Annotated in this window: 55 protein-coding genes (2 of these 55 cut by a window edge); 25 read left to right on the top strand and 30 right to left on the bottom strand. The window is 64.6% G+C overall.

Annotation, left to right across the window (positions count from 1 at the left end; genetic code table 11):
- The 4 genes in view from D0T21_RS19370 to D0T21_RS19355 are tightly spaced (at most 45 nt apart) and all read left to right on the top strand, a layout consistent with a single transcriptional unit that may run on beyond the window.
- Positions 1-1072 carry the 3' portion of an FAD-binding oxidoreductase gene (locus D0T21_RS19370; RefSeq protein ID WP_116991559.1) on the top strand. Its footprint begins 47 nt before the window's first position, so 1072 of the gene's 1119 nt are visible here — the last part of the coding sequence; its start codon lies beyond the left edge, outside the window; it ends in the stop codon at positions 1070-1072.
- Entirely contained in the window at positions 1065-1325 is a 261-nt protein-coding gene (locus D0T21_RS19365; protein WP_116991560.1) for a 2Fe-2S iron-sulfur cluster-binding protein, read from the top strand. Before D0T21_RS19370 ends, D0T21_RS19365 begins: the two co-directional genes overlap by 8 nt.
- Positions 1322-2584 carry an FAD/NAD(P)-binding oxidoreductase gene (locus tag D0T21_RS19360; RefSeq protein WP_116991561.1) on the top strand — a complete coding sequence of 421 codons (1263 nt, stop codon included), beginning with the start codon at positions 1322-1324 and terminating at the stop codon, positions 2582-2584. The genes D0T21_RS19365 and D0T21_RS19360 overlap by 4 nt, the downstream gene beginning before the upstream one ends.
- 45 nt (positions 2585-2629) lie before the next feature.
- Positions 2630-3541 (top strand): dihydrodipicolinate synthase family protein, encoded by a 912-nt coding sequence (locus D0T21_RS19355; RefSeq protein WP_116991562.1) that lies wholly within the window; start codon positions 2630-2632, stop codon positions 3539-3541.
- A 98-nt stretch (positions 3542-3639) separates the two neighbouring features.
- Here D0T21_RS19355 and D0T21_RS19350 read toward each other — a convergent pair whose 3' ends face one another.
- The 6 genes from D0T21_RS19350 to D0T21_RS19325 all read right to left on the bottom strand — a co-directional run bounded on the left by D0T21_RS19350 (position 3640) and on the right by D0T21_RS19325 (position 9681).
- Entirely contained in the window at positions 3640-4629 is a 990-nt protein-coding gene (locus tag D0T21_RS19350; RefSeq protein WP_116991563.1) for a LacI family DNA-binding transcriptional regulator, read from the bottom strand.
- 87 nt (positions 4630-4716) lie between these two features.
- Positions 4717-6105, bottom strand: coding sequence for an MFS transporter (locus tag D0T21_RS19345; protein WP_116991564.1), 1389 nt, complete (start codon positions 6103-6105; stop codon positions 4717-4719).
- Positions 6106-6331: 226 nt separating this feature from the next.
- Positions 6332-6910 carry a hypothetical protein gene (locus D0T21_RS19340; RefSeq protein WP_116991565.1) on the bottom strand — a complete coding sequence of 193 codons (579 nt, stop codon included), beginning with the start codon at positions 6908-6910 and terminating at the stop codon, positions 6332-6334.
- A gap of 209 nt (positions 6911-7119) precedes the next feature.
- On the bottom strand, positions 7120-8406 hold the full coding sequence (locus tag D0T21_RS19335) for an MFS transporter (protein ID WP_116991566.1): 1287 nt from the start codon (positions 8404-8406) through the stop codon (positions 7120-7122).
- Between the two features lie 80 nt (positions 8407-8486).
- Positions 8487-8807: a thioredoxin family protein gene (locus D0T21_RS19330; RefSeq protein WP_116991567.1), complete on the bottom strand. Its 321-nt coding sequence runs from the start codon at positions 8805-8807 to the stop codon at positions 8487-8489.
- 4 nt (positions 8808-8811) lie between these two features.
- Positions 8812-9681 (bottom strand): ChaN family lipoprotein, encoded by an 870-nt coding sequence (locus D0T21_RS19325; protein WP_116991568.1) that lies wholly within the window; start codon positions 9679-9681, stop codon positions 8812-8814.
- A 269-nt stretch (positions 9682-9950) separates the two neighbouring features.
- On the opposite strand from D0T21_RS19325, the gene D0T21_RS19320 reads away from it, so the two are divergent.
- The gene (locus tag D0T21_RS19320; protein ID WP_229211549.1) at positions 9951-10262 is read left to right on the top strand and encodes a PEP-CTERM sorting domain-containing protein; all 312 of its coding nucleotides are present in this window, start codon (positions 9951-9953) and stop codon (positions 10260-10262) included.
- 12 nt (positions 10263-10274) lie between these two features.
- Here the strand turns inward: D0T21_RS19320 and D0T21_RS32265 are convergent, their stop codons facing one another.
- From D0T21_RS32265 to D0T21_RS19310, 3 genes are read right to left on the bottom strand one after another with little or no spacing between them, the layout of a single operon-like run.
- Positions 10275-10445, bottom strand: coding sequence for a hypothetical protein (locus D0T21_RS32265; protein WP_199538529.1), 171 nt, complete (start codon positions 10443-10445; stop codon positions 10275-10277).
- Between the two features lie 28 nt (positions 10446-10473).
- Positions 10474-10878, bottom strand: a complete 405-nt coding sequence (locus D0T21_RS19315) for a DUF3224 domain-containing protein (protein WP_116991570.1) — start codon at positions 10876-10878, stop codon at positions 10474-10476.
- A 10-nt stretch (positions 10879-10888) separates the two neighbouring features.
- Positions 10889-12472: a sensor histidine kinase gene (locus D0T21_RS19310; protein ID WP_116991571.1), complete on the bottom strand. Its 1584-nt coding sequence runs from the start codon at positions 12470-12472 to the stop codon at positions 10889-10891.
- Between the two features lie 168 nt (positions 12473-12640).
- Here D0T21_RS19310 and D0T21_RS19305 point away from each other — a divergent pair, with 168 nt between their 5' ends.
- Positions 12641-12988 (top strand): hypothetical protein, encoded by a 348-nt coding sequence (locus D0T21_RS19305; RefSeq protein WP_116991572.1) that lies wholly within the window; start codon positions 12641-12643, stop codon positions 12986-12988.
- Positions 12981-13826: an HDOD domain-containing protein gene (locus D0T21_RS19300; protein WP_116991573.1), complete on the top strand. Its 846-nt coding sequence runs from the start codon at positions 12981-12983 to the stop codon at positions 13824-13826. The genes D0T21_RS19305 and D0T21_RS19300 overlap by 8 nt, the downstream gene beginning before the upstream one ends.
- Before the next feature lie 65 nt (positions 13827-13891).
- Here D0T21_RS19300 and D0T21_RS19295 read toward each other — a convergent pair whose 3' ends face one another.
- Together D0T21_RS19295 and D0T21_RS19290 are read right to left on the bottom strand one after the other, a co-directional pair.
- Positions 13892-14224, bottom strand: coding sequence for a hypothetical protein (locus D0T21_RS19295; RefSeq protein WP_116991574.1), 333 nt, complete (start codon positions 14222-14224; stop codon positions 13892-13894).
- A gap of 301 nt (positions 14225-14525) precedes the next feature.
- Entirely contained in the window at positions 14526-14864 is a 339-nt protein-coding gene (locus D0T21_RS19290; protein ID WP_116991869.1) for a hypothetical protein, read from the bottom strand.
- 150 nt (positions 14865-15014) lie between these two features.
- Between D0T21_RS19290 and D0T21_RS19285 the strand changes: the two genes are divergently transcribed.
- The 13 genes from D0T21_RS19285 (at position 15015) to D0T21_RS19225 (ending at position 29856) form a co-directional block, all read left to right on the top strand.
- Positions 15015-16094 (top strand): PhoH family protein, encoded by a 1080-nt coding sequence (locus D0T21_RS19285; protein ID WP_116991575.1) that lies wholly within the window; start codon positions 15015-15017, stop codon positions 16092-16094.
- On the top strand, positions 16078-16542 hold the full coding sequence (gene ybeY, locus D0T21_RS19280) for an rRNA maturation RNase YbeY (protein ID WP_116991576.1): 465 nt from the start codon (positions 16078-16080) through the stop codon (positions 16540-16542). The genes D0T21_RS19285 and ybeY overlap by 17 nt, the downstream gene beginning before the upstream one ends.
- Positions 16543-16631: 89 nt before the next feature.
- Entirely contained in the window at positions 16632-17516 is an 885-nt protein-coding gene (locus tag D0T21_RS19275; RefSeq protein ID WP_116991577.1) for an HlyC/CorC family transporter, read from the top strand.
- Complete coding sequence (lnt, locus tag D0T21_RS19270) at positions 17516-19078, top strand: apolipoprotein N-acyltransferase (RefSeq protein ID WP_116991578.1); 1563 nt, start codon at positions 17516-17518, stop codon at positions 19076-19078. Before D0T21_RS19275 ends, lnt begins: the two co-directional genes overlap by 1 nt.
- A 100-nt stretch (positions 19079-19178) precedes the next feature.
- Positions 19179-20099 (top strand): glycine--tRNA ligase subunit alpha, encoded by a 921-nt coding sequence (gene glyQ / locus D0T21_RS19265; RefSeq protein WP_116991579.1) that lies wholly within the window; start codon positions 19179-19181, stop codon positions 20097-20099.
- Between the two features lie 14 nt (positions 20100-20113).
- The gene (gene glyS / locus D0T21_RS19260; protein WP_116991580.1) at positions 20114-22222 is read left to right on the top strand and encodes a glycine--tRNA ligase subunit beta; all 2109 of its coding nucleotides are present in this window, start codon (positions 20114-20116) and stop codon (positions 22220-22222) included.
- A gap of 15 nt (positions 22223-22237) precedes the next feature.
- The gene (gene gmhB, locus D0T21_RS19255; protein ID WP_116991870.1) at positions 22238-22804 is read left to right on the top strand and encodes a D-glycero-beta-D-manno-heptose 1,7-bisphosphate 7-phosphatase; all 567 of its coding nucleotides are present in this window, start codon (positions 22238-22240) and stop codon (positions 22802-22804) included.
- 66 nt (positions 22805-22870) lie between these two features.
- A complete protein-coding gene (locus D0T21_RS19250; RefSeq protein WP_373886686.1) occupies positions 22871-23563 on the top strand; it encodes a lysophospholipid acyltransferase family protein in 693 nt (230 codons plus the stop codon).
- A gap of 17 nt (positions 23564-23580) precedes the next feature.
- On the top strand, positions 23581-24528 hold the full coding sequence (locus D0T21_RS19245) for a YgjP-like metallopeptidase domain-containing protein (RefSeq protein ID WP_116991582.1): 948 nt from the start codon (positions 23581-23583) through the stop codon (positions 24526-24528).
- A gap of 125 nt (positions 24529-24653) precedes the next feature.
- A complete protein-coding gene (locus D0T21_RS19240) occupies positions 24654-26942 on the top strand; it encodes a hypothetical protein (protein ID WP_147328135.1) in 2289 nt (762 codons plus the stop codon).
- A 6-nt stretch (positions 26943-26948) separates the two neighbouring features.
- The gene (locus D0T21_RS19235; RefSeq protein WP_116991584.1) at positions 26949-28079 is read left to right on the top strand and encodes a hypothetical protein; all 1131 of its coding nucleotides are present in this window, start codon (positions 26949-26951) and stop codon (positions 28077-28079) included.
- A 35-nt stretch (positions 28080-28114) separates the two neighbouring features.
- The gene (locus D0T21_RS19230) at positions 28115-28669 is read left to right on the top strand and encodes a cytochrome b (RefSeq protein ID WP_116991585.1); all 555 of its coding nucleotides are present in this window, start codon (positions 28115-28117) and stop codon (positions 28667-28669) included.
- A gap of 122 nt (positions 28670-28791) precedes the next feature.
- Positions 28792-29856, top strand: a complete 1065-nt coding sequence (locus D0T21_RS19225; RefSeq protein ID WP_229211548.1) for a patatin-like phospholipase family protein — start codon at positions 28792-28794, stop codon at positions 29854-29856.
- On the opposite strand, the gene waaA is transcribed toward D0T21_RS19225, so the two are convergent.
- The 9 genes from waaA to rfbB all read right to left on the bottom strand — a co-directional run bounded on the left by waaA (position 29853) and on the right by rfbB (position 38702).
- Entirely contained in the window at positions 29853-31142 is a 1290-nt protein-coding gene (gene waaA / locus D0T21_RS19220) for a lipid IV(A) 3-deoxy-D-manno-octulosonic acid transferase (RefSeq protein ID WP_116991587.1), read from the bottom strand. The two genes, D0T21_RS19225 and waaA, sit on opposite strands and share 4 nt — an antisense overlap.
- Before the next feature lie 2 nt (positions 31143-31144).
- Positions 31145-32152 (bottom strand): lipopolysaccharide heptosyltransferase I, encoded by a 1008-nt coding sequence (waaC, locus tag D0T21_RS19215; RefSeq protein ID WP_116991588.1) that lies wholly within the window; start codon positions 32150-32152, stop codon positions 31145-31147.
- Positions 32153-32156: 4 nt separating this feature from the next.
- On the bottom strand, positions 32157-33539 hold the full coding sequence (locus tag D0T21_RS19210; RefSeq protein ID WP_116991589.1) for a phosphomannomutase/phosphoglucomutase: 1383 nt from the start codon (positions 33537-33539) through the stop codon (positions 32157-32159).
- A gap of 72 nt (positions 33540-33611) precedes the next feature.
- Positions 33612-33926 (bottom strand): H-NS family nucleoid-associated regulatory protein, encoded by a 315-nt coding sequence (locus D0T21_RS19205; protein ID WP_116991590.1) that lies wholly within the window; start codon positions 33924-33926, stop codon positions 33612-33614.
- A gap of 66 nt (positions 33927-33992) precedes the next feature.
- Positions 33993-35087 (bottom strand): glycosyltransferase, encoded by a 1095-nt coding sequence (locus D0T21_RS19200; protein ID WP_116991591.1) that lies wholly within the window; start codon positions 35085-35087, stop codon positions 33993-33995.
- Between the two features lie 243 nt (positions 35088-35330).
- Positions 35331-36188: a dTDP-4-dehydrorhamnose reductase gene (rfbD, locus tag D0T21_RS19195; protein ID WP_116991592.1), complete on the bottom strand. Its 858-nt coding sequence runs from the start codon at positions 36186-36188 to the stop codon at positions 35331-35333.
- Positions 36185-36733 (bottom strand): dTDP-4-dehydrorhamnose 3,5-epimerase, encoded by a 549-nt coding sequence (gene rfbC, locus D0T21_RS19190; RefSeq protein WP_116991593.1) that lies wholly within the window; start codon positions 36731-36733, stop codon positions 36185-36187. The genes rfbD and rfbC overlap by 4 nt, the downstream gene beginning before the upstream one ends.
- Positions 36730-37632, bottom strand: a complete 903-nt coding sequence (gene rfbA, locus D0T21_RS19185) for a glucose-1-phosphate thymidylyltransferase RfbA (protein WP_116991594.1) — start codon at positions 37630-37632, stop codon at positions 36730-36732. Before rfbA ends, rfbC begins: the two co-directional genes overlap by 4 nt.
- The gene (rfbB, locus tag D0T21_RS19180; protein ID WP_116991595.1) at positions 37629-38702 is read right to left on the bottom strand and encodes a dTDP-glucose 4,6-dehydratase; all 1074 of its coding nucleotides are present in this window, start codon (positions 38700-38702) and stop codon (positions 37629-37631) included. Before rfbB ends, rfbA begins: the two co-directional genes overlap by 4 nt.
- 139 nt (positions 38703-38841) lie before the next feature.
- Here rfbB and D0T21_RS19175 point away from each other — a divergent pair, with 139 nt between their 5' ends.
- The gene (locus D0T21_RS19175; RefSeq protein ID WP_116991596.1) at positions 38842-39705 is read left to right on the top strand and encodes a symmetrical bis(5'-nucleosyl)-tetraphosphatase; all 864 of its coding nucleotides are present in this window, start codon (positions 38842-38844) and stop codon (positions 39703-39705) included.
- On the opposite strand, the gene D0T21_RS19170 is transcribed toward D0T21_RS19175, so the two are convergent.
- From D0T21_RS19170 to D0T21_RS19145, 6 genes are read right to left on the bottom strand one after another with little or no spacing between them, the layout of a single operon-like run.
- On the bottom strand, positions 39702-40448 hold the full coding sequence (locus tag D0T21_RS19170; RefSeq protein ID WP_116991597.1) for a 1-acyl-sn-glycerol-3-phosphate acyltransferase: 747 nt from the start codon (positions 40446-40448) through the stop codon (positions 39702-39704). The genes D0T21_RS19175 and D0T21_RS19170 overlap by 4 nt on opposite strands.
- Before the next feature lie 9 nt (positions 40449-40457).
- Positions 40458-41759 carry a dihydroorotase gene (locus D0T21_RS19165; protein WP_116991871.1) on the bottom strand — a complete coding sequence of 434 codons (1302 nt, stop codon included), beginning with the start codon at positions 41757-41759 and terminating at the stop codon, positions 40458-40460.
- 8 nt (positions 41760-41767) lie between these two features.
- A complete protein-coding gene (locus tag D0T21_RS19160) occupies positions 41768-42733 on the bottom strand; it encodes an aspartate carbamoyltransferase catalytic subunit (protein WP_020701189.1) in 966 nt (321 codons plus the stop codon).
- A gap of 4 nt (positions 42734-42737) precedes the next feature.
- Positions 42738-43247 (bottom strand): bifunctional pyr operon transcriptional regulator/uracil phosphoribosyltransferase PyrR, encoded by a 510-nt coding sequence (gene pyrR / locus D0T21_RS19155; protein ID WP_116991598.1) that lies wholly within the window; start codon positions 43245-43247, stop codon positions 42738-42740.
- A 5-nt stretch (positions 43248-43252) separates the two neighbouring features.
- Entirely contained in the window at positions 43253-43639 is a 387-nt protein-coding gene (ruvX, locus tag D0T21_RS19150; protein ID WP_116991599.1) for a Holliday junction resolvase RuvX, read from the bottom strand.
- A complete protein-coding gene (locus tag D0T21_RS19145; protein WP_116991600.1) occupies positions 43640-44290 on the bottom strand; it encodes a YqgE/AlgH family protein in 651 nt (216 codons plus the stop codon). It abuts the gene before it with no gap.
- 133 nt (positions 44291-44423) lie between these two features.
- Between D0T21_RS19145 and D0T21_RS19140 the strand changes: the two genes are divergently transcribed.
- From D0T21_RS19140 to D0T21_RS19130, 3 genes are all read left to right on the top strand, one after another.
- Positions 44424-45860 carry a deoxyribodipyrimidine photo-lyase gene (locus D0T21_RS19140; RefSeq protein ID WP_116991601.1) on the top strand — a complete coding sequence of 479 codons (1437 nt, stop codon included), beginning with the start codon at positions 44424-44426 and terminating at the stop codon, positions 45858-45860.
- A gap of 104 nt (positions 45861-45964) precedes the next feature.
- Entirely contained in the window at positions 45965-49096 is a 3132-nt protein-coding gene (locus D0T21_RS19135; protein WP_116991602.1) for a carboxypeptidase-like regulatory domain-containing protein, read from the top strand.
- Positions 49097-49237: 141 nt separating this feature from the next.
- Positions 49238-52528 (top strand): BTAD domain-containing putative transcriptional regulator, encoded by a 3291-nt coding sequence (locus D0T21_RS19130; protein WP_116991603.1) that lies wholly within the window; start codon positions 49238-49240, stop codon positions 52526-52528.
- On the opposite strand, the gene D0T21_RS19125 is transcribed toward D0T21_RS19130, so the two are convergent.
- A complete protein-coding gene (locus D0T21_RS19125) occupies positions 52521-52841 on the bottom strand; it encodes a hypothetical protein (RefSeq protein WP_116991604.1) in 321 nt (106 codons plus the stop codon). The genes D0T21_RS19130 and D0T21_RS19125 overlap by 8 nt on opposite strands.
- A gap of 13 nt (positions 52842-52854) precedes the next feature.
- The gene (locus D0T21_RS19120; protein WP_116991605.1) at positions 52855-53544 is read right to left on the bottom strand and encodes a hypothetical protein; all 690 of its coding nucleotides are present in this window, start codon (positions 53542-53544) and stop codon (positions 52855-52857) included.
- A 181-nt stretch (positions 53545-53725) separates the two neighbouring features.
- Here D0T21_RS19120 and D0T21_RS19115 point away from each other — a divergent pair, with 181 nt between their 5' ends.
- Positions 53726-54205 carry a VOC family protein gene (locus D0T21_RS19115; protein ID WP_229211547.1) on the top strand — a complete coding sequence of 160 codons (480 nt, stop codon included), beginning with the start codon at positions 53726-53728 and terminating at the stop codon, positions 54203-54205.
- Positions 54206-54221: 16 nt separating this feature from the next.
- Here the strand turns inward: D0T21_RS19115 and D0T21_RS19110 are convergent, their stop codons facing one another.
- Positions 54222-55061 (bottom strand): acyl-CoA thioester hydrolase/BAAT C-terminal domain-containing protein, encoded by an 840-nt coding sequence (locus D0T21_RS19110; protein ID WP_158568022.1) that lies wholly within the window; start codon positions 55059-55061, stop codon positions 54222-54224.
- A 23-nt stretch (positions 55062-55084) separates the two neighbouring features.
- Positions 55085-55947, bottom strand: partial view of an Hpt domain-containing protein gene (locus tag D0T21_RS19105; protein WP_116991608.1) — the final stretch only. Its footprint extends 4816 nt past the window's final position; the window shows 863 of its 5679 coding nt (coding positions 4817-5679); its start codon lies beyond the right edge, outside the window; it ends in the stop codon at positions 55085-55087.

The following is a 55947-nucleotide window of genomic DNA, read 5'->3' as shown; positions in this document are numbered from 1 at the left end:
CATCGTCGGTGCCGCCTGTGCGGATGCGCTCAGCCAGCGCGGCCTGCGGGTGATGGTGATCGAACAGGACATGCCCGGCAGCGGCGCCACCGCTGCCGGCATGGGACACCTGGTAGTCATGGACGACAACCCGGCGGAGCTGGCGTTGTCGGCGTATTCGGTCTCCTTGTGGAATTCGCTGGTGGGCGACCTGCCGCAGCGCCATGAGTACAGCCGCTGCGGCACCATCTGGGTCGCCGCCGATGAAGAAGAAATGGCGGCGGCGCGCACCAAGGCCGACACGCTGTCCGCCTATGGCATCGCCTGCGAGCTGCTGGCGCCCGCCGCGCTGTATGCACGCGAACCGCAATTGCGCACCGGCCTGGCCGGAGGCCTGCTGGTCTCCGGCGACGGCCTGGTATATCCGCCCAAGAGCGCGCGCATCCTGCTGGACCGGGCGATCCGGCGCGGCGCCACCACGCTGCGCGCCAGCGTCGCCGCCATCGAAGACAACGGCGTGCTGCTGGCCGACGGCGCGCGCCACCAGGCGCAGCACGTGGTGCTGGCCGCAGGTTCGCGTTCCGCCACGCTGCTGCCGGAACTGCCGGTGCAGCCCAAAAAAGGACATATCGCCATCACCGACCGCTATCCCGGCTTTGTCCACCACCAGCTGGTGGAACTGGGATACATCAAAAGCGCCCACGCCGCCAGCGGCGACTCGGTCGCGTTCAATTTGCAGCCCCGTCCTACCGGACAAGTACTGATCGGCTCCTCCCGCCAGTTCGACACAATCGATCTGGCGGTGGAGCCGGCCATGCTGCAACGCATGCTGCGCCATGCCGCCGCGTTCACGCCAGCCCTGGCGCAACTGAACGTGCTGCGCTGCTGGACCGGCTTGCGCGCCGCCACGCCGGACGGCCTGCCGCTGATCGGCCCCCACGCCGCGCGGCGCGGACTGTGGCTGGCGACCGGACACGAAGGATTGGGCATCACCACCTCGCTGGCGACGGCGCAACTGCTGGCCGGCCAGATGACCGGCGACGGCACGCGCATTCCCGCCGCACCTTATTTGCCGGGACGCTTCAATGACTGACGTCGTCCTCAACATCAACATCAACGGCTGCGATATCCATGTGGCGCAAGGCGTCAGCGTGGCCGCGGCGATCGCCATGGCCGGCAGCGCCGTCACCCGGCGCTCGGTGCGCGGCGCGGCGCGCGCGCCCTTGTGCGGCATGGGCGTGTGCCAGGAATGCCGTGTCACCATCGACGGCCGCATGCACCAATTGTCCTGCCAGACGCTGTGCGCCGACGGCATGCGCGTGACCACCGGCGAGGTCCAGCCATGACCCGCTACGACGTACTGGTGATCGGCGCCGGACCGGCCGGACTGGCGGCGGCACATGCGGCCGTGGCGCAGGGCGCGCAGGTCGGCCTGGTCGACGACAACCCGCTGGCCGGCGGCCAGATCTGGCGCGGCGGCCCGGAGCAGCAGCAGGACCAGCGTGCACAAAGAATGTGGAGCGACCTGCGCGCCGCCTCCAACCTGACCTACCTGCCGCAGACGCGCGTGCTGTACGCACCGGCGCCGCAGCAGCTGCAAGTGCAGACGCCATCGTCGTCGGCCACGCTGCACTACGAAAAACTGATACTGGCCACCGGCGCGCGCGAGCGGCTGCTGCCCTTCCCCGGCTGGACGCTGCCCGGCGTGACCGGCGCCGGCGGCTTGCAGGCGCTGGCCAAGGGCGGCTATCCGGTACAGGGCAAGCGCGTGGTGGTGGCCGGCAGCGGCCCGCTGCTGCTGGCGGTGGCCGCGACGCTGCGCGCCAAGGGCGCGGAGATCGCCGCCATCATCGAACAGGCGCCCTTGCCGGCGTTGGCGCGCTTCGGCTTAGGCCTGCTGGCGACGCCGTCCAAGATCACCCAGGCGCTGCAACTGGCCGCGCAGCTGCGCGGCATCCCCTACCTGCGCGGCAGCCATGTGCACTCGGCGCTGGGCGACGGCACGCTGCAATCGATCCTGATCCAGCGCGGTGGCGCGCGCGAGCTGGAAGCGCTGCAATGCGACTACCTGGCCTGCGGCTACGGCCTGCTGCCCAACGTCGAACTGGCGCAGGCGCTGGGCTGCGTCACCGCATCGAACAACCGGCAAACGACGGTGCTGGTGGACGATGAACAGTTGACCTCCGTGTTCGGCGTGTACTGCGCCGGCGAAGGCACGGGCGTCGGCGGCGTGGACCTTGCGCTGGCGGAGGGCGCTATCGCCGGCCTGGCGGCCACCCGCCAGCTCACCGCCGCGCGGCAGCTGTACGCCGAACGCGCGCGTTGGAAGAAATTCGCGGCAAGGCTGGAGCGCGCTTTTGCGCTGCGGCCGGAACTACTGAAACTGGCCGGCGACGACACCATCGTCTGCCGTTGCGAAGACGTCTGCCACAGCGAGTTGCGCACGCATACCAGCTGGCGCAGCGCCAAGCTGCAAACACGCTGCGGCATGGGGCCGTGCCAGGGACGCATCTGCGGCGGCGCCACCGAACTGCTGTATGGCTGGCGGCCGGACGCGGTGCGGATGCCGATTTCACCGGCCCGCATCGCCAGCATCATCGATTAATCATCATCGTCATAACAACCACCGATTCATCACAAGGAGAACAGCATGGCAGCAGCAAAATGGGAAGGGGTCTTCCCCGCAGTAACGACCAAGTTCAAAGAGAACGAGGACCTCGATCACGCAGAGATGGAAAAGCACTTCAACTTCCAGATCGACAGCGGCGTGCACGCGCTGCTGACCTGCGGCTCGCTGGGTGAAGCCAGCACGCTGTCGTTCGACGAGAAGCTGGCCGTCACCAAGACCGCGCTGAACGTCGCCGCCGGCCGCGTGCCGGTGCTGGTCAACGTCAGCGAGACGCGCACCGCCACCGCCTGCCGCTTCGTCGAGAAGGCGCATGAGATGGGCGTGCAGGGCCTGATGGTGATGCCGTCGGTGCTGTACGCGGCCGATTCGCGCGAGGCGATGGACAACCTGCGCGTGATCGCCAAGGCGGCGCAGCTGCCTATCATGGTCTACAACAATCCGGTCTCCTACAAGGTCGACCTGACGCCGGAAGACTTCAAGGAACTGGCCGATTGCGAATGGATCGTCGCGATCAAGGAATCGACCGACAACGTGCGCCGCATCACCGACCTGCGCAACGCGGTCGGCCACCGCTACCAGCTGTTCATGGGCGTGGACGATCTGTCGTTCGAAGGCCTGGCGGTGGGCGCGGACGGCCTGCTGGCCGGCCTGGTGGTGGCCTTCCCGAAAGAGACGGTGGCGCTGTACAAGCTGATGAAAGCCAAGCGTTGGGATGAAGCGCTCAAGCTGTACCAGTGGTTCATGCCGCTGATGCACCTGGACGTGTCGACCAAGCTGGTACAGAACCTGAAGCTGGTGGAAACGCTGGCCGGCGTCGGCAACGAGTTCGTGCGCCGTCCGCGCCAGCCGCTGCAAGGCGCCGACCGCGCCCGCGTCACGGCAGTTGTCCAGCAGGCGCTGGCCACCCGTCCGGACGTCAGCACGCTGTTCTAAAATCACCCCGGGGTCAAGTCTGACATTCGGACACGAGCTCTGCTGTAACCATGGCTACAGCAGAGCTCGTGTCCGAATGTCAGACTTGACCCCGGATTTTAGCGCTTGATGGTCGAGCCGCGCAGGATCAGCTGCGGTTCGATCATCGTGGTGGCGGGGGCGGGTTTGCCGTCGATGGCGGCGATCAGCTTTTCCATCGCGGCCACGCCCATGCGCTCGCTCTGCAAGTCCACCGTGGTCAGCGCCGGCGAGGTGTATTGGCCGTATTCGATGTTGTCGAAGGCCGCCACCGACATCTGCTCCGGCAGCTTGAAGCCCAGCGTCTGCGCCGCTTTCATCAAGCCCAGCGCCATCAGGTCGTTGTAGCAGATCAGCGCATCCGGGTGCTCGGCGCCCAGCATGATCGACGAGCATACGCGCTCGCCTTCGGCCGCCGTCGGCGCGCCGCCTTCATACACGGTCAGCTCCAGGTCATGCGCGGCCAGGCAGGCGCGGATGCCGGCCAGGCGCTCTTCGTCGCGCCGCGAGCGCGGAAAGCGCAGGTAGCCGATGCGCTTGTGCCCCAGCGAGACCAGGTGCCGCGCCAGCATGTAGGCGCCGCGATGGTCGTCGCTGATCACCCACGGGATCTCCAGCCGCGACAGGCGGCCGAAATACACCAGCGGCTTGCCCAGCTCCATCACCCAGTCCATCTCCGATTCCAGCATGCGCGAGAACATGATGATGCCGTCCACCCGGCGGCTCAGCGCTTCCAGCAAGGGCCTTTCGCGGTCCGGGTTTTCCTCGGTGTCGACCAGCAGCAGCGTGTAGCCGTGCGCCAGCGCGACCCGGTTGGCGCCCTTGACGATGCTGGTGAAATGCGGATTGGCCACGTCCAGCACCGACAGGCCGATGCTCTTGGTGCGGCCGGTGATCATCGACGCCGCCAGGGGATTGGAGCGGTAGCCCAGCCGGGCGATGACTTCCTTGATGGTCGCCTCCACCGCCGGCGAGAAGCGCTGCGCGCCGTTGACGAACTTCGATACGGTGGCGGTCGAGACGCCGGCTGCTGCGGCGACGTCTCGGATGGTTGCTACATTTTTTTTCATGTTCTGATTGTCGGGGATGCGTGGCCGCCGGTGCTTCGGCGGCGCCAAAGGACAATCTTAGCATGTCGGCATCTCGCCGCCGCCCGATCACAGGTCGGTGATTTCCTTGTGGCGCGGGACCAACGCCTTCATCACGCACCACGCCACCAGGTAGGCCAGCGCGCAGATGCCGAACATGATCATGTAGCCGGTGCGGATGTCGTTGACCGATTTGTAGTAGTCGAACACCCAGCCGCCCAATTTGGTCAGCAGCACGCCGCCGATGCCGCCGGCCATGCCGCCGATGCCGATCACCGAGGCCACCGATTTTTGCGGGAACATGTCGGACACGGTGGTGAAGATATTCGCCGACCAGGCCTGGTGCGCCGAGGCGCCGACGCCGATCAGCAGCACCGGCACCCAGAAGCTGATCGCGCCCAGCGGTTGCGCCAGCAGCACCACCAGCGGGAAGAAGGCGATCACCAGCATGGCTTTCATGCGGCCGTCATACGGCGCATGGCCGCGCGCCATGAAGTAGCTGGGGAACCAGCCGCCGCCGATGGAACCGATCATCGTCATGCTGTACAGGACCGCCAGCGGCGCGACGATGGCATCGCCCTTCATGCCGTACTGCGCCGACAGATAGGTGGGCAGCCAGAACAGGAAGAACCACCACACGCCGTCGGTCATGAATTTGCCGAAGGCGAAGGCCCAGGTCTGGCGGTACTTCAGCAGCTGGAACCACGACACTTTCTTGCCGGCGGCCGGGGTCTCCACCGGCGCCACCTGGTCGCTGCGGATGTAGGCCAGTTCCTGCGCCGACAGGCGCGGTTGCCGGTCCGGCTTGTCGTACAGCGTGATCCACACGCTCATCCAGATGAAGCCCAGCATGCCGATCATGATGAAGGCGGCCTGCCAGCCCCAGATGCCGGCGATCAGCGGCACGCAGATCGGCGCCAGGATGGCGCCGACGTTGGCGCCGGAGTTGAAGATGCCGGTGGCGAAGGAGCGCTCCTTCTTCGGGAAGTATTCGGCGGTGGCCTTGATCGCGGCCGGGAAGTTGCCGGCCTCGCCCACCGCCAACACCGCGCGCGAGATCATGAAGCCGACGATGGATGGCGCGGCGACGATGCCGAAGGCGCCCAGCAGCACGCCCACGCCCTGCCCCATCGGCACCGAGAAGGCGTGCAACAGCGCCCCCAGCGACCAGATCGTGATGGCCAGCGCGTAGGCGGCCTTGGTGCCGATCTTGTCGACCACGCGGCCGGCGAACAGCATCGAGATGGCGTAGACGAACTGGAAGGCGGCGGCGATGTTGGCGTAGTCGGTATTGCTCCAGCCGAATTCCCTGGACAGGTCGGGCGCCAGCAAGCTCAAAACCTGGCGGTCAAGATAGTTGACGGTGGTGGCAAAAAACAACAGTGCACAGATGGTCCAGCGGTATTTACCGACGGTTTTTCCCACCGCTTGCGCGTTCACAGGTTCGCTCAGGTTCATGGCATCACTTCTATTCTGGTTTTTGGTGATGATCTCCCGGTCTCCACGAGATCACTCTAGTCGTAAGTCATCGTACAACCATAAGATACGAGGAGGCAAGCGAAATATGGCGCGGAGGCGCCGTAAATCAGCCACTGTTGTACGATGACATTTTTTGCAAGTTCCAGAGCAAAAAAAAGCCCCTGCATTATGCAGGGGCGCTTGTGAAACAACAACTTGCGGCGGTTTAGACCTTGGTGCTGACCACATTGCCGGCGCTCGATGCGCCGTGCAGGTTTTGCGACAGCGTCTGCAGGAATTGCGGCAGCGAGGCCGAATCGGCGGACTTGCCGTTCGCTTGCAGCAGCGCGTTGAACTTGGCCTGCAGGTCGGCGTCCGCCGATGCGGCGCCGTCGGCCGGCGTGCCGGTCGAGCTCAGTTGCTGGGCCAGGCTTTGCAAGCCACCGGCGATCTTGCCGCCGCCACCGCCGCCGTGATGATGGTGATGTCCGCCGGCCGCGCCGGTTGCCGCCTGCCCGGCCTGGTCGCCGGCCTGCGATTGCAGCGCCGTGAACAGGCTCTGCGCGAACGCCGCTTCGGCCTGCTGCGGGTTTTGCGTGGCGTCGGCGCCGGCCGATGCCGTGGTGGACGAGGTGCTGCTGTCCGTGGCCTGCGCCAGCGCCTGCGAAATCGCGTCGGCCAGCTTGCCGCCGCCGCCCTGCGCCGGCCCTGCCACGGGCGTCTTGCCGGCCGCCGCGTTGGCCGCCGTCAATTGGGTGTACGCCACTGCCGACGCACTGCTGCTACCGATACCGTCTATCGCCATGATGACCTCCTGAGAAATGTGAGTGGGGTAAATACCTTAGCGGCACCAGTCTCCCATTTCTCCTGCGGCGGAACGGCCGGTTTTGTAACGCAATATATTGCTTGTAACGGACTGTGGCGGACGCCGCAAAAGCCGCCGGCCGGTCATCCGCGTTGCGGAGCCGGCCGGCGTAGATGTAAGTATGTATCAGTTACGTCCGCTTACATTCATCAAGCCTTCTTCACACCGGAAGGCGACAACAACAGCGCAACCAGGCTGATCACTGCCGCGGTGGACAGGTAGTAGCCGACGTATTGCAGGCCGTAGTTGGTGGCCAGCCAGGTGGCCGCGTACGGCGCCAGCGAGGCGCCCAGGATGCCGGCCAGGTTGAACGTCAGCGAGGCGCCGGTGTAGCGCACCTCGGCCGGGAACAGCTCGGACAGCATGGTGCCCAGCGGGCCGTAGGTCATGCCCATCAGACCCAGGCCCAGCGACAGGAACACGGTCACCAGCAGGCTGCTGCCGGAACCGAACATCGGCGCCATCGCCAGCCCGAACACGGCGATCGCGGCCGACACCCAGACCAGCGTGATGCGGCGGCCGTAGCGGTCGGCCCACAGCGCGGCGACCGGGATGGTCAGGCCGAAGAAGATCACGGCGAACAGTTGCTGAATCAGGAAGTCCTTGCGGCTGAACTTGAGCGCGCTGGTGCCCCAGCTCAGCGCGAACACCGTCATCAGGTAGAACAGCACGAAGGTGGCCAGCGCGATCAAGGTGCCCAGCACCAGCACGCGGCGATGGTCGCGCCAGACGGTCAGCACCGGCACTTTGACGCGTTCGTTCTTCTCCAGCACCTTCTGGAAGTCCGGCGTTTCATGGATCTTCAGGCGGATGTACAGGCCGACGATCACCAGCAGCGAGCTGGCCAGGAATGGAATGCGCCAGCCGTAGCTGAAGAACTCGGCATCGCTCAGGGTCTGGCTCAGCAGCAGGAAGATGCCGCCCGACAGGAAGAAGCCGATCGGCGCGCCCAGCTGCGGGAACATGCCGTACCAGGCGCGTTTGCCCGGCGGCGCGTTCTCGGTGGCCAGCAGCACCGCGCCGCCCCACTCGCCGCCCAGGCCCAGGCCCTGGCCGAAGCGGCACAGCGCCAGCAGCGCCGGCGCCAAAGTGCCGATCGAGGCGTAGGTCGGCAGCGCGCCGATCACCACGGTCGAGATACCCATGGTCAGCAACGCCGCCACCAGCGTGGCCTTGCGGCCGATGCGGTCGCCGAAGTGGCCGAACACGGCCGAACCGACCGGGCGCGCGAAGAAGGCGATGGCGAAGGTGGCCAGCGATTGCAGCGTGGCGGCGGCCGGATCGCTGGCGGGGAAGAACAGTTTGGGGAACACCAGCACGGCCGCAGTGGCGTAGATGTAGAAATCGAAGAATTCAATCGTGGTGCCGATCAGGCTGGCAAACAGCACGGTGGCCGGGGAATTGGCCTTGGACGATCCGGGGTGAGGCTGACTCATGCTTGACGCTCCTGCGGGTGGATGGTGCGGCCCATCATACACACCCGCCTCGCCTGCTGCCAAGCAGATAAGCTTGTTCGCTAGGTATCGATTTGCGCAAAGGCAACGCTGATCTCGTCGGCCTTGAGCGGCCGCACCAGGCGCGCCACTTCCTGGCCGTCGCGCAGGAAGATCAAGGTCGGCCACAGCTTGACGCGGTAGGAGCGGCCCAGCGCGCGGCCGGGGCCGTCCTCGACCTTGTAGTGGCGCACGCCCTCGTGGCCGGTGTACGCCTGCGCCAGCGGCGCCTGCGCGGCGATGCAGTGGCCGCACCAGTTGGCGCCGAATTCCAACAGCGTGGCGCCGGCCAGGGCGTCGACGGTGGCGCGGTCGGGCGCCGTGGGCAGGTAGATTTTTTCCATGGCGTCAGGATTTGGCTTTGGATTTGAGCTCGGCGCACGGGTCGGGACGGGGCTGGGGCGCCACGGTGTAGACCGCGTCGTAGCGGCCGGCGCCGTCCGCGCCTTCGACATAGCCTTCGCTGCGCACCGTCAGCGCCGGCGCCAGCTCGTTGATCCAGCGCGCCACGCCGATGTCCTTGCGCACGTGGCCGTTGCCGGCGATCAGCACGACATCGCGCGGCTGCTGGTCGCGCACGATCTTGGCCATCCAGATGTCGCGCGACACCTGGGCGTTGATCATGCCGTCGACCATCATCTCCGGCAACATATTGCAGTGGCCGGCGATGATTTCCTTGTACTGGGCGCCGCGCACGTCGGCCGGCAGCGGCTGGTCCAGGTGGTAGTCGCGCACGCTTTGCGGGTCGAAGGTGGCGGCGATGCCGTCGCGCACCACGCGCGAGGCGTCGGCGCGCGACAGGTTGCCGGCGACCAGCGGCAACTGGTAGGTCAGCGCCAGCTGGATCACTGGATAGTAGAGCTGCCAGTTCCAGCGGCCGGCGCCGACCACGCGGATCACGCACTGGGCGTCCAGGCAGCCTTTCTGGGCCTTGTTCAGCACGTCCTGGTTTTCGCGGTCGAACTGTTCCATGACGATGGCCGGACGCCAGCCGGCCTCGACCCGCTGGCGCAGCAACTCGTAGCGCAGCTTGTGGCCGGCGGCGTTGTCGTGCACCTCGCCCAGCAGCAGCACCTGCGGATTGGGGCCCGCCGGCGCCGGCACGGCCGCCGCGGTGGCGCCGCCTGCGCCCTTGCCGCCGCTGGCGCAACCGGCCAGCAAAGCCAGCGCCGCAGCGGCGAAAGTCCATCCCAATTTGCCGCCATATGTGGAAATCATCTGTGCCGGATCCTATGCTATCGAATTATTGCTTGTGAAGTACAACCGTTGTTGCACCGCACGATTTGATTGCCCCAAGAAAAATACAGATGGCAATATGTTATTAAATATGGTTTAATGAGCATCCGTCGAGCACGGTTGGAGCCATGACCAATCTTAGCTTAATGTATATGTTTTAATGTAGCCTTAACGTCCTGCTTGTGCAGCATAGTCAGGAGAGTACTGTGAAGAAGTTGAATTTTATAACGACATTATTGCTGGCCCTGGGAATGGCCGGAGCCGCTCAGGCTCAGACCGTCAGCCCGGACAACAGCAAAGTTGCGACCGCAGCAATCGTACTCGCCCAATGCGATGCCCACAGCACCACGCCGTGCGGCATCGATAGCCCCGTGGCCGCGGAGAAGACCGCCTCGGATCGCGATCCTGAAGCGCTGGCCGGCAACGCCCCGGTCAACCAGCAAGCCGTCGACCCGGTGGCCGAAGTGCCGGAACCGCAGACCTTCGTCATGCTGATGCTGGGACTGGTAATTCTGGGCTTTTCCTCGCGCAGCGGCGGCGCCTCGGATAAATTCAGCGACTGAGCCGAGCTGCCGCTACAGGCCGCACACCGCATGGATGTTGGTGATCGCCACGCCATGCAGGACGGCGCGGCCGACGCAGGAAAGTTTCTGCACACCGTTTTCGGTACCCAGTACCGCAAAAATCGCCAGCGCCACCGCCACGCCGACTAAAATCACCAAACCTTTAAGTGTGTCTTTATCCATGGCGGCATTCTAGCGTGGCGCCGGACGCTTAAGCAACGGCGTCGCCCAGCGTGTAGTCGAAATCGTAGTAATGCTTGCCGCCCTCTATGCGGATATGCAAGGTCCCGCTCAGACCGACCAGCTCGCCGCTGCCGGAATCGGCCACCACCGCCACCTTCAGGCCGGCCGTGCCGCGTTCCATGGTGCCGCTGTGGTGCAGCAGGAAACCGCCGCGCCGCCCTTCCAGCGTCCCCGTCACTTTTTCCATCGCCACGTAGGCGCCGGAGCCCAGTTCGCGATCCATATAGGCCAGCATCTCGCCGGCGCCGGCGGCGTCCAGCGCGCCGTGGTAGCGCTTGTCGAGCGACATGCGGCCTATGCCGCTCTCGGCCGCAACGGGCGACATGGTTTCAGGCGCCATCTTGACGTTGAATTCACCGCTGATTTTGGGCATTGCTGGCCTTTCAAGTGTGGAGACGGGCATCCGCTTGCAGCACCGCCGGATCGTCGACCGGCGTTACGCATGGCATGCGCAGCACGAAGCTGGCGCCCTGCCCCAGGATGCTGGAAACCGTAATGGTGCCGCCAAACTGCTTGGCGATCAAGTTGAACACGATATTGAGTCCGAGGCCGGTGCCGCCCTGCCCGCGCCGGGTGGTGACGAAGGGGTCGAACACCTTGTCGAGCATGTCCGGCGGAATGCCCTTGCCGTCGTCCACCACCTGCATCTCGATCCAGTCGGCCTGCTGCGCCACGCCGATGGTGATGCGGCCCTCGTCGCCCGCGTCGAAGGCGTGCTCGACGCAGTTGAGCGTCAGGTTGGTGATGACCTGGGCCAGCGCGCCCGGATAGCTGTCGAGCATGATGTCCGGCGGGCAGGCGATGCTGACGGTGATGCGGGTCTTCTTCAGCTTGGGCTGCAGGCTGGACACCACCTCGTTGATGTAGTCGCGCAGCTCGAAGCGGCGGCGCGCCTCGCTGACCTGGTCGACCGCGATCTGCTTGAAGCTGTGGATCAGGTGCGCCGCGCGGTAGGCGTTGTTCATGATCAGGCGCGTGCTCTCGGCCGCCGTCTCCAGGTAGCGCATGATGTCGGATTTCTTGATATTGCCGCTGGCGACCGACTGGTGCACCTTCTCGGTGGCCTCCATCAGCACCGAGGCACTGGTCAGCGCGATGCCGACCGGGGTGTTGATCTCGTGCGCGACACCGGCCACCAGGCCGCCCAGCGAGGCCAGCCGCTCGGCCTGCAGCAGCGATTCCTGCGTGCGGCGCAGGTCGTCGAGTGCCTTGGCGGTGGTCTGGGCCGATTTGCGGGCCTCGTCCTCGGCCTCGCGGATGCGCTGGATATTCGATTTGACCTTGCGCTGGATGGCGTTGAAGCCGCGGATCACCTCGCCCAGCTCGTCGTGGCGGCTGTCGGGCAGCTCCTCCACCTCGTCGCTGCCGCGCGTGGCCAGGTCGAACAGGCCGTCGCGCAGGCGCTTGAGCGGGTCGAACACGATGCGCAGCGACAGCGCCAGCGCCGCCACCAGAATCAGGTCCAGCAGCAGCACCTCGGTGACCTTGCGGCGCACTTCGGCCGCCAGCGTGGCGTCGATCTGCGCGCGGCTGAAGTTGACCACCACGCGGCCGACGATGACCGGCTTGAGCGAGGCGCCGGCGGCGCCGGAATCGCGGTAGGCCAGGTCGGCCACCACCGGCGAACCACCGACGGCGGCGTCGTTCTCGATCGAGCTGACGCTGCCGTTTTCATTGCGTAATTTGCCGGAGAACAGGCCGACCGAGGTGTCGTAGACGCGGATCGAGACCAGCTCGGGCGGCAGCATCTCGGCGGCGACGATGTTGTCGACCTTGGCCTTGTCCAGGTCCCACAGCGCCGACGGCAAGCTGGTTTGCAAGCGGGTCAGCACGCCTTGGCGCAGCCGCTGGCTGCTCACTTCCAGCTCGTGGCCGAGGCTGTACTGGGCGTAAGTGCCGGAAATACCCAACACCAGGGTCACGATGACCACGAAAAGCAGCGTCAAGCGGCCTTGGATACCAAACATCGACCAACCTCCGTGCAGTGATGGAATTGACGGCAACGTCCCAATGTACGGTATGGCATGCGACTTGGCAAGTTATGGCCCCCACCGTCACACCGAGGCGGCAGACTTTGCTTGCCCGCAATGGTAAGATCGGGCAATGTAGACGAGGTGGCAAACCGGGAGGGCATCATGACAGGCAATTATCATCAACTGACGCTGGCGGAGGTGCGGCCGGGCATGGTCCTGTCGGACGTGCTGCTGGACGTGCAAGGCCATGTGCTGCTGCCGCAAGGCACGCAGCTGACCGAGGCCATGCTGGCGCTGATGCCGCGCCACGGCATCGCCATGCTACCCATCCTGAAAGAAGAAGTGTCGCCGGAAGTGGCGCAGGCGACGCTGGAGCACCATGAGGCGCGCATCGCCCACCTGTTCCGCAAAAACGACGCCGACAGCGACAGCGACTGGGCCACCGCGCTGCTGCGCCGCTTCGTGTCGGACTTCCGCCTGGGCCTACCGGAGACTCCCGAGCATGAGTAATACCCTGAGTTACGACGACGTCGTCCGCACGCTGGACGACCTGCCCTCGCTGCCGGCGGTGGTGATGGAGCTGCTCAACAGCATAGACCAGGACGATGTCGACATCTCCGTGCTGGCCAAGAAGGTGTCGCACGACCAGGCGCTGACGGCCAAGACGCTGCGGCTGGCCAACTCCTCGCTGTACGGCCTGCAAGTCAAGGTGACCACCATCCAGCAGGCGATCACCTACCTGGGCTTCCAGACCACGCGCAACCTGATCACGGCGGCCGCCGTCACCGGCTGCTTCGCCGAGGGCCACTGCCCCGGCTTCGACCACAAGGCCTTCTGGCGCCATTCGATCGCCACCGCCGCCTGCGCCAAGGTGCTGGCGCGGCAGATGCGCTTCAACCAGGACTACGCCTTCACGGCGGGGCTGCTGCACGATATCGGCCGGCTGGTGCTGGTGTCCTGCTTCCCGAACCAGTATTCGGAAACCATCGCCTACCGCGACGCCCACGATTGTTATCTGCTGGACGCCGAGCGTACCGTGCTGGGCGTCGATCATGTCGACGCCGGGCTGGCCCTGGCGGAGCACTGGAATTTTTCCGACACGATGCGGCTGGCCATCGGCGGCCATCACGACCCGGAAGCGCCGGGCGCAGGGTTCCTGGCCGCAATCATTCATGTGGCCGACGCCATCGTGCATGCGCTCGATCTGGCGCAGGTGCAGGACGATCTGGTCCCGCCGGTATCCACCGTGGCCTGGACTGCGCTGGGCCTCGATGAGGAAATCTATCTGCAATTGTTCCGCGAGACGGAACTGCAATATGAAGAAATTTCGATGGTACTGTTGAGCTGAGCGAGCGCCCTGCCGGCCGGCTTCAAATCAAGCCCGGCGACGGCAGGTGCAGGCATGCGGGCGCATTAGTGGCGCGCGTAGTTTCCGGCCTCGGCCTTTTCGGTACGCTCTTCTGGCTTTGGACGGCCTTGGGCGTCGGACAGACGGTACTTGGTGCGGCGGTCGCCCATCAAGTCGCGCAGGTCGCGGATGCTCATGCCGGTCACTTCATGCATGCGGATCAGCAGCGAGGCGCCGACCGGCAAGCGGTGGTGGCGGATCTTGCTGATGACCGGCGGCGCCACTTCCAGCAGGCGCGACAGTGCGGCATCGTTTTTCAATTGCATCTTGCCGAGCAAGATGTCCAGGAGATGATTGGGGTTGTAGCTTTCCTGGGAAGCAAGTGCGTGATGTGTCATGATTTTCCTCGTTGATTAGGTGAATGAAGTGTGCAGGCCTGAACTTAAGGGCAACTTAGATTCCTTGGACTAAGCTTTCCGGCTCCCTGCTTGCCTTTCGTGCAAGATAATTCTATGCTCAAAAGGGCCTGTTCCTGCCGCTTTCCGTCGAGCGAAGATTGTTCGACATCAATCGCTGGCTAGAAACCTTAGCAACAATGCTATTTCATCACATGGGGCTGGAGGGTGTCGCACGCAAGAACTTGTAGGAAACTGTTACACAAAGCAAGTTCGTCTTTACACAGGCGGGGGCGGGGATAAATCAGGCGGTGGTGTCGATGTGGCGACCCAGGGTTTTCTCGCTTTGGCGGCGATCCTGTTCGGCGTGTTTGTCGGCGGCCTGGGCGGCGCGGCGCTGCAGCGCGGTGGCGTCGTCATTGGCCTGGGCGCGGCTGCGCTGGGTGTCGGTATTCTTTTCCACGCGGGTCTGCACCGCGCGTTCGGCGCCGTTGCTGCGCTGTTCACGCTCGACGCTCTCGGTCGAGCTCGCCTGCTGGGCGCGCTGCTGCTCGCGGTGGGCGCGGGTTTCGCGCTGGTTGGCCGCCTGCACGCTATCGAGCGGGGTGCTGATGCGCGAGGACGAAATCGCATTGGCCGCCATGAAACCCTCCAATAGAAATTGCCGGCAGGCTACTCTTTCACTGTAGAAGCTCAGGTGCCTGAAATCAAGGCCTATCGCATCTGGCGACGGAAAATTACGTTAAACTATGGCCTGTGCCGGCACTGCCGGCCTCTCTCATAAAGCATCCCATTGAAAACCAAAACACCAGTCCAGCCGCACTACTTTGTCCCGGAACCGCTCGATAATGCGCGTCTGGCCCATCTGTGCGGCCCCCTCGACGAAAACCTGCGCCAGATTTCCGCCGCGCTGGACGTCACCATTTTCCGTCGCGGCGAGAAGTTCATCGTCAGCGGCCACAACGCCGAACGGGCGGTGCAGATCCTCGAACAGTTCTACGCGGTCGCCAACAAGATCGTGCCGATCGAGGAAGTGCAACTGGCGCTGGTCGAGCAACGCGCCGGCCTGGCAGTGGCCAACGCCGCCATCGCCGCCGCCTCGGCGCCGGACCAGCCGCGCGTGGTCGAAGCGCCGTTCGTCGAGCCGGACATCAACAGCCCCATCCTGAAGACCCGCCGCGCCGACCTGCGCGGCCGCACGCCGCACCAGATCCGCTACCTGCGCAACATCCTGGAGCACGACATCAGCTTCGGCGTCGGCCCGGCCGGCACCGGCAAGACTTACCTGGCGGTGGCCTGCGCGGTCGACGCGCTGGAACGCGATGCCGTCAAGCGCATCATCCTGACCCGCCCCGCCGTCGAAGCGGGCGAACGCCTGGGCTTCCTGCCGGGCGACCTGGCGCAAAAGGTCGATCCCTACCTGCGTCCGCTGTACGACGCGCTGTACGACCTGCTGGGCTTTGACCGCACGCAGAAAATGTTCGAGAAGCAGGTGATCGAGATCGCGCCGCTGGCCTATATGCGCGGCCGCACGCTGAACCACGCCTTCGTCATCCTGGACGAGGCGCAGAACACCACCGTCGAGCAGATGAAGATGTTCCTGACCCGCATCGGCTTCGGCAGCAAGGCCGTGGTCACCGGCGACGTCACCCAGGTCGACCTGCACAAGAGCCAGAAGAGCGGCCTGGTGGACGCGGTCCAGGTGCTGAAGGATGTGCGCGGCATCGCCTTCAGCCACTTCAACAGCGAGGACGTGGTGCGTCACCCGCTGGTGGCGCGCATCGTCGACGCCTACGAAACGGCGCACAACCACGAAGCGGAAATCGCTCCCCTCCTCAAAGCCACAGCCCTCAAAAATGTCCGCAAAAAATAAACTGACGCTGTCGGTGCAATACCCCGACACCCGCCTGCAGGAATCCATCACCCGTCCGAAGATACGCCGCTGGGTGCAGGCCGCGCTGTTCGCGCCGGCCGAGCTGACGATACGCTTCGTCGACGCAGAGGAAGGCCGCACCCTGAACCGCGACTACCGCGAGAAGGACTACGCCACCAACGTGCTGACCTTCGCCTACAACGAAGGCGAAGACATCCCGGACGACGCGCCGACCCAGGCCGACATCATCCTCTGCACCGACGTGCTGGAGCAGGAAGCGGCCGAGCAAAAGAAAACCGTGGAAGAACACGCCGCCCACCTGATCGTCCACGGCGTGCTGCACGCACAAGGCTACGACCACATGGACGACGAGGAAGCGGCCGAGATGGAAGGCATCGAAACCGACATCCTGGCCGGCCTCGGCTACGCCGATCCCTACGCGGACTGAGCAGCAGGCGGTGTCTTTTTGCCAAAAACGGACCCGCCTCCCCATTTCGTGTATCCTATACCCCTTCGAAACAACGGCTCACGCCTCCTATGCAAGAGCACTCTAGTGGCGTCAAGACTGACGCCAAACCCCATCGGTCACTGTTTGAACGCCTGACCGCACTGATTTCCCCCGAGCCAGAGAACCGCGCGGAACTGCTCGAAGTTCTGCATGACGCCCACGAACGCAACCTGATCGACGCCGACGCCCTGTCGATGATCGAAGGCGTGTTCCAGGTGTCGGATCTGTCCGCCCGCGACATCATGATTCCCCGCTCGCAGATGGATGTCATCGACATCTCCAAGCCGATCGAGGAATGGATGCCGCAAGTGCTGGCCACCGCCCACTCGCGCTTCCCCGCCATCGAAGGCGAGCGCGACAAGGTGATCGGCATCCTGCTGGCGAAAGACCTGCTGCGCTACTACGCCGAAGAATCGTTCGACGTGCGCGACATGCTGCGCCCCGCCATCTTCATCCCCGAATCGAAACGCCTGAATGTGCTGCTGCGCGACTTCCGCGCCAACCACAATCACATGGCCATCGTGGTCGATGAATACAGCGGCGTGGCCGGCCTGATCACCATCGAGGACGTGCTGGAGCAGATCGTCGGCGACATCGAGGACGAATACGATTTCGACGAGGAAGAAGACAACATCCTGTCGATCAAGGAAGGCGTGCACGGCCCGCGCTGGCGCATCAAGGCGCTGACCGAGATCGAACAATTCAACGAAGAACTCGACACCGCCCTGCCGGACGACGACGTCGACACCATCGGCGGCCTGGTCGCCAAGCACCTGGCGCGCATGCCGCACAAGGGCGACGTGTTCGACATGGAAGGCCTGCGCTTCGAAGTGCTGCGCGCCGACGCCCGCCAGATCCACGTGCTGCTGGTGGAAAAACTGCCGGCCGCCGCTGAAGCCGGCGACGACGCATAATGCGTTTTCGCCGCGCCAACCCGAACGATCCACCCAAGCCGCAACGCTCCACCCGTGGCCGCATGGCCATCACCGCCGTGGCCGGCGCGTTGTGCGTGTTCGCCTTCGCGCCGTTCGGCTGGTGGCCGCTGGAGATCCTCGGCCTGGCGACCTTGTTCTACCAGGTGCTGCGCAGCAGCGACGTCAAGGCCGCCGGCCTGATCGGCTGGGCCTTCGGCTTCGGCTGGACCGCCGCCGGCACCCACTGGCTCTACGTTTCCATGCATACCTACGGCGCCATGCCGGCGCCGCTGGCCGCCGCCGCCGTGCTGCTGCTGGCCTGGGCCATGGGTTTCTACGTCGCGCTGGCGATGGGCGGCGCGGCCTGGCTGCGCAAGCGCTGGGCGCTGCCGCTGCCGGCCGCCAACCTGCTGGTGCTGCCCGCCATGTGGTCGCTGTTCGAATGGATACGCGGCTGGCTGTTCACGGGCTTCCCGTGGCTGTCGGCCGGCTATGCCCACAACCACAGTCCGCTGGCCGGCTTTGCGCCGGTGATCGGCATGTACGGCCTGGGCTGGCTGGCGGCGGTGATCGCCGGCGCCCTGCTGTTGCTGCTGCACCGCACCCGCCTGCGCGCGGCCGGGCTGATCGTCGCCATTTCCGTGGCCGGCGTCGCCTTGAGCTTGCTGCACTGGACCTACCCGGAAGGCAAGCCGATCTCGGTGCGCCTGCTGCAAGGGAATATCCCGCAGGACGAAAAATTCAACGGCTCGCGCGTGATGTCGGCGCTCAAGCTGTACCAGGACGCCATCACGGCGGCCCCGGCCGACCTGATCGCCACGCCGGAGACGGCCATCGTCATGCTGCCGCAGCAGCTGCCGCCGGACTACCTGCCCGGCATCGCCCAGTTCCTCAACAAGACCAACAGCAACCTGATCCTGGGCATCCCGCTGGCCGACAGCCAGACCGCCTACTTCAACAGCGTGATCGGCATCCCCTCGCGCCTGGGTTCCAGCTACTACCGCTACGACAAGCACCACCTGGTGCCGTATGGCGAATTCATTCCGTTCGGCTTCCGCTGGTTCGTCAACCTGATGTCGATCCCGCTGGGCGACCAGACCAGTGGCCGCGACATCCAGCCCTCGTTCCCGATCAAGGACCAGCGCGTGCTGCCCAACATCTGCTACGAAGACTTGTTCGGCGAAGAGATCGCCGACCAGCTGAACAACCCGGCGCAGGGCCAGAAACCGGCCACCATGCTGCTCAATGTCTCGAACCTGGCCTGGTTTGGCGACACCATTGCCATCCCCCAGCATTTGCAGATCTCGCAGATGCGTACGCTGGAGACCGGCCGTCCGATGCTGCGGGCGACCAACACCGGCGCCACCGCCATCATCAATGGCGAAGGCAAGGTGGTCCAGCAGCTGCCCGTGAACACCTACGGCGCGCTGGCGGCCTCGGTGCAAGGCATGGGCGGCAGCACCCCGTACATCCTGTGGGGGAACAAGCTGTTCCTGGCGCTGGCCGCACTGTCGCTGGCCGGAGCCTGGTTTTGGGCCAAGCGCGCAAAAAACCGGGGCTAAGCCGCTTAATCTCTACAGGCTCCCTGTAAAACCCGCTAAAATTGCCCCTTTAGCGAAACTGCAACCGCGCGCCCATGGGCTGCGCCACCGACCAAACAAGATGCTGACATTTCAACAAATTATCCTGACCTTGCAAACCTACTGGGACAAGCAAGGCTGCGCCCTGCTCCAGCCGTACGACATGGAAGTCGGCGCCGGCACCTTCCACACTGGCACCTTCCTGCGCGCGATCGGCCCGGAGCCTTGGCGCGCGGCCTACGTGCAGCCATCGCGCCGCCCGAAGGACGGCCGCTACGGCGAGAACCCTAACCGTGGCCAGCACTACTACCAGTACCAGGTGGTGATGAAGCCGGCCCCGGAAAACATCCTGGACCTGTACCTCGGTTCGCTGGAAGCGCTGGGCCTGGACCTGAAGCAGAACGATGTCCGCTTCGTCGAGGACGATTGGGAATCGCCGACCTTGGGCGCCTGGGGCCTCGGTTGGGAAGTCTGGCTGAACGGCATGGAAGTGACGCAGTTCACCTACTTCCAGCAAGTCGGCGGCCTCGATTGCAAGCCGGTGCTGGGCGAGATCACCTACGGCATCGAACGCCTGGCCATGTACCTGCAGGGCGTCGAGAATATGTACGACCTGGTGTGGACCACCTGGGAAGAGAATGGCGAGACCAAGACGCTGAAGTACGGCGACGTGTTCCACCAGAATGAGGTGGAGCAGTCGGCCTACAACTTCGAGCACTCGAACACCGAGCTGCTGTTCGCCCAGTTCAACAACCACGAATCGGAAGCCAAGCGCCTGATCGAGCTGCAACTGACCCTGCCAGCGTATGAGCAGATCATGAAGGCCTCGCACAGCTTCAACCTGCTGGACGCGCGCGGCGCCATCTCCGTGACCGAACGCGCCGCCTACATCGGCCGCGTGCGCGCCCTGTCGCGCCTGGTCGCGCAAGCCTACTACGATTCGCGTGAACGCCTGGGCTTCCCTATGGCTCCCGCCGCTGCCGCCGTTGCCGCCGCTGAATAAACTGTATAAATAATATGACTCAAACTCTGCTCATCGAACTGCTGACCGAAGAACTGCCGCCGAAGGCGCTCGCCAAACTGGGCAAGGCTTTCGCGGACGGCATCGTCAACGGCCTGAAATCGCGCGACTTCCTGGAAGCCGACAGCGTCGCCACCTCGTTCGCCTCGCCACGCCGCCTGGCCGTCTCCATCACCAAGGTGCGCGCCACCTCGCCGGACAAAGCTATCCGCGAAAAAGTGCTGCCGGTGTCGGTAGCCTTGGACGCCGCCGGCAACGGCACGCCGCCGCTGGCCAAGAAACTGGCCGCGCTGGGCTTCCCCAACCTGACCGTGGCCGACCTGGAACGCGCGCAGGATGGCAAAGCCGAAAGCTTCTTCTACACCTACACCGCAGCCGGCAGCGCGCTGCAAGCGGGCCTGCAAGCCGCGCTGGAAGAATCGGTTGCCAAGCTGCCGATTCCTAAAGTGATGAGCTACCAGCGGCCCGACGGCGCCACCGTGCAGTTCGTGCGTCCGGCGCACAGCCTGATCGCGCTGCATGGCGCCACCGTGCTGCCACTGACCCTGCTGGGCCTGACCGCGTCGAACGTCAGCGAAGGCCACCGCTTCCTGACCGCGCCGGGCCAGCGCATGATCACCATCGCCAACGCCGACAGCTACGCCGCCACGCTGGCGACCGAAGGCAAGGTACTGGCGGGCGTCGAAGACCGCAAGGAAAAAATCCGTGCCGAACTGCTGGCCAAGGCCGGCGCCGACCAGGTGCTGATGCCCGAAGCGCTGCTGGACGAAGTGGCCGCGCTGGTCGAATGGCCGGTGGTCTACGAATGCAAGTTCGAGGAAGAGTTCCTGGCCGTGCCGCAGGAATGCCTGATCCTGACCATGCAGACCAACCAGAAATACTTCGCGCTGACCGACACCAGTGGCAAGCTGCGTTCGCGCTTCCTGATCGTCTCCAACATCGCCACCGACACGCCGACCGCCATCATCGACGGCAACGAGCGCGTGGTGCGCCCGCGCCTGTCCGACGCCAAGTTCTTCTTCGAGCAGGACAAGAAGAAGACCCTGGAATCGCGCCTGCCGCTGCTGGAAAAAATCGTCTACCACAACAAGCTGGGCACGCAGGCCGCACGCGGCGAACGCGTAGCCGCGCTGGCACGCTACATCGCCACCCAGATCGGCGGCGACGCCGCACTGGCCGCGCGCGCAGCCAAACTGTCGAAGGCCGACCTGGTCACCGAGATGGTCGGCGAATTCCCTGAGCTGCAAGGCATCATGGGCACCTACTACGCCCGCAACGACGGCGAGCCGGAAGACGTGGCGCTGGCCGCGTCCGAGCACTACCAGCCGCGCTTCGCCGGCGACGCCCTGCCGTCGACCGTCACCGGCACCGCCGTGGCGTTGGCCGACAAGCTCGAAACCCTGGTCGGCATCTGGGCCATCGGCCTGGCGCCAACCGGCGACAAGGACCCGTTCGCGCTGCGCCGCCACGCGCTGGGCGTGCTGCGCATGCTGATCGAGAAGCGCCTGCCGCTGTCGATTTCCGGCCTGCTGTCGCACGCTTCGGGGCTGTTCGCTTCCGTGGCCGGCTTCAAGGACCCATCGGCCGACGTCTACACCTTCATGATCGACCGCCTGCGCGGCATCCTGCGCGAGCGCGGCTTCTCGCCGAACGAAATCGAAGCGGTGGTCGCACAGAATCCGGACCGCCTGGACGACATCGTGCAGCGCCTGGAGGCCGTACAAGCCTTCGCCGCGCTGCCGGAATCGGCCTCGCTGGCCGCCGCCAACAAGCGCATCACCAACATCCTGAAGAAGAACGAGGAAGCGCTGGCCGCAGCCGGCAACAGCGGCGTCAATACCGCGCTGCTGCAGGACACCGCCGAGAAGAACCTGCACGCCGCCGTGGTGCGCGTGCTGCCGGAAATCGACGCCGCCTTCAACCAGGGCGACTTCGCCGGCACGTTGAAAACCCTGGCGCAGCTGCGCGAGGAAGTCGACGCCTTCTTCAACGACGTGATGGTGATGGCCGAGGATGTCGCCCTGCGCAACAACCGCCTGGCCTTGCTGTCGTCGCTGCACGGCATGATGAACCGCGTGGCCGACATTTCGAAGCTGGCGGCTTAAATGGGTGCGCCGTCCATGAAACTGATCATCCTCGATCGCGACGGCGTCATCAACCACGATTCGCCGGACTTCATCAAGTCGCCGGCCGAGTGGATTCCGGTCCCCGGCTCGCTCGAAGCGATCGCCCGCCTGAACCAGGCGGGTTATCGGGTGGTGGTGGCGTCGAACCAGTCGGGCATCGCCCGCGAGTTCTTCGACATGTCTATCCTGAACGCGATCCACCAGAAGATGCACAACCTGGCGCAGCAAGTCGGCGCCAGCATCGACGCCATCTTCTTCTGCCCGCACGCCGCGGCCGACAGCTGCGATTGCCGCAAGCCGAAGCCAGGCATGTTCACGGAAATCTCGCAGCGTTATAAAATCAGCCTGAAAGGCGTGCCGACCGTCGGCGATTCGCTGCGCGACCTGCAAGCCGGCTACGTCAGCGGCTGCGTGCCTTACCTGGTCCTGACCGGCAAGGGCGAGAAAACCCAGGCCACGGGTGGCCTGCCGCCCGGCACCATGGTCTTCGCCGACCTCGCCGCGATGGTCAATCACCTGCTGAAAACCAGCGCCCCGCCGGCGCTGCACGTCGTTAGTTAAACAGTTTTGGAGTCTGCATTGGGTCATCCCGTCTTGTTTCTGCGTTCCCTGATTTTCACCATTGTCATGGTGGTATCGACCATCGTCTGGGCCTGCGTATGCTTCCTGGCCGCGCCGCTGCCGTACAACAAACGCTTCTTCGTTACCGCGCGCTGGAACGTCTTCATGATCTGGTGCCTCAAGGTCATCTGCGGCATCCGCTACGAAATCAAGGGCGCCGAGAACTTCCCGGACGCGCCGGCCATCGTGCTGTCGAAGCACCAGTCGGCATGGGAGACCATCTTCCTGCTGCCTAACATGCCGCGCCCGCTGGTGTTCGTGTTCAAGAAGGAGATCCTGTACATCCCCTTCTTCGGCTGGGCGATGGCGCTGCTGCGCATGATCCCGATCGACCGCAAGCAGGGCAAGAACGCCTTCATGGACGTGGTCCGCCACGGCAAGCGCCGCCTGGCCGACGGCCAATGGATTATCATGTTCCCGGAAGGGACCCGCATCCCGGTCGGCAAGGCGGGCAAGTACAAGAGCGGCGGCACGCGCCTGGCCATCGAGACCGGCGCGGTGGTTGTACCGATCGCGCACAACTCCGGCGAGTGCTGGCCAAAAAATTCTTTCATCAAGCGCCCAGGGCTTGTTACAGTATCGATAGGCAAACCGATTTCGCCGGAAGGCCAGACCCCGGACAGCATGATGCAACAGGTGGAAAATTGGATAGAATCAGAAATGCGCGTCATTTCGCCCCACGCCTACAACGCTGGCTAGATGATCTGGCCACGCTGGTGAAGCCGGCGTCGCCGAAAGACGACGCCAGCCAACTGGACCTGTTTGGACGGGAGGCGCAGTCGTCTCTCAAGCCGGTGTACACCGCACCGGTATGGTCGATTCCGACCTCACCCGCCTCGAATACCCCTCCTCCCGTTTCGCCTTACGTGGCGCCGCCGCAGACCGCCGTGCCGGTCAAACCGCGCGCGCAGACACCGCCGCCGTCGGACCAGGCACCCAAGCGCCAGCTGATGGTGGGCGACTTCGTGCTCGAATATTCGCTGCGCCGTTCGACCCGCCGCTCGATCGGCTTCATGATCGACGACGAGGGCCTGCGCGTGACCGCGCCCAAGCGCATCAGCATCGCCGAAATCGACAACGCCATCCGCACCAAGCAGCACTGGATACTGAGCAAGCTGAAAGAGCGCCGCGAGCGCCGCGCCGCGCGCCTGGAGAAGCCGCCGGTGGAGTGGACGGACGGCGCGCAGCTGCCCTACCTGGGCGCGGACATCACGCTGCGGCTGCTGGTGGGCGGACGCAATCGCAGCAGCTACAACCCGGCCACGCGCGAGCTGTCGATGGTGCTGGTGCCCGGCGCCACCGAGACGCTGCTCAAGGAGCGGGTCAAGTCCTGGTACCAGCAGGAAGCCAAGGTGCTGTTCGAGCAGCGGCTGGACGTGTATGCGGAGCGGTTGGGAGTGCGCTATCACTCCTTCGGCCTGTCGTCGGCCGGCACGCGCTGGGGTTCCTGCACGGTGGACCGCAAGATCCGCCTGAACTGGAAGCTGATCCATTTCTCGCAACCGCTGATCGACTACGTGATCGCGCACGAGCTGTCGCACATCCTGGAGATGAACCACAGCGCGCAGTTCTGGAACACGGTGGGCCTGATCTATCCCGAATACGAGGAAGCCAAGAACCTGCTGCGCAAGCGCGCGCAGGAGCTGCCGGTGCTGTTTCCCTAGGATTCGGTCGGCCTCGTCGGCTGCCATTTCAGCAATGCTGCCGATAACTTAATTTACCCATGACAATAAGTTGCATACGTTATAATTGATAGTGAGAAAACTATTATTTAACTACTGCAATGAATTTGACAAAACTCGCCCTCGCCTGCGCACTTGCCTCCACCTTGGCCGCCTGCGGTGGCGGAGGTGGAAGCAACACCTCTAGTCCGCAAGCCGGTCAGTCCCGCACCATCAGCGGCGTGGCGGCCAAAGGCCTCATCAAGGACGGTATCGTCGGCATTTATGCCTACGATGCCGCCGGCAACCGCTCTGCGGCGCCGGTCGCCACTGGCCGCACGTCCAAAACCGATGGTAGCTATTCGTTCAACCTGGGCGACCGCACCGGCTTGTTCACCGTGGAAGTGAGCGCCGACGCGAACACCACCATGGAAGACGAGTACAGCGGCACGATTAGCATGCCCGCCACGATGACGATGCGCAGCCTGGTCCAACTCGACGGCGGCAACAACAACGCGACCGGCCACGTTACGCCGTTCACCGACATGCTGGTGACAGCGGCGATGAGCGCCGGCACGGCAAACAGCCTGACCATGGCAAACGTGGCGTCGGCGCAGACCGAAGTCACCAAGATTCTCGGCTTCAATCCGCTGACGACCAAGCCGCTCAACGCCAATAGTGACGCCGCCGCCAATACGACCGATACGTCGGAAAAATTGCAGTCCCTGGCGCTGGCAGCGATCTCGCAAATTGCCTATGCAAACGGCATGGGATGCGCCGGCACGCCGGGTGAAAAGGTCAAATGCGCAGTGAACGCAACGACCGGTACTGCACAGATGAAAGCTGGAGCCGTTAGCATCGGCAGCGGCGCGAAGGCCGCCCTGCTCGCCGCGCTGACCACAGTGGCCAACGACACCACCGTCAACAAGACCACACTGAAAACGCTGGATGGCCAACGGCTGTTCGCCGACGTGGCCATCAATATCCCAACGCCGACGCAGGCCAATCCGGTAGCCGCCACGAAAACCCTGTTCGCCAGTTTGCGCACCAACCTGCAAGCCTGGTCCGACGCCAGCAAGGACGGCGGCGGCCTGAGCAACAGCCTGAACGCGATGAAGGCCGATTTCGACAACGCCGTATCGCCGCTGGATCAGAGCCTGGCCGACTGGGTCGTCGTCTCCGGTCGCGGTATCGAGCTCTACAACGACTTTATCCAGAAAAGATCCACGGCCGTCACCGTCAGCGACGGCACGGCAGCGTCGGGACTGGCTTCGTGTACGCTGTACAAGGATGTGGCCGCGACCGTCGCCATGACCGGCAAGGACGTGTCGTCAGTCACGCCGAAGAGCGTCTCCTGCACGCTGAACGGCAGGATCGTCGAAGGATCGGAGCGCAACTCGGCATCAAGCGGCCTATATACCCGCGCAGTGATCGGCCGAAGCATCACCCTGACGCCGGCAGCCGGCAGCAACTTCGCCTACACCGCGCGGACGCTGCGCTTCGCGCAGGAATATCAAAAGGACCGGTTCGGCCCCTACAACATCCGCACCTTGAGCGGCCCGACGACCGTCGGCAGCTCAGCAAGCGGCGTCATCGCCTATACGATGAACGGCAATACCGTCGCCACCGCGCTGATTGAAGGCACCATGCCCGCGCGCACCGACGCCGGCGGCATGGTGCTCACCGACTTCGAAACATGGCGTATCAAAACCTCCACCACGGCGGAAGCAGGAGGCATCAACAACTATGCGCTCTCCGGCTCCATCGGCGCGCTCAAAAACGGCGCGACGCTCGGCACCGTCAAGATTGCCGACACGTCCTTCGTCCGCGCCACCACCACGGGCGACACCTACCGCGTCATCGAAGCCAGGCTGGGTATCGTAGCCGCAACTGCCAACAGCACCATCAGCGGCTCCCTGTCCCTGAGCAAATTCGATACCGACAAACACGGCAATGGCGACCTGCCCAACTATGCACAGTTCACCGGCAGCTTCACCAATAGCCGCGCGGAAAACTTCAACGGCGTCATCACGGCCGAAGTGTCGAACTACAAGAACTACGATAGCGCGGCACCGCTGTCGGCGACCAATTTCCTGCTTGCCAACGCATCGTTCAAAGGCAGCCTGAAGATCGTCAGCCGTCCCGCGCTGGCAGTCACGTTTGCCGCCCGCACCACCGGCTACAAGACGGCCGAATACAATGGCACCTACAACGACGGCGCCAACGTCATCTCGTTCGACGGCAACAACTCGCTGCCAAGAACGATCCGCATCGCCAGTGCCACGGGTGTCACGGTCACGCTGGTGGACGGCGCCAAGTACATCGACGTCTACAACAACAACAGCAAGACTGCACTGATCAATACCAGCACCGGGATGATCAACTACGTCGACGGCAGTTTCGAGACACTGAACTGATCCATCATGCGTTTGATTTCCTTACTGGGCGCCCTGCTTGCGGCAAACGGGGCAGCGGCGCAAACATCCGTCGCCGACAGCGACATCGCACTGCGCGCTCCCAGCGCCGCCTGGCAACCCTATGCCAAGGCACAAGCCTGGGCGGCTTACGATACCGTGCCGATCCGCGAACTTGGCCGTGACTGGGGTAATAGCTACGCCCCGCGCAACGGCCGCAACGTCTTCCTGCAGCGGGACCGCGTGGAATTCGGCGTGGAGAAGGACGGCTGGCGCATCGGCGCGGAATACCGGCTGGAAGTGTCGCTGCAGACGAACCGCGACACGGTGGACCTGTACCATCTTTATCAAAGCCACAAGACGCCCGACAAGGCGCTCGATTTCGCGGTGTACGCCCAATCGAAACAATGGGCGGCAGCGGGCGCGCGCGTGGGCCGCACCTTCACCCTGCCCGAGCACGGCGCGGGCAATCCCTTGCTGATGGTGTCGGCCGCCGTGTACGGGCACGCCCGCAATCACGACAGCAGCGCGTCCGGCAAGGTGAGCTACAAGCCCGATACCGCCTACCGGATCGATGGCACGTACGCGAACTCGCAGACGGACTACACCTATCCGTTCATGCCGGAGGCCACGCAGAAATCGTCGGGCGCCAGCATCTCGGCCGCCCTGCAATGGCCGCTGAGCAGCCAGCTGACCGCCAACCTGGCGGTCAATGACTTGTGGAGCCGCATGCGTTGGACCAATTTGCCGTCGAAGGCGCAAAGCATCGCGTCCGACGTGCGCACGGTCGATGGCGACGGCTACATCAACTACAAGCCGCAGATCGCCGGCCAGAACAGCTTGATCGAGCGCACCGGCGCCATCGGTGCCAGCACCGCGCTGAACCTCACCTACCGCCACCTGCAATGGGGGCTGCGGATCGGTGCGCAGCGCATCGCCGGCACCACCATACCGGAAGCCATCGGCAGCTATGCCAGTCGCTGGGGAACGTTCAGCGCCAGCTATGACACGCGTTTCAACATGGTGGGACTGGGATACGAACAGGGCCCGCTCCGTCTGCGCGTACGCACCGACAGCTTGCCGTTCAGCGAGGCGCGCGCATTCAGCCTGGAGACGGCCATGTATTTTGCGTTCCAATAATTGACGTCTGGGTAATGCGAAGGTAATTTATCGCCATGGATAATAAAACGAACTTCAGCCGCACCACCATCGTTCTGCATTGGCTGGTGGCGGCCAGCATCATCGGCCTGATCGCGCTCGGCATCTACATGGTCGAGACGGAATCCTGGCATCTGTACGACATCCACAAATCGATCGGACTGCTGACGTTCGTGGCGATCCTGGCGCGGCTGGCCTGGCGCTGGCGCAATGGCCTGCCGCAGCCGGTGCGGCCGGTGTCGCGGCTGGAGTACGTCACCGCCGTGGCGGCGCACGTGGTGCTGCTGATCCTGACTGTCGTGCTGCCGCTGAGCGGCATGCTCTACTCCGGCGCCAGCGGTCACGGCTTCGGCATCTTCGACTGGGAGATTTTCCCCAGCCACTACCTCGGCGACCAGGCCGTGCCGCTCAGCGCGCGCTGGTCCGACATCGGCCAGACGCTGCACGGCTTGCTCGGCTACCTGCTGCTGACGCTGATCGTGCTGCACGCCGCAGCAGCGCTCAAACACCACTTCATCGACAAGGACGCCACCCTGAAGCGCATGCTGGGCCGCACGTCAAAATCAACATAATTGCAATACCATTATCCGAATCGCAAATATCTATCATTCGATATTAAAAGTTGCCGCACGGAATTTATCGTGATAACTTCTGCTGCACTGCCGCATAAGGGATAAATTCAATGCAACAAACTATGAAAAAGAAGACCGGCCTGGTCTTGGGTGGAGGCGCGCCGAACTCGCCTCTGATCGCCGGCGCGCTGGCTGCCTTCCTCGACCAGGAAGTCGAATTCGACGTGATTTCCGCTTCCGGAGCGGGTGTTTTGATGGGCTTGCTGTACGCGGCGCCGTTGGAAGGCTCGCCCCGCGAAGCGCTGAAACGCTGGGCCGATACCGGCGTCTCCGACAGCATCTACAAGATGATGCCGGTGAATTACAAGATCTTCCACAAGCCAGGCCAGGAAGCGGACGCCTTCCGCAACGCCTTCGCGCCATCGAACAGCCATCCGGTGTTTGGTGCGATGCAAAACGTGTTCGCCCAAGGCTCGGTGCCGTGGACCGACTGGACGCAGCTGCTGATGTCGACCATGTCGCCGTCCAACCTGTCGGCCAAGAGCCTGGGTTTGTGCGCGCACGCGCCGTTCCTGGAAGGCGCTGTGAATTTCTCCGCCATCGCCAGCATGAAGCCGGAGTTCTACATCAACGCCTACAACCTGAACCAGCATCGCATGACGATCTGGGACAAGCACGAAATCAAGGCGGAGCATGTGCGCGCAGCGCTGTCCTTCCCCTTCCTGTACGCGCCGACTGAAATCGACGGCGAGGACTACATCGAAGGCGCCGCGCTGGAGACCTTGAACTTCGATCCCTTCATCGAAGGCAAAGGCGATCACCACGATACCGACACGCTGATCGTGCTCGACATCCTCGGCGACGAACGCCTGCTGCGCAAGCCGCGCAACCTGTATGACGCGTGGGTCGGTTCGATGATCACGCCGCTGGTGAAGATTTCGCAGAACCAGATCCGCCTGTTCGAGCTGGAACACAACACCGACCGCAAGACCGGCTTGCCGAAACGCCGCCTGCTCAAGCTGGAGTTGATGGCCGCCGTGCCGGACGACCATATGCCGAACACGATGGACTGGTCGACGTCGAACATGCAGTTCCTGTTCGATATCGGCTACAAGGCGGCGACGCGCTTCTGCCGCCAGCACTCCACGGTGCTGCGCTATGCAGAAGAGACGGAACTGGCGGGTTAAGGTTTAATCAGCGCAGGCAACAGCGCCAGCGTGCGGTGCGTGGCGCCGCGATGCTGGTTGGCGAAGGCCTGCGCGTTGCGGCCCATCGCCGCGCGCGCCGCTTCGTCGTTCAGCAGACGCCCAGCGGCGGACATCAGCTCCGCCGCATCGGCCACGCGTTGCGCGCCGCCTGCCGCCAGCGCATCTTCCGTCACCAGCGCGAAGTTGAAGGTATGCTGGCCGATCAGCACCGGCTTGCCCAGCGCCGCCGGTTCGATCAGGTTCTGGCCGCCCAGCGGCAGCAGGCTGCCGCCGACGAAGGCCACATCGCAGGCCGCGTAGTAGGCGAACATCTCACCCATCGAATCGCCCAGCAGCACGTCGACAAAGCCCGGCAACGCGGCATCGCCGCCGTCCAGCGCCAGCTTGCTGCGACGCTGTGCGTTCAGGCCATGCGCGCCGACCATCTTCTCGACTTCATCGAAGCGCTGCGGATGGCGCGGCACGATCAGCAGCAATACATTGGACGGCAAGCCGGCGCGCTCCTGGCGGAAGGCATCGAGTATCAATTCTTCCTCGCCCTCGCGCGTGCTGGCGCACAGCAGCACCTGACGGCCACCGATCACGCCGCGCAGCGCCGCACCGATGGCCAGCGCCGCATCCGGCACCACCACGTCGAACTTGATGCTGCCGGTGATCTCCACGCGCTGCACGCCCAGCGAGCGCACGCGCTCCGCATCGGCCGCCGTCTGCGCCGCGACCAGCGAGATGCCGCGCGCGGCATCCACCAGCAAGGACCCAAAGCGGCGCGACCTGCGCAGCGAACGCTCCGACAAGCGGGCATTGGCCAGCACCACCGGCACGCCGCGCTTGCCGCATACCGCGATCAGGTTTGGCCACACCTCGGTCTCCATCAGGATGCAGACCGCAGGCTTGAAATGTTTGATGAAACTGCCCACCATCATCGCCGTGTCGTACGGCAGATACGATTGCACCAGCCGCGCGCCATGCTTGGCAAACAGCGTCTTGCCGGTGGCGCGGCCGGTCGGCGTCATGTGGGTGAGGACGATGCGGCTGTGCGGGTACGCGGCCAGCAAGGCGTCGATCAGCGGTTCGGCGGCGCGGGTTTCGCCCACCGACACCGCGTGCACCCACAGCGTCTGCGCGGACGAGGCGGCGCCGCTGTAGAAGCCCAGGCGTTCGCCCCAATGCTGGCGATAACCCGGCTCCTTGCGGCCGCGCAGCCACAGGCGGGCCAGCACCAGCGGCAAGGCCAGGCACCACATCACGGAATAGAAAATACGCATGGTTACGCGAGCAGGCTGCGGGCCGCGGACAGCACTTCGGCCACCGACGGCGGCGTGCCGCGATCGCCCAGGTTGATGATGCGCGGCGACCAGTTGCCCTCGGTCTTCCAGCGCGGCGAATCGGCGTAGATCTCCACGGTCGGCCGCACGAAGGCAGCGGCGATATGGGTCAATCCCGTATCGACGCCGATCACCAGGCCGGCGTGGCGCGCCAGCAGCATGGCATCGGCCATCGACAGTTTCGGCAGCACGCGCGCGTTCGGCAGGCCGGCGGCCAGTACGTCGGCTTCGGCCTTTTCCTTGGGCGAGCCCCATGGCAGCAGGATGGGCATGGGCGCCAGTTCGCGGCCCAGCGCTCTCCAGTTCTCCGGCGCCCACTTCTTCGGATCGCGCGCGGTGCCATGGAAGTAGACGGCGTATGGCTCGGCAGGCATCCAGTCCGGACGCGGCTCGCTGGACGAGACTTCCGGCAGGCCGAAATCGGCCGGCGTATCGACCGCGTAACCCAGCGCCGCGCCGGCCACCAGGCGGCCGCGCGCCACCGCGTGCGTGCGCGGATCGGTCGGTATGCTTTGATTGTGGAAGATGCGCGAGATGCCCTCGTAGCCGGAGCCTTCGCTGCCGTTGGCCAGGCCGACCTTGCGGCCGCCCTTCACCACCCGGGCCGCGCCCATGATGATGCCGGTCTTGAGCAATCCCTGCGTATCGAATACATAGTCGTACTGCTGCTCGCGCAGGGTACGGAAAAAGCTTTTGATCTCGGCGCGGGTCTCGGGCTTGCCGAGACTCTTGCGCCAGCGCCGCAGCGCAAACGGAATGATGGTGCGCACGCGGGCGTTGAGCCGCACCAGGCTGACGTAGCCCTCTTCCACCACCCAGTCGATGTTCGCGTCCGGGAAATGGCGGGCGATATCGGCCACCATCGGCAGGTTGTGCAGCACGTCGCCCAGCGAGGAGACGCGCACCAGCAAAATGTTCAGCGGCTTGCGGCCGCCCGCCTGCGCCGTCATGCGCTTAGAACGGCAGTTCCGCGTCCGGCTTGGCAGCCAGGATCACGCTCTTGAACTGGCCCTGAATGCGCGCCAGCGCGGCCGGCGTTTCGGCTTCGAAGCGCATCACGATCACCGGCGTGGTGTTGGACGAACGCGCCAGGCCGAAGCCGTCTTCGTATTCCACGCGCAGGCCGTCGATGGTGATGATCTGCACGTTGCCGGGGAACTTGGCGTCGGCGCGCAGCTTGTCCATGACGATGACGTTCTCGCCTTCGTTCAGGTGCAGGTGCAGCTCGGGCGTGCTGTCCGATTGCGGCAGCGAGTTCAGCAACTTGGACGGATCGGCTTCGCGGGTCAGGATTTCCAGCAGGCGGGCGCCGGAGTACAGGCCGTCGTCGAAACCGTACCAGCGGTCCTTGAAGAAGATGTGGCCGCTCATTTCGCCGCCCAGCGGGGCGCCGGTTTCGCGCAGCTTGGCCTTGACCAGCGAGTGGCCGGTCTTGTACATCAGCGGCACGCCGCCGTGCTTGCTGATCCACGGCGCCAGGTGGCGGGTGCATTTGACGTCGTACAGAATCTGCTCGCCCGGATGGCGGCTCAGCACGTCGGCCGCGAACAGCATCATCTGGCGGTCCGGGTAGATGATCTGGCCATCCTTGGTGACCACGCCCAGGCGGTCGCCGTCGCCGTCGAAGGCGATGCCCAGCTCGGCGTCGGTCTCTTGCAGGCAGCGGATCAGGTCTTGCAGGTTTTCCGGATGGGCCGGATCGGGATGGTGGTTGGGGAAGTTGCCGTCCACTTCGCAGAACAGTTCGACCACTTCGCAGCCCATGCCACGGAACAGGTCGCCCGCGAAGGCGCCAGCCACGCCGTTGCCGCAGTCCACCGCGATCTTGATCGGACGCGCCAGCTTGACGTCGCCGATGATGCGCTCCAGGTACTGGGCGCGGATGTCGTGGGTGCTGTACGCGCCCTTGCTGGCCGCCGACGAACCGTCGTGGTCGACGATGCGCTGGTACAGCGCGGTGATGGCGTCGCCGTGGATCGCTTCGCCGGCCAGCACCATCTTGAAGCCGTTGTAGTCCGGCGGATTGTGGCTGCCGGTGACCATGATGCCGGAGGCGGCGCCCAGCACGTTGGTGCCGAAGTACACCATCGGCGTGGCGACCACGCCCAGGTCGATCACATCCACACCGGCCGCTTGCAGGCCTTCGGCCAGCGCTGCCGTCAGCACCGGGCCGGACAGGCGGCCATCGCGGCCGATCACGACTTTCTTTTCGCCCTTGGCCAGCGCAGCCTGGCCGAAGGCCTGGCCGATCTGGCGCGCGACGCCCGCATCCAGGGTTTTATCGATAATGCCGCGAATGTCGTAAGCCTTGAAGATCGTTTTAGATAAAGAAACCATAGTGTGGAATGTATGCGAGAGGAATGAAAGCGGCTGGACTTGCCAGCCGCAGCTTATCGGAGTGCAGGCAGTTTAAACCTTTAAGCCGGCAATGTCTTTACCGGCTTCCAGCCAGTCCTTGACCCATTTCGGCTGGCGGCCGCGGCCGGTCCAGAGCTGCGTGGCGTCGGCCGGATTGCGGTAGCGTGGCGCCACGCTGCCGGTTTTGGCGCGGGTGCCGGCTGCGCCGCCGACCAGGTCTTTCAAGGGCACGCCCACGCTTTGGGCAATAGCCAGTATCTGTTCGCGCGCCTTGGCCAGGTCCTGGCTTTCGCGCTGTTTTAATTCGCGTTTAACTTGCTCTTGCAGATTACGCAAATCGGCGGAGGACATATTCGACAGATCCATTTGGTATTCCTTTTAAGTGAGGTGATATAAAGCCCGGCGGGAATATATTACATCAACATAAAAAAGTCAGGTTTTCTTATGGCGTATCATCCAGCGCGGTGCTTTAAAGCGGACGATACGGACATATATCCAGATGTAACTGCTGATAAACAAAATACAGAAAACCATTAATGCCCAGGTATGGCGCCACAATACCGTGGCCGGTATCACCGCCATCAGCGAAAACAGCCATAAATACGGCGAAGTCATCGAATTGCGGCGGATCAGCGCACGCGCCTCTTTGCGGCCGACCGCCCATTGCACGATGCGGCGGAAGATCAGGCTATGCAAATGGATGCCGTCCGGCATGGCCGGAGACTTACCACGGACAAACATGCGGCGATAAACGGAGAATAAGGTTTCAAAGGTCGGATAGATTAACAGCAGCGCCGCGTACCAGGTAGAAACTTGCGGGTTGCGCATCACCAGCAGCAACGCCAGTTCGCCCAGCATGAAGCCGATAAAATACGCGCCGCCGTCGCCCAGGAAGATCATGCCGACCGGATAATTCCAGATCAGGAAGCCGGCCGTGGCGCCCGCCACCATCAGCGCCGCGATCAGCACGAACATATCGTTGACCTGCAAAGCCACATAACCCAGCGACAGCAGCATGCAGATGCACACCACGCTGGCCAGGCCGTTGAAACCGTCGATGATATTGACCGCGTTGGCGATGCCGGCCACCGCCAGCACCGTCAGCGGCAGGGTCAGCCACATATATTGCAGCGGCCAGGCGGAAAACGCCCAGTCGATGCGGTCGACGCGGGCGTCGAGCAGGAAATAGCCGAGCGCGGCGGCGGCCATGGTCAGCACCAGGCGGCGCGCGGCACTGACTTTGCCTGTGTAATCTTCGACGATGCCGCCGACAAAGGCCACGGCGGAACAGGCCAATAGCGACATCAGCCAATGCGTCATGGCCGGCACCCGCCAAATGGAAATGAAAGAACTCAGCGCCACCGATAAAAATATCGATAAGCCGCCAATACGGGCGACATGGTGGGCATGCACTTTTTGCACGCCCATGAAATCGGAATCGAGCGCAGGACCGTGCAATCTCGCTTCTTTAATCACCAGCAGGGTTAGCAGCGCGGAAGCGACAAAGCTCAGTAAAAAGGAAAACATATTTTTCTATACAAAATTACCGGATGCGCTAACCGATAAGGATGGACTACACGCTAACTCGCGATTGTACCGGATTAAACGGGCAGGTCCTGAATTGACAGCCGGTAATAGCCGCGCGGCGTCAAACTTAGACAGTTTTGCAACGGCAGGCGCAAAAACGCCTGCCGAAGCGCGTCGGCATGATAGCAGCAGCATATGGTGCAGGTGACAACGCTTACCAAACGATACAACTCGCGATACCGCTCAGCGCATGCACAGATGCAAGGCTTCTTTCCAGTCCGGCAAGTGGCAGAAACGCGCCATCAGGCGCTCGGACGACATCACCGAGTACTGCGGGCGCTTGGCAGGCACTGGGTATTCGGCGCTGGTGATCGGCAGCACGCGGCATTCCAGCCCCGCCGCCTCGACGATGGCCTGGGTGAAGTCGAACCAGGTGGTCTGGCCCTGGGCGCTCAGGTGATACACGCCGCTGTTCTGCACCCACCACTCGCGTCCGCCCGCGTGGGCTTGCGACAGCACCAGCGCGGTGGTGTCGGCGATGGTGCGGCTCCAGGTCGGCGCGCCGTGCTGGTCGGCCACCACGCGCAGCTCGTCGCGCTCCTTGGCCAGGCGCAGCATGGTCAGCAGGAAGTTCTTGCCGCGCATGCCGTACACCCAGCTGGTGCGGAAGATCAGGTGCGGAATGCCGGCCGCGGCGATGGCCTGCTCGCCGGCCAGCTTGCTGGCGCCGTAGACGTTGAGCGGGCCGGTGGCGTCGTCCTCCACCCGCGCCGCCGGCTGGCTGCCGTCGAACACGTAGTCGGTCGAGTAATGCACCATGGCCGCGCCCAGCAGTTTGGCTTCCTGCGCCATCAGGCCCGGCGCTTCGGCGTTGACGCGGTGCGCCAGTTCCGGCTCGCTCTCGGCCTTGTCGACCGCCGTGTAGGCGGCCGGATTGACGATCAGCCCCGGCTTTTCGCGGCGGATCACGTCGCGCACCTGATCCAGGTCGGACAAGTCCATCACGTTGCGGTCCACCGCCACCACCTCGCCTATGCCTTGCAGGCTGCGCGCCAGTTCATACCCCACCTGGCCGCTACTGCCGGTCAGCAGGATTTTCATGCGAACACCTCGGCGTCGGCCAGCAGCACTGCGGCCTGGTCTTTACCGGACAGCAGCGGCGCCGCGTCCAGCGCCGGCCACTCGATGCCGATGGCCGGATCGTTCCACAGCACCGAGCGCTCGTGCTCGGGCGCCCAGTAGTCGGTGGTCTTGTAGAGGAATTCGGCGGTGTCGCTGGTGACCACGAAACCGTGCGCGAAGCCGGGCGGTATCCACAGCTGCTTCTTGTTCTCGGCCGACAGTTCGAGGCCGTACCATTGGCCGAAGGTGGCCGAGCTCTTGCGCAAATCCACGGCGACGTCGAACACGCTGCCGGCGCTGGCGCGCACCAGCTTGCCCTGCGCCTGCTGGATCTGGTAGTGCAGGCCGCGCAGCACGCCCTTGGCCGAGCGCGAATGGTTGTCCTGCACGAAGGGCAGGGTCACGCCGGTCAGCTCGGCGAAACGGCGGGCGTTGAAGCTCTCGTAGAAGAAGCCGCGGTCGTCGCCGAACACGCGCGGTTCCAGTACCAGCAAGCCTTCCAGTGGCGTCGTGATTACATTCATCGTGGCACAACCTTGTCTTCAAGAATCTGCAACAGGTACTGGCCGTAGTTGTTTTTCTTCAGCGGCTCGGCCAGCTTGCGCAACTGGACGGCGTCGATATAACCCTTGCGGTAGGCGATCTCTTCCGGGCAAGCCACTTTCAGGCCCTGGCGTTTTTCGATGGTGGCGATGAATTGCGATGCGTCGAGCAGCGACTCGTGGGTGCCGGTGTCCAGCCAGGCCATGCCGCGCCCCATCACCTCGACGTTGAGCTGCTGCTTTTCCAGGTAGACGCGGTTGACGTCGGTAATCTCCAGCTCGCCGCGCGCGGACGGCTTGATGCTGGCGGCGATGTCGCACACCTGGTTGTCGTAGAAGTACAGGCCGGTGACGGCGTAGTTCGATTTCGGCTTGAGCGGTTTTTCCTCGATGGACACGGCGGTGCGCTCGGCGTCGAACTCGACCACGCCGTAGCGCTCCGGATCCTGCACGTGATAGGCGAACACGGTGGCGCCGTCGGTCTGCTCGGTGGCGTGGCGCAGCAGTGCGTCCAGGTCGTTGCCGTAGTAGATGTTATCGCCCAGGATCAGCGCGGACGGCGAGTCGCCGACGAATTCCTTGCCGATGATGAAGGCTTGCGCCAGGCCGTCCGGCGAAGGCTGCACCGCGTAGCTGATGCTGATGCCCCACTGGCTGCCGTCGCCCAGCAAGTCCTGGAAGCGCGGCGTGTCCTGCGGCGTCGAGATCAGCAGGATCTCGGTCATGCCGGCCAACATCAGCACCGTCAGCGGATGGTAGATCATCGGCTTGTCGTAGATCGGCAGCAGCTGCTTGGAGACGCTCATCGTCACCGGATACAGGCGGGTGCCGGAACCGCCGGCCAGGATGATGCCTTTGCGGCTATTCACAGGAGTGCTCATTGCTGGCCTTCGCGGTTAAAGTAATTGGTTTCCACCCACTTGGCGTAGCTGCCCGACTGCACGTCGGCGACCCAGGCCTGGTTGTCCAGGTACCACTGCACGGTCTTGGCGATGCCGGTCTCGAAGGTCTCGGCCGGCTTCCAGCCCAGTTCGCGCTCCAGCTTGCGGGCGTCGATGGCGTAACGGCGGTCGTGGCCGGGGCGGTCCTTGACGTAGGTGATTTGCGCGCGGTAGCTGGCGCCGTCCGCTTTCGGTTTCAGCCGGTCCAGCATGTCGCACAGCGTGTGCACCACGTCCAGGTTGGCCATCTCATTCCAGCCGCCGACGTTGTAGGTCTCGCCCAGGCGGCCCGCCGCCAGCACGCGGCGGATCGCCGCGCAGTGGTCGCTGACGTACAGCCAGTCGCGTACCTGCTGGCCGTCGCCGTAGATCGGCAGCGGCTTGCCCGCTTGTGCGTTGGCGATGATCAGCGGGATCAGCTTCTCGGGGAAGTGATACGGGCCGTAGTTGTTGGAGCAGTTGGTGGTCACCGTCGGCAGGCCGTAGGTGTGGTGGTACGAACGCACCAGGTGATCGGAGGCGGCCTTCGATGCCGAGTACGGGCTGTTCGGCGCGAACGCGGTGGTTTCGCTGAACGGCGCATCGTCCGGGCCCAGCGTGCCGTAGACTTCGTCGGTGGACACGTGCAGGAAGCGGAAGGCGGCCTTCTCGTCGTCCGGCAGCGCCGACCAGTAGGCGCGGGTCGCTTCGAGCAGGCTGAAGGTGCCGTTGATGTTCGTGTTGATGAACTCGCCCGGTCCGAGGATGGAGCGATCCACATGGCTTTCTGCGGCAAAGTGCACAATCGCGCGCGGCTTGTGCTGCTGGAACAAGGCCAGCACCTGGGCCTGGTCGCAGATGTCGCCGCGGACGAAGGTGTGGCGCGCATCCTGCTTCAGCGACGCCAGATTATTCAGATTGCCCGCGTAGGTGAGTTTGTCGAAATTGAGTACCGGTTCATCGCTTTGCGCCAACCAATCCAGTACGAAATTTGAACCTATAAAACCAGCACCACCCGTCACAAAAATCATTTAGTATCCCGTAGAGCAAGTTAATTAAGCAATGTCTTCAATTTTATGTGATCTTGCACTCGCAGGTGAGAAAATTCGCTTGGGTGCCGGATTTTTTGAGCGATATTTTATGCACGGCTAAGGGCAAACAGCTCAAATAATGAGAACCTACCTGATTGGCGACCTTCAAGGTTGCCATGAGCAAACACTTTCCCTGCTGGAGAGCGTCAACGCCGATGCCGAGCGGCGCGACCCCGGCGTCGAGCACCGCATCTTCTTCGCTGGCGACCTGATCAATCGCGGCCCGGATTCGCTGGCCACGCTGCGCCATGTGCGCGCGCTGGCGATGGGCAGCGGCGGCCGCATCGACAGCGTGCTCGGCAATCACGACCTGCACTTGCTGGCGGTGGCCTACGGCATCCGGCCGGAGCACAAGTCCGATACGCTGGCCGAGATCCTGCACGCGCCCGACCGGGACGAGCTGATCGATTGGCTGCGGCGCCGTCCGCTGGCCATCCACACCCAGGGCCATGTGCTGGTGCACGCCGGCCTACTGCCGCAATGGACGGCGGCGCAGGCGATGGCCTTGGCCGGCGAAGTGCAGCAGATGCTGCGCGGCGCCGGCATGGCCGAGTTCCTGGCCGAGATGTACGGCAACCTGCCCGACCGGTGGAGCGACGATCTGCAAGGCGCGGACCGGCTGCGCTGCATCATCAACGCGATGACGCGGCTGCGCTTCTGCGACGCCGACGGCGTGATGGATTTCAAGATGAAGGAAAGCGGCACGGCAGAAAAAGGCTCAGGCCTGATGCCGTGGTTCGAGGTGCCGGGCCGGCGCAGCCGCAAGGAGACGGTGGTGTTCGGCCACTGGTCGGCGTTGGGCCTGGTGCTGAAGCCGCATTTGATCGGGCTCGACAGCGGCTGCGTGTGGGGCGGCCAGCTGACCGCCGTGTGCCTGGAAGACCGCAGCCTGCTGCAAGTGCAGTGCCCGGAGTTCCAGCAGCACGGCGGCAAGAAGAACTAGTGCGGCGCAGCCGTCACACCCAGCGCGGCGGCGACGGCCTGGTGCGTGGCCTCGGCCAGTTCACGGCGATGCGCGCCGATGCTGGCTATGGCCGGCAGTATCGTCAAGCGCGCCTTCACCGGCGGCCCATCCAGGATCAGCATGATGCTCTCGGCGAAAGTGGTCTCGCCGATGAAATCCACCGACGGATGTGAAGCGCCTGACGGATCGCGGTACGACAGCGCGATCGCCTGCACCGGCACCTTGGCGTCGATCGCCGCCTCGAACAGATTGGCGTGGAAGGGCAACAGGCTGCCCTGCGCCGCCGTGGTGCCCTCCGGGAAGAAGGCCACGCGCTCGCCGCGCTCCAGGCTGTTCACCAGTCCCTTGAAGATATGCCGCAGGTCGCGCCGGTTGCCGCGCGAGATGAACACGGTGCCGGCCTTCTCCGCCAGCCAGCCCGCCAGCGGCCACGAGCGGATCTCCGCCTTGGCCACGAAGTGACTCGGATGCAGGCTGTGGATGACGAAGATGTCCAGCCACGAGACGTGATTGGCCACCACCATCGCCCGATCCAGCAAGGGCACGCCGGCGCTCTGCTCCACCGTCACATTGCACATCGCCAGCAGCCGGGTCGACCAGCGGCGGATGTGGCCGTTACGCTTTTCCTGCCCGATCCAGGGGAACACCGTCGCACAGATCGTCATCCCGACCAGCACATGCAGAAACACCCGCACCAGGCGGAAGATCATCGTAAGCTTCATGCAAACCGATCAGCTGCGTTGGTAGGCGACGTGACCTGCCACGATGGTGGTGCGGACCTGCCCGGCCAGGTTGTAGCCGATGAAAGGCGTGTGCTTGCCCTGGCTGGCCAGCGCCGATGCTTCCACGGTCCAGCGCGCTTCAGGATCGAACAGGCAGACGTCGGCCGAAGCGCCGACCGACAAGGTGCCGGCGTCCAGCCCGGCCACGCGGGCCGCGTCGGAGGTGATGCGGGCCAACGCGCGCGCCAGCGGCCGCACCGCACCCGTGTCCTGGGTGGCGGCGTAGTCGTCGGCCCATTTCAGCGCCAGCGACAGCAGCAGTTCCAGTCCGGTGGCGCCGGGCGACGCTTCGCCGAACGGCAGCAGTTTCTCGTCGTCGTCGACCGGCGTGTGGTCCGAGCACAGCGCGTCGACCGTGCCGTCCAGCAGGCCGAGGCGGATCGCGTCGCGGTCGCGCTGGCTGCGGAACGGCGGCGTCACGCGCGCGTTGGAATCGAAGAAGCCGATATCGGCGTCGGTCAGGTGAATGTGGTGGGCGCCGACGTCGCAGGTGACGGGCAAGCCCTCCTTCTTGGCGTTGCGCACCAGCTCCAGGCCGGCCGCCGACGACATGCGGCACAGATGCACGCGGGCGCCGGTCGAGCGCATCAGTTCGAAGATCGTGTGCAGCGCGATGGTCTCCGACATCACCGGCACGCCGGACAGGCCCAGACGCGAAGCCAGCGGGCCGCTGGCCGCGATGCCGCCGCGGCCGATGTGCGCGTCCTGCGGACGCAGCCACACGGTATAGTTGAAGGTCTTGGCGTACTGCATGGCGCGCAGCAGCACGTTGGTGTCTTCGATCGGCTCTTCCGCCTGCGCGAAGCCGATGCAGCCCGCCTCGGTCAGCTCGGCCATCTCGGTCAGCGCCTTGCCCTTGAGGCCGACGGTCAGCGCGCCCAGCGGGTGTACATTGGCCTGGTTCAGCGTCTTGGCGCGGTGCTTGAGCATCTCGACCAGGCCCGGCTCGTCCAGCACCGGATCGGTGTCCGGCGGGCAGATCAGGCTGGTCACGCCGCCTTGCATGGCGGCCTGCATTTCCGATTCCAGCGTGGCCTTGTATTCGTAGCCCGGCTCGCGCAGGCGCGCCGACAGGTCGACGAAGCCCGGCGAGACGATCAGGCCGGCGGCGTCGATGGTCTGGTCGGCCGCGAAGCCCGCTGGCGCCGTGCCCACCGCCAGCACTTTGCCGTCGGCGATGTAGAGGTCGTTCTTGCCGTCGATGCCGTTGGCCGGATCGATCAGGTGACCGTTTTTAATGTGTAGTTTCATGCCTGCGTTCATCCCTGCGTCCCCGCCACTATGCTCATTACCGCCATGCGTACTGCAATCCCGAAAGTCACCTGCGGCAGTATCACCGCCTGCGGACCGTCCGCCACCGCCGAGTCGATCTCGACGCCGCGATTCATCGGGCCCGGGTGCATGACGATCGCGTCCGGCTTGGCCAGCGCCAGGCGTTCCGGCGTCAGGCCGTAGCTCTTGAAGTATTCCTGCGCCGACGGCAGCAGCGCGCCGCTCATGCGCTCGTTCTGCAGGCGCAGCATGATGATCACGTCGACGCCCTTCAAGCCCTCTTCCATATTGGTGAAGGTGCGCACGCCCATCTGCTCCAGGCCGCCAGGCAGCAGGGTGTGCGGGCCGATGGCGCGCACTTCCGGCACGCCCAGGGTGGTCAGCGCGTGGATGTCGGAACGGGCCACGCGGCTGTGCAGGATGTCGCCGACGATCGCTACCGTCAGGTTGGTGAAGTCTTTCTTGTAGTGGCGGATGGTGTACATGTCCAGCAGACCCTGGGTCGGGTGTGCGTGGCGGCCGTCGCCGGCGTTGACCACGTGCACGTGCGACTGCCTGGTGTCGTGCAGGTGCTTGGCGATCAGGTAGGGCGCGCCCGACTGCGCGTGGCGCACCACGAACATGTCGGCGTGCATGGCCGACAGGTTGTCGATGGTGTCGAGCAGCGATTCGCCCTTGCTGGCGGACGAGGCCTGGATGTTCAGGTTGATCACGTCGGCCGACAGGCGCTTCGAGGCGATCTCGAAGGTGGTGCGGGTGCGCGTGGAGTTCTCGAAGAACAGGTTGAACACCGACTTGCCGCGCATCAGCGGGACCTTCTTGACGTCGCGGTCGGAGATGCCGACGAACGACGAGGCGGTGTCCAGGATGTGGTTGACGATGGACTTCGGCAGTCCCTCGATCGACAGCAAGTGCTGGAGCTCGCCGTGTTTGTTCAGTTGCGGATTAAGCATGGTTTTATTCTATGGTTAGCGTAAATTTTCCATCGTCGGCGCGCTTGAGCACCAGCGCCTGCCCTTGCGGCACCTGCACGTGCGCGGCGACGAAATCGGCCGCCACCGGCAGCTGGCGCTCGCCGCGGTCCACCAGCGCGGCCAGCATGATGCGCGCTGGGCGGCCGTAGTCGAACAGCTCGTTGATCGCGGCGCGGGTGGTGCGGCCGGTGTACAGCACGTCGTCCACCAGCAGGATGTTGGCGGCCGCCACCTCGAAACTGATGCTGGTCGGCTTGACGTCGGCCGGCAGACCCTTCTTGGCGTAATCGTCGCGGTAGAAGGACACGTCCAGCACGCCGCAGCGGGCGGACAGGCCGAGGTCGGCCGCCAGGCGTTCGGCGATCCAGGCGCCGCCGGAGTGGATGCCGACGATGGCGACATCGGCCACGCCGGCCAGGCCGGCTTTGACGTCGGCCAGCAGGGTCGCGTACAGCGCTTCGGCGTCGAGTTGGTTGGGGTTCAGTGTGGACATGGGATTTAGTGGGTGTCGAAATATTGTTGCAGGATGATGGCGGCGGCGCGGTCGTCGATGACTTCGCCGCGCTTGGCGGAAATCACGGCCGACGAATAGCGCTCGTCGACCAGCTCCACCGGCAGGCTGAAGCGGCCGTGCAACTGGTTGGCGAACTTGCGCGCGCGCGCCGTCATCTCGTGCTCGGCGCCGTCGGGATGCATGGGCAGGCCGACCACCAGCCGCGCCGGCTTCCATTCGTCCAGCAGCGCCTGGATGTCGGCAAAACGGGTGGCGTTGTCGATGGCGCTGATCACCTTGACCGGTTCGGCCTGGCGGATCATCGTATTGCCCATGGCCACACCGATGCGTTTGACGCCGAAATCGAAAGCGAAGATGGTCTCTATGGTCATTTAAGCGTGACCCGCCTCGGAGGTCAGCATCAGCGGATCGATGCCCAGCAGGCGCATCGCGGCCGTGTAGCGCTCTTCGATAGGCAGGTTGAACAGGATCTCCGGATCGGCGCCCACGGTCAGCCAGCCGTTGCGGCTGATCTCGTCTTCCAGCTGCCCCGGGCTCCAGCCCGAATAGCCGATCGACACCAGCATGCGCGGCGGACCGTCGCCGGCGGCCACGGCCTCCAGCACGTCGATCGAGGTGGTGAAGGCCACGTCCTCGGTCACCGTCAGCGACGACGAATAGCGCTGGCCCGGCGTGTGCAGCACAAAGCCGCGGTCGTCCTGCACCGGGCCGCCGAACATGATGGGGGCGTCGACGTCGACGCTGGACTCCAGCTTGAGGTCGATGCGCTCGAACAGCACCTCCATCGTCATGTCGGTGGGCTTGTTGATGACCACGCCCAGCACACCGTTTTCATTGTGCTCGCACACGTACACGACGGTGCCGCCAAAGACCGGATCTTGCATGGAAGGCATTGCAATCAGGAAATGATTTGCCAGGTTCAGCGTCGCCGCCATACCGCTTCCAGTGGATTCCAACGGATCGCCGGCTTCCTGCAGCAGGCCGGGTACAGGGAGAGTTTTGCCGATTTTGCTTTTCTTCATATGCGTGTTCTTTCTGTGCTGCTGACAATTACTGTAGTATTCGCGCGGCTAGCAACTCTGTCTAAACGATAGTTTACACTGAATTGCGGATGCGGCCATGTTTGAGTTCCCCCAACCCATTGACACAGACTGAATGAAACTGAATTCTTCCCTGGTCTGGCTGCGCCGCGATTTGCGCGTTTTCGACCATGTCGCCCTGCACCAGGCCCTGCAAGACTGCGAGCGGGTGTATTGCGTTTTTGTCTACGACACCACCATCCTGGCCGGCCTGCCGCGCCGCGACCGCCGGGTCGATTTCATCCACGCCAGCATCGCCGAAGTGGCGGCCGAACTGCAACAACTGGGCGGCCACCTGATCGTGCGCCATGCCGATCCGGCCGCCGCCATCCCGGCCCTGGCCGCCGAACTGGGCGTGGACGCCGTGTACTGCAACCACGATTACGAACCGCAAGCCATAGCCCGCGACGCCGCCGTGGCGCAGGCACTGCGCGCCGACGGCCGCCAGTTCTTCAGCTACAAAGACCAGGTGATCTTTGAAAAGAGCGAAGTGCTGTCGCAGACCGGCGGCGTGTTCTCGGTGTTTACGCCTTACAAGAACGCCTGGCTGAAGAAGCTGGAAGCGGACCCGTCGGTACTGGCGCCCTACCACATCGAACCGCACGCGGCACGGCTGGCGCAGCCGCCCGCCCGGGTTCAGCCGCCGCCGACGCTGGCCGAGCTCGGCTTCGAGCCCAGCAACCTGGCCGAGATGAAGATCCCGACCGGCATGTCGGGCGCGGCGCAACTATGGGAAGATTTCCTGCCCCGCATCGCCAGCTACAAGGATGGGCGCGACTATCCGGCCGTGAAGGGGCCGTCTTATCTGTCCATCCATTTCCGCTTCGGCACGCTCTCGGTACGGCACCTGGTGCGCACCGTGGTCGACCTGATGGCGCGCGGCACCGGCGGCGAAGGCGCGCCGGTGTGGCTGGCGGAATTGATCTGGCGCGAGTTCTACGCCATGATCCTGTTCCACAACCCGCACGTGGTGGGCGGCGCCTACAAGCCGGCCTACGACGCCATCCAGTGGGAAACCGGCTCGCAAGCCGACGAACTGTTCGCCGCCTGGTGCGAGGGCCGCACCGGCTACCCGCTGGTGGACGCCGCCATGGCGCAGCTGAACCAGACCGGCTACATGCACAACCGCCTGCGCATGGTGACGGCCTGCTTCCTGATCAAGGACCTGGGCATCGACTGGCGCCGCGGCGAGGCATATTTCGCGCTGCACCTGAACGACTTCGACCTGGCCTCCAACAACGGCGGCTGGCAATGGGCCTCGTCGTCGGGCTGCGACGCCCAGCCCTACTTCCGCATCTTCAATCCGATCACGCAATCGGAAAAATTCGACAGCACGGGCAAGTTCATCCGCCGCTACCTGCCGCAGCTGAAGGATTTGAGCGACAAGGAAATCCATGCGCCATGGCTGGTGCCGCGCATGCTGCCGCTGGACTACCCCGGTCCCATCGTCATGCACGACGAGGCGCGCAAGCGTACGCTGGAGCGCTACGTAGTGGTAAAAAAACCGGACTAGCGCATTTGTGAGCGATTTGTGGGACGCTCCACACGACACTGGGAACATCAGGACCGCTGCAAACAGGCCTGACGTCATCATTCCCACCATCCACAGGAGTTCCCATGTTGCAAGTACCAACCGCCCCAACCCCGCTGCTTGGTTCCGTCGTCTGCACGCCTGCCGTGGCCGCCATCGGCGACAGCGTCTGCGTCGAAGTCAAGGCGCCGAACGGCCAGTCCTACGATAACAACGAAAGCGGCAACATCAGCATCAACGGCGTGCCCGGCTCCAGGCAGTACCTGGTGTGGAACCGCGCCGGCAAGAAGACCATCAACGTCACCGCCGGCAAGCGCGGCGCCATCGAGAAGCTGAAGGCCGAAGTCCAGATCAACGCCCCGGCCGACGGCAAGCAGCCGCCGATGCTGACGGTGCGCAGCGCGCCGCACAACCCGACCGCGCTGATCCTGACGGTGCAGAACGCGCCCGAGCGCCGCACCCAAGGCACGCCGCGGCCACGCATCGAGATCAAGCCGCGCACCCCGGCCACTCCCGCCGTGCCGGCCGGCCCCATCGTGCCGCGCATAACGGCGATGAGCGCGCTGACCATCCCCGCGCGCGACGCCGCCAGCCATCCTATCCTGCTGCCGACCACGCAGCCGCGCGTGGCCATCAACGCCGGCGGCGGCGCCACCGCCGCCGTCTACAACTGGCAGCTGGGCGCAGTCGCCCTGGGCAGCACGCATCCCACCCTGCAGCACGATTTCGCCGCCCAGCTCAATCCCAACCGGCCGCACACGGTGTTCCACGTGCAGGTGACGGTACAGCAGCCGGGCGATGCGGCGCGCGTGATCCAGCGCAGCGTCAGCGTGGCCAATCCCTACTTCCTGGCGCGCCAGCGCGGCGTGCTGCAGCCGCCGGTGGACAGCAGCGACTTCAGCGCGCAGTTCATCGACGGCAGCTTCCGCGCCAGCTTCGTGGTGCGCAATCCCGAAGCGAGCAACCTCACGCTGAGCAGCATGCAGCTGGAGCTGGCCTACGAAGACGGCCCGCGCGAATTCGAGCTGCGCCCCGCCGTCGCCAGCGCCGTCGTGCTGAAGGCCCAGGCCAGCACCCGCGTCGACGTCGCGATCCCGAAAGCGCAGCTGCCGCAGCAGGCGATCGCCTTCAGCGTGCATTACAAGGGCACGGCGCCGAACGGCTTGCCGGTGCGCGTCAGCGCCCACTTCGACCTGCCTCAGCACATGAGCAAGAAGCTGCTGGTCAACGCCAACGCGCAGACCCTGCTGACCGACCTGGCCAGCCGCCAGCTGGTCGCCAATCCCGGCTTGATCACGCTGGATGAAGTGGCGCGCCTGAGCAGCTACGGCATGCTGCCGGCCGCCACCTCGTCGGCGCTGCAGGTCGAGATGGGCCGCGTGCCCGCCGCGCTGGCGAGCGCGCTGCAGCCGGTGCACGCGCTGACCGCGATGGACGTGCACGAGGCGCCGCCATTCCCGGTCGAGGACCAGGAATGCAATCCATGGAACCTGCCGGACCATATCCCCGACGGCATGTTCTGCATGCCGACCCAGGAAAAACGCTGGATGCAGATGCGGCCGCGCTTCATGAACGCCAAGAAGGGCGACTTGATCCTCAACCCCAGCAACGGCAGCCTGATCTCCGCCGTACTGCAGACCGTGACGCCGCCGCAGCGCTATTCGCACTCCGGCATCATGACCCGCAACCACGACGAGATCACCCACTCCACCGCCTCGGAAGACCGCCTGATCGAATTCATCGGCGGCGATGGCGCCCGTCCCGACGTGCTCAAATACATGTGGCCGGGCGTGGTCACGCAGACCGTCGAACACGCGGTCGACGGCGAGGACATGATCGATCCCGAGACCGGCACCAAGCACACGATCGCCGGCTTCGCCACCATCGAATCGAAGATGGACCTGGGCGGCGTGGCGCCGGAGATCGTGCCGGCCATGGTGGTCAAGCCCGATCCGCTGAAGGAAACGCTGGAGATCCGCCAGACGCTGCACGGCATCGCCGATTTCGCCGCCCAGCAGGCCGGCAAGAGCCACTACCGCTTCTTCTGCTACACCAATCCCGCCCTCGGCCTGACCGACAAGGCGCCGGCCAGCGCCAAGTGGGCCGCCAACACCTTCCCCACCGTGTGCTCGTCGCTGCTGTGGATGTCGATCCGCCAGTCCGGCGTGCCGATGGAGGGCGGCATGCTGGAACAGAGCGACCTCGCCGCCGGCGCGCAAATCGTGGCGTCGACGCCGGACGGCCTGTACGTCTACCAGTCCGACGAACGCATCGCCGCCGGCGAAGTGCTGTATTCGAAGATCCACGAGATGGTGCTGGAGAGCGCGGGCTGGTTCGGCAACGCGCTGACCGACGCCGCCGACGATACCGCCAACCAGATGCTCAACGCATTCGCCTCCGACTGGGTCGACAACGGCTCCAAGGACTCCGACGCCTGGCGCCAGACCGGCGACGCCAACGCTGTCAGCCCCGCCAACCTGTGCTTCTTCGACGCGCCGCTGTACGGCTACTGCGAACCGCTGATCTACCGGCCGGCGCGCTTCGAGGAAGTGACCATCTACAAATGGAAAAAGGTGGCGCAGACCGGCGCGCTGCACGGCGTGGTGCATTTCGAAGGCAAGCCGGCGGCCGGCGTCAGCGTGCAGATTTCGCAGAACCAGTTCACCCACACCGCGGCCGACGGCAGCTTCACGCTGACCGGCGTGCCGGTGGGCAGTGTGCTGGTCACCGCCGACCAGCAGGCGCTGCACGGCGAGGCATCGGTGACGGTGGCGGCGAACCAGACCGTCAGCGTGACGGTGGACCTGAAACAGCCCTCGCACCTGTTCCGCCGCCTGACCATCGACGGCTGGATGGCGACCACCGATTATGAATTCGCCGCCGCGGCCTATCCGCACAGCGTCGGAGATTTCTACAACCTCGCCGAGCTGAGTCCCGCGTCCACCACCCACGTGGTCAAGGTGTTCGACCAGGTGGCCGACGACGCGATGGGCCGCCTGATCCTGACGCTGGACCTGCTGGCCAACGACGTCATCCAGGTCAAGGCCACGCTGCGCTGCTACGGCGAAGGCTATGCCGACGGCGACAACTACCAGGAGGGCCACCTGGCGCCGTTCACCATCGGACCTAACAAGAGCGGCACCTGGTGGATGTTCGTCGACGGCGACAACTACGCCGAAGCGCACTTCACGCTGAGCAACAAGGTCGATCCGGTGTAAGCAGCAAGCCCGGGGGCGGCGCAATATGGCCATTGCACCGCCCCTTGCAGCACGATAGTTGTCGAAATAAAAGATTTGTTCTTTTCATAATCAGAATTAAACTAGTGGTTCCCGCGCAGTCCGCTTCCAGGAACCGCCATCATGGCTTCACTTGCCAAGACCTCCCGTCCCGTCGCCCGCCTGATCGGCCGCCACAGCGCCGTGCAGGCCATGCTCGACTCCCCCGCCACGCTGACCTGGATCGCCGCGCCGGCCGGTTCCGGCAAGACCAGCCTGGGGCTGGAATTCTGCCAGGCCGCCGGCCCCACCGTGGCGTGGTTGCGACTGGACGAGGCGGACATCGACCCGGCCAGCTTCCTGCTCTACTTCGAACAGGCGATCGCCAACGGCGGCGTGGCGCCGGGCTGGCAACCGCCGCCGCTGCTGCGCGAACACCTGCCGGCGCTGCACGGCTACCTGCGGCTGTATGTGCGCGCGCTGGGCGCGGCGCTGGCGCCGGCCAGCTGCATCGTGCTGGACGACGCCCACCGCTGCCAGGACGCGCCCTTCTTCCGCCAGTTCCTCGAAACGCTGGCCACCGAACTGCCGCCGGCCAGCAAGGTCGTGGTGCTGAGCCGCGCGCTGCCGCCGGCCGTCTGCGCGCGCCTGCTGGCGCACGGCGACATGCATGAACTGGACGGCGCGGCGCTGGCCTTCAGCCGCGACGAAACCGAAATCCTGCTCAACGTGCTGGGCATCGTCCATGCCGACAGCGTGGCCGACAGCGTCTACACCTTCACGCGCGGCTGGGCCGCCGGCATCGCGCTGGTGGCCTCGTGGCTCAAGCGCCGCCCCGGCGCCGCGCTGGCCGCCGAGGACGTGCTGTCGGAAGCGATGGTGGGCTACCTGGCCGAGGAAGTGTTCAACGCCTACAGCGACGAGGAACGCGCCACGCTGCTGGCCGTCTGCTGGCTGCCGCACTTCAGCGGCGCCTGGGCGGCGGCCTTGTCCGGCGCGCCGCACGCGGCCGACATCGTGGCCCGCCTGGCCGCACAGGGAGCGCTGATCTATGAATACCCCGGCCGCCAATACGCGCTGCATCCGCTGTTCCAGGGCTTCCTGCGCAAGTGGGCCGCCACCCGCATCGACGACGCGCAGCGCCGCGCATGGATCGCCGGCTGCGTCGACACCCTGCTGGCCGACGGCAGCGGCGACACCGCCATCAAGCTGGCACTGGAATACGGCATGCCCGAACGCGCGGCCGGCCTGATCGAATCGCGCGCCGAAGCGATGCTGGCCAGCGCCCGCCACACCACGCTGGCGCGCTGGATCGACGCCCTGCCCGAAGCACAGCGCAGCCCATGGCACTACTACTGGCTGGGCCTGGCCGTGTTCATGAGCGACACCGCGCGCGCCCGCGCCGCGCTGCTCAAGGCGCTGCGGGCGTTCACGGAACAGAACCGGCCGATGCACCGTTTCCTGGCGCTGAGCGCCATCATCAGCTCCTACTTCTTCGACGGCGCCGCCGAGCAGCCGCTGCGCGCCTTCCTGCAACAGCATGTGGATCCGTCGGAGGACTACGACCAGCTGCCCGATCCCGACCTGAAAGCCCACCTGACGCACAGCATGTGGAGCGGCCTCTTCATGACCGATCCCGGCCACCAGGACATGGACCTGTGGGAGCAGCGCGCGCTGGACGTGCTGCGCCAGCCGGCCGATCCCACGCTGAAGGTGCGGCTGGGCGCGATGCTGGGCCAGCACTACTACCAGTCCGGCCGCTACGCCGCCGTGCGTTCGGTGCGCGTGCTGCTGGACGCGCTGCCGGAAGCGGCCGCGCTGCCGCCGTACGCGCGCTACCTGTCGCACCTGGTGCAGCTGTACGACGCGCTGGCCGCCATGGACCACGCCCGCATCGACACCGTCTTCGCCGCCTGTCGCGCCAGCTCGGAGAGCAGCGGCATCCGCATCATGGACGCGCACTACGTGCTGCTGTACGCGGCCGCCTGCCTGCTGCGCGGAGAACTCGACAAGGCCGCCGCCGCCATCGCCGACGTGGCGGCGCAAACGCCGCCGCAGCACCACAACCTGGTGGCCCATCTCCAGCTGACGCAGACCTGGCTGGCCAGTTGCCGTGGCGACGGCCAGGACGCGCTGGCGCACGCCCGCCTGGCGCACGAAGCGGCGCTGCGCTTCGGCAGCGTGCCTTACGAGATCTACGCGCAGGCGGCCAGCTGTGTCGCCTGGACCTTGCTGGACCGCGAACGCTGCGCCGCCGAAACCGTCGTGCTGCGCCAGCATGCCCGCGACTACAGCTCGCCGCTGGCGGCAACCCTGGCCGACCTGCTGGAGGCATGGCTGTTCATCACCGGCGCCGACGGCAAGGCGCAAGCGCTGCAGCAACTGCAACGCGCGCACCCGGCGCAGCTGCTGCTGGCGCAGGACAAGCTGCGCCGCGCGCTGAACCACATCGCCTCGCAGGGCGGCGGCTACCTGACCTTCGCCACGCCGCACCTCCTGCAACCGCTGTGCGCGCACGCGCTGGCGGCCGGCATCATCCCCGCCGCAGCCAATATGCTGGTGCGCGCCTGGCGATTGACTCCGCCGGAAGACGCCGGCGACAACTGGCCCTGGCCGGTGCAGGTGCGCAGCTTTGGCGGCTTCGAGCTGCGCATCGCCGGCGAGCCACTGCGCTCGCAAGGAAAATCCAAGCACCGCCAGCTCGACATCCTGAAACTGATCGCGGCCCACGCGCCGTCCAGCATCTCGCTGGAGCGCGCCGCCGAGCTGCTATGGCCGGACGCCGACGGCGACACCGCGCGCCACGCGCTGGAGACCACGCTGTCCCGTTTGCGGGCGACGGTGGGCGCCGGCTGCATCGTCCTGGAACAGGGCACGCTGTCGCTGGCGCCGCAGCAGTGCTGGAGCGATACCTCGGCGCTGGACCGGCTGCTGCCACGCCTGCAGACGCTGACCCAGGAATGGGCGGCCACCAGCGACGCCGCCCCGGCATCGCACGAAGCCGCGCTGCTGGCGACGGCCGCGCAGGTACTGTCGCTGTATCGGGGAGAATTGCTGGTCGGGGAAAGCGCGCCTTGGTTGCTGGCGCGGCGCGAGCTGTGGCGCGGCAAACTGGCGCGCGTGCTGGGCGATGCCGGACGCCAGCTGGCCCATGCCGGCAATACGGCCGCCGCCACGCAATTGCTGGAACGGGCGCTGGAGGCCGACCAGTACTGCAAGGCGCTGAGCGCGGACCTGATGCGCATCCATCTGGACGACGCGGCATTCGAAGCGGGACTGTCGGTCTATCGCCGTTATCAACGCATGGCATTGAGCGCGCTGGGCGCGCCGGTGGCGCCGGAAATCGAAGCGCTGGCGCAGCAGCTGCTGGCCGGCGCCGCGCAATCCGGCCCCGCCCACTTTGCGGGCAAGGCCGGACCGACGCGAACTACATGATGTACTTCAGATGCTGGGCCGGGATGCCCATGGCCTTGGCCAGTTCGGGATTGGCGCGCATCTGCTGCTCCACGCCCTCCATCGCCGGCACCTCTTGCACATCCAGCCGCACGCTGTGCGCTTCGGCCGCGCCGGCTTCGGTGCGGCGCGTGACTTTCTGCATGTCCGGCGACAGGCGCAGTACCACGCCGCCGTGATCGCGGGTGGCGTTGAGCAGCGTGCCGTGTTCGTCGCTGTGCACGGTCAGGCCGGCAAAGCCGGCTTCACGCAGCAGCGCGCAGATGTCGTTGACCAGTTTTTGATCCTTATCCATTTTCATTTTCCTTTTAAGCTAAGAGCAGGCCGAGCGACGCGTCGCTGCTGGCGTTTTGTACGAAGGCGCCGGCGGTTTTTTTACCATCGCCGGGCAAGAAGTAAATCTTGGAGAACTTGACGTTGGCAATGGCCGACGTCAGTTGCGGCAGCAGGTTCTGCACCTCCTTGCGCACCGCCGGCATGGCGGCTTTCAACGCATCGGAAGCGGGACCGGCGCAGAACGGCGAACCGCCTTCGAACGAGAACCAGGTGCCGTCGACCGTCACGTGCAGGTGCTTCTGGCTGTCGAGGAAGACGAACAGGAACACCGAGATGGTGCCATCGATATCGCTGCAAAACCACGGCGTCTCGATATGGAAATCGAAATTGACCTTGGCTAGCATGTCGAAAGGCTTGTGCGCGGCCGGCGACTGGATAAAGTAGGGAACGCTGATCCACGGCGTGCCCTGCACGCGCAGGCCGCTGGTGAGCGACGCGCCGGCGCCGATCAACTGCTTGGCGACCATGCCGACGTTGGCGTTGGTGTTAATCAGCTTGCCGAGATCGACCACGTTCTCGCCGTTGGGACGGTGCACGGTGAACACGCCGCTGCCCGGAGGCGTTTCAGTGAACGGTTGATCCGCTGCGCTCACGGCGTTCTGGCCGACAAAGACGCCGTTGAAGAACCCTTGTATGAATGAGTATGTGCTGGTGACTGACATGATGCTTTCTTCCTGTAGATAAAGCGCCGCCGATGGAATATCGGTGACCGCTGGAAGAACGTTAATCTTGTCCGACCCACAAATGACTTGCAAATGCCTGCTAGCCAAACGGCAAGCTCGCGCCCCCCCGTGAGAAAGCGGAGGTAGACTATGTCGGCCAACCATTTTGAGGAGGATGACGATGAACAAGAACACACTCTGCCTGTGGTATGACCATGACGCGGAAGAAGCCGCACACTTCTACGCCCGTACTTTCCCCGACAGCAAAGTCGGCGCGGTGCATCGCGCACCGTCCGACTTCCCGGGTGGGAAGGCGGATAGCGTTTTGACAGTCGAGTTCACGATATGCGGCATCCCGTGCATCGGCCTCAATGGCGGGAAAACCTTCACGCACAGCGAAGCGTTTTCCTTCCAGATCGCCACCGACGACCAGGCCGAGACCGACCGCTACTGGAACGCCATCGTCAACAACGGCGGCAAGGAAAGCGCCTGCGGCTGGTGCAAGGACAAATGGGGTTTGTCGTGGCAGATCACGCCGCGCGTGCTGACCGACGCCATGACCAAGGGCGGCGATGTGGCCAAGCGCGCGTTCGCGGCGATGATGGAGATGCGCAAGATCGATGTGGCCAGGATCGAGGCGGCGGTGCGCGGCGACTCCTGACCCTGGCGCGCCAAATTCAGCCTAAATGCTGGCCAAGGAAAGTTAAGGAACGGTCCCACGCATCGCGCTGTGCGGACCTGTTGGCCTTGGCGTCGCCGCCAAAAATTCCCGACATCAGGCGGAACATGATGCGATCCCGAAGTCGAAACAGCGGCATCACTGGATGGCCTGCGTCTGGGTAGAAAATATGCTGATGGACATGCAAAAAAGCGCGGTCCTTCAGCCTGGTCACTATCTGCTCCGCCATGCGGGACGAAGGCCACAGTTTGTCCCGGCCACCAGACAGCAATAGTACCGGCCCATTAATTTTTTCAACCGCGATCCTGGTTTCAGGCAGATCGTCGGCGCCGTCCAGACTGTGGGTGTACATGGCCAATGGCGTAACATGTTTGACTGACCGGTCATACGGTACATAGGAAGCAGCCAAGCCATTCACCGACCAGGACGAGCGGCCCGATGGCCGATACCTGTTCAATCCTTCCCACACAACGCTGCTTGGGGCAGCCGCAACCACTGCACGAATTAAGCGGTTGCGACTGGCCAGCAGAAGCGCGGCCTCCGCACCTTTGGAAAAGCCAAACACACCGATCCGCGCCGCGTCGATGCGAGGGTGATTTTCAAGCCACCGGGTTGCCACGTCGAAGTATTCAAGCGGTAGCTCCGCCAATGCAACCGGCAGCCCCGGCTTCTGGAAATATGCCAGGGCCAACACGGCAAAGCCTTGCGCAGCCAGATACCGGCCGAAGCTCGATGCATACCCCAGCCCGCCATCGGAACCACCAAGCACAAGTACGGCAGCGGATACGTCCTGCCCCGGCGGCAAAAAAAATCGCCCGACTATGCCCAGGGCTTTCAATTCATCGCTTGCGTATGTATTCGTCACTGTTTTAAGAGCCCCTCGATCGCATCCAGCAGCACCGGTTCCTGGAACGGTTTGCCGAAGTAGGCGTTCACGCCCAGCTGCAGCGCGTAGTTGCGGTGCTTGTCGGCGCTGCGGGAGGTGATCATGATGATGGGGATGTCCTTGGTGCGCTCGTCGCCGCGCACGTTGCGGGTCAGGTCGAAGCCGTCCATACGCGGCATCTCGATATCGACCAGCATCAGGTCGGGCGTGGCGCCTTGCAGCTGTTCCAGCGCGTCGACGCCGTCCTTGGCCAGGACCACGCTGTAGCCTTCGCGCTCCAGCAGGCGCTGGGTCACGCGGCGCACCGTCATCGAATCGTCCACCACCATGATCGAACGGCCCGGCGCGCGCGGCGCGGAACTGTCGCCGGCCGCTTGCGCATAGTGCTGCATCATCTCGGGATGATGCGCCAGGTGCTGCGCCAGCGCCACCGGGTTCAGGATCAGGACAATGTCGCCCGAACCCAGCACCGTCGCGCCGGCGATGCCGACCATCCGCGCCAGCTGCGGGCCGATGTTCTTGATGACGACCTCGCGGTTGCCCAGCACTTCATCGACACGCACGGCCAGCCGTTCGTTGCCGTTCTTGAGCATCATCACCGGCGCGGAGCGCTGCACCGGCGGATGTGCCGCGTCGCCCAGCAAGGCGGGCAGGTAATGCAGCACGGCGTGCTGGCCTTGAATCGGCACGTAGCCGTTGTGATGCGCTTCGACCAGCGCGGCGTCCTTCATTTGCAGCACCTGCTCGACCAGGATGGCCGGCAGCGCATAGGTCTTGCCGCCGGCAGCCAGCAGCACGACCTGCGTCACGGCTAGCGTCAATGGCAGGTGGATGGTGA

Origin of the sequence: Duganella sp. BJB476, assembly GCF_003416895.1 — a bacterium.
GTDB lineage: Bacteria > Pseudomonadota > Gammaproteobacteria > Burkholderiales > Burkholderiaceae_D > Rugamonas.
This window is presented reverse-complemented; position numbering and strand designations above follow the sequence as displayed.

Excerpts from the sequence above, each read along its gene's own strand:
- D0T21_RS19350 (WP_116991563.1), bottom strand. The coding sequence starts at position 4,629 with ATGAAAAAAAATGTAGCAACCATCCGAGACGTCGCCGCAGCAGCCGGC.
- D0T21_RS19320 (WP_229211549.1), top strand. The coding sequence starts at position 9,951 with ATGGCCGGAGCCGCTCAGGCTCAGACCGTCAGCCCGGACAACAGCAAA.
- D0T21_RS19175 (WP_116991596.1), top strand. The coding sequence starts at position 38,842 with ATGAGAACCTACCTGATTGGCGACCTTCAAGGTTGCCATGAGCAAACA.
- waaC (WP_116991588.1), bottom strand. The coding sequence starts at position 32,152 with ATGACGGCGCAGGCGGGCGGCCGCAAGCCGCTGAACATTTTGCTGGTG.
- D0T21_RS19295 (WP_116991574.1), bottom strand. The coding sequence starts at position 14,224 with ATGACACATCACGCACTTGCTTCCCAGGAAAGCTACAACCCCAATCAT.
- glyQ (WP_116991579.1), top strand. The coding sequence starts at position 19,179 with ATGCTGACATTTCAACAAATTATCCTGACCTTGCAAACCTACTGGGAC.
- rfbB (WP_116991595.1), bottom strand. The coding sequence starts at position 38,702 with ATGATTTTTGTGACGGGTGGTGCTGGTTTTATAGGTTCAAATTTCGTA.
- D0T21_RS19335 (WP_116991566.1), bottom strand. The coding sequence starts at position 8,406 with ATGAGTCAGCCTCACCCCGGATCGTCCAAGGCCAATTCCCCGGCCACC.
- D0T21_RS19275 (WP_116991577.1), top strand. The coding sequence starts at position 16,632 with ATGCAAGAGCACTCTAGTGGCGTCAAGACTGACGCCAAACCCCATCGG.
- D0T21_RS19130 (WP_116991603.1), top strand. The coding sequence starts at position 49,238 with ATGGCTTCACTTGCCAAGACCTCCCGTCCCGTCGCCCGCCTGATCGGC.
- ybeY (WP_116991576.1), top strand. The coding sequence starts at position 16,078 with ATGTCCGCAAAAAATAAACTGACGCTGTCGGTGCAATACCCCGACACC.
- D0T21_RS19115 (WP_229211547.1), top strand. The coding sequence starts at position 53,726 with ATGAACAAGAACACACTCTGCCTGTGGTATGACCATGACGCGGAAGAA.
- D0T21_RS19365 (WP_116991560.1), top strand. The coding sequence starts at position 1,065 with ATGACTGACGTCGTCCTCAACATCAACATCAACGGCTGCGATATCCAT.
- D0T21_RS19225 (WP_229211548.1), top strand. The coding sequence starts at position 28,792 with ATGAAAAAGAAGACCGGCCTGGTCTTGGGTGGAGGCGCGCCGAACTCG.
- gmhB (WP_116991870.1), top strand. The coding sequence starts at position 22,238 with ATGAAACTGATCATCCTCGATCGCGACGGCGTCATCAACCACGATTCG.
- D0T21_RS19140 (WP_116991601.1), top strand. The coding sequence starts at position 44,424 with ATGAAACTGAATTCTTCCCTGGTCTGGCTGCGCCGCGATTTGCGCGTT.
- D0T21_RS19135 (WP_116991602.1), top strand. The coding sequence starts at position 45,965 with ATGTTGCAAGTACCAACCGCCCCAACCCCGCTGCTTGGTTCCGTCGTC.
- D0T21_RS19325 (WP_116991568.1), bottom strand. The coding sequence starts at position 9,681 with ATGATTTCCACATATGGCGGCAAATTGGGATGGACTTTCGCCGCTGCG.
- ruvX (WP_116991599.1), bottom strand. The coding sequence starts at position 43,639 with ATGACCATAGAGACCATCTTCGCTTTCGATTTCGGCGTCAAACGCATC.
- D0T21_RS19345 (WP_116991564.1), bottom strand. The coding sequence starts at position 6,105 with ATGAACCTGAGCGAACCTGTGAACGCGCAAGCGGTGGGAAAAACCGTC.
- D0T21_RS19230 (WP_116991585.1), top strand. The coding sequence starts at position 28,115 with ATGGATAATAAAACGAACTTCAGCCGCACCACCATCGTTCTGCATTGG.
- D0T21_RS19355 (WP_116991562.1), top strand. The coding sequence starts at position 2,630 with ATGGCAGCAGCAAAATGGGAAGGGGTCTTCCCCGCAGTAACGACCAAG.
- D0T21_RS19120 (WP_116991605.1), bottom strand. The coding sequence starts at position 53,544 with ATGTCAGTCACCAGCACATACTCATTCATACAAGGGTTCTTCAACGGC.
- D0T21_RS19360 (WP_116991561.1), top strand. The coding sequence starts at position 1,322 with ATGACCCGCTACGACGTACTGGTGATCGGCGCCGGACCGGCCGGACTG.
- D0T21_RS19160 (WP_020701189.1), bottom strand. The coding sequence starts at position 42,733 with ATGCTTAATCCGCAACTGAACAAACACGGCGAGCTCCAGCACTTGCTG.
- D0T21_RS19205 (WP_116991590.1), bottom strand. The coding sequence starts at position 33,926 with ATGGATCTGTCGAATATGTCCTCCGCCGATTTGCGTAATCTGCAAGAG.
- rfbC (WP_116991593.1), bottom strand. The coding sequence starts at position 36,733 with ATGAATGTAATCACGACGCCACTGGAAGGCTTGCTGGTACTGGAACCG.
- D0T21_RS19305 (WP_116991572.1), top strand. The coding sequence starts at position 12,641 with ATGACAGGCAATTATCATCAACTGACGCTGGCGGAGGTGCGGCCGGGC.
- D0T21_RS32265 (WP_199538529.1), bottom strand. The coding sequence starts at position 10,445 with ATGGATAAAGACACACTTAAAGGTTTGGTGATTTTAGTCGGCGTGGCG.
- D0T21_RS19145 (WP_116991600.1), bottom strand. The coding sequence starts at position 44,290 with ATGAAGAAAAGCAAAATCGGCAAAACTCTCCCTGTACCCGGCCTGCTG.
- lnt (WP_116991578.1), top strand. The coding sequence starts at position 17,516 with ATGCGTTTTCGCCGCGCCAACCCGAACGATCCACCCAAGCCGCAACGC.
- D0T21_RS19290 (WP_116991869.1), bottom strand. The coding sequence starts at position 14,864 with ATGGCGGCCAATGCGATTTCGTCCTCGCGCATCAGCACCCCGCTCGAT.
- D0T21_RS19340 (WP_116991565.1), bottom strand. The coding sequence starts at position 6,910 with ATGGCGATAGACGGTATCGGTAGCAGCAGTGCGTCGGCAGTGGCGTAC.
- D0T21_RS19165 (WP_116991871.1), bottom strand. The coding sequence starts at position 41,759 with ATGAAACTACACATTAAAAACGGTCACCTGATCGATCCGGCCAACGGC.
- waaA (WP_116991587.1), bottom strand. The coding sequence starts at position 31,142 with ATGCGTATTTTCTATTCCGTGATGTGGTGCCTGGCCTTGCCGCTGGTG.
- D0T21_RS19310 (WP_116991571.1), bottom strand. The coding sequence starts at position 12,472 with ATGTTTGGTATCCAAGGCCGCTTGACGCTGCTTTTCGTGGTCATCGTG.
- glyS (WP_116991580.1), top strand. The coding sequence starts at position 20,114 with ATGACTCAAACTCTGCTCATCGAACTGCTGACCGAAGAACTGCCGCCG.
- D0T21_RS19210 (WP_116991589.1), bottom strand. The coding sequence starts at position 33,539 with ATGGTTTCTTTATCTAAAACGATCTTCAAGGCTTACGACATTCGCGGC.
- D0T21_RS19330 (WP_116991567.1), bottom strand. The coding sequence starts at position 8,807 with ATGGAAAAAATCTACCTGCCCACGGCGCCCGACCGCGCCACCGTCGAC.
- D0T21_RS19250 (WP_373886686.1), top strand. The coding sequence starts at position 22,871 with ATGGTGGTATCGACCATCGTCTGGGCCTGCGTATGCTTCCTGGCCGCG.
- rfbD (WP_116991592.1), bottom strand. The coding sequence starts at position 36,188 with ATGAAAATCCTGCTGACCGGCAGTAGCGGCCAGGTGGGGTATGAACTG.
- D0T21_RS19125 (WP_116991604.1), bottom strand. The coding sequence starts at position 52,841 with ATGGATAAGGATCAAAAACTGGTCAACGACATCTGCGCGCTGCTGCGT.
- D0T21_RS19170 (WP_116991597.1), bottom strand. The coding sequence starts at position 40,448 with ATGAAGCTTACGATGATCTTCCGCCTGGTGCGGGTGTTTCTGCATGTG.
- D0T21_RS19315 (WP_116991570.1), bottom strand. The coding sequence starts at position 10,878 with ATGCCCAAAATCAGCGGTGAATTCAACGTCAAGATGGCGCCTGAAACC.
- D0T21_RS19300 (WP_116991573.1), top strand. The coding sequence starts at position 12,981 with ATGAGTAATACCCTGAGTTACGACGACGTCGTCCGCACGCTGGACGAC.
- rfbA (WP_116991594.1), bottom strand. The coding sequence starts at position 37,632 with ATGAGCACTCCTGTGAATAGCCGCAAAGGCATCATCCTGGCCGGCGGT.
- D0T21_RS19200 (WP_116991591.1), bottom strand. The coding sequence starts at position 35,087 with ATGTTTTCCTTTTTACTGAGCTTTGTCGCTTCCGCGCTGCTAACCCTG.
- D0T21_RS19235 (WP_116991584.1), top strand. The coding sequence starts at position 26,949 with ATGCGTTTGATTTCCTTACTGGGCGCCCTGCTTGCGGCAAACGGGGCA.
- pyrR (WP_116991598.1), bottom strand. The coding sequence starts at position 43,247 with ATGTCCACACTGAACCCCAACCAACTCGACGCCGAAGCGCTGTACGCG.